At 67.2% G+C, this 54,175-nt stretch carries 51 protein-coding genes (1 of these 51 cut by a window edge); 34 read left to right on the top strand and 17 right to left on the bottom strand.

The window, feature by feature from the left end:
* Window positions 1-188: 188 nt before the first annotated feature.
* The 3 genes from AC5P5X_RS13685 to AC5P5X_RS13675 are packed head-to-tail and all read right to left on the bottom strand — an operon-like array spanning window position 189 to window position 3,198.
* A complete protein-coding gene (locus AC5P5X_RS13685; RefSeq protein ID WP_005408835.1) occupies window positions 189-1,301 on the bottom strand; it encodes an ABC transporter permease in 1,113 nt (370 codons plus the stop codon).
* Window positions 1,298-2,221, bottom strand: a complete 924-nt coding sequence (locus tag AC5P5X_RS13680) for an ABC transporter ATP-binding protein (RefSeq protein ID WP_062607549.1) — start codon at window positions 2,219-2,221, stop codon at window positions 1,298-1,300. The genes AC5P5X_RS13685 and AC5P5X_RS13680 overlap by 4 nt, the downstream gene beginning before the upstream one ends.
* Window positions 2,222-2,241: 20 nt before the next feature.
* A complete protein-coding gene (locus AC5P5X_RS13675) occupies window positions 2,242-3,198 on the bottom strand; it encodes an HlyD family secretion protein (protein WP_049396220.1) in 957 nt (318 codons plus the stop codon).
* 481 nt (window positions 3,199-3,679) lie between these two features.
* Between AC5P5X_RS13675 and AC5P5X_RS13670 the strand changes: the two genes are divergently transcribed.
* From AC5P5X_RS13670 to AC5P5X_RS13635, 8 genes are all read left to right on the top strand, one after another.
* Window positions 3,680-4,666, top strand: coding sequence for a PhoH family protein (locus AC5P5X_RS13670; protein ID WP_005408832.1), 987 nt, complete (start codon window positions 3,680-3,682; stop codon window positions 4,664-4,666).
* Window positions 4,663-5,148, top strand: a complete 486-nt coding sequence (gene ybeY, locus AC5P5X_RS13665) for an rRNA maturation RNase YbeY (protein ID WP_005408831.1) — start codon at window positions 4,663-4,665, stop codon at window positions 5,146-5,148. The genes AC5P5X_RS13670 and ybeY overlap by 4 nt, the downstream gene beginning before the upstream one ends.
* 48 nt (window positions 5,149-5,196) lie before the next feature.
* On the top strand, window positions 5,197-5,805 hold the full coding sequence (locus AC5P5X_RS13660) for a hypothetical protein (protein WP_005412797.1): 609 nt from the start codon (window positions 5,197-5,199) through the stop codon (window positions 5,803-5,805).
* A 74-nt stretch (window positions 5,806-5,879) separates the two neighbouring features.
* A complete protein-coding gene (locus AC5P5X_RS13655) occupies window positions 5,880-6,488 on the top strand; it encodes a hypothetical protein (protein ID WP_043034380.1) in 609 nt (202 codons plus the stop codon).
* Window positions 6,488-7,075, top strand: coding sequence for a hypothetical protein (locus AC5P5X_RS13650; RefSeq protein ID WP_171974396.1), 588 nt, complete (start codon window positions 6,488-6,490; stop codon window positions 7,073-7,075). Before AC5P5X_RS13655 ends, AC5P5X_RS13650 begins: the two co-directional genes overlap by 1 nt.
* Before the next feature lie 64 nt (window positions 7,076-7,139).
* Window positions 7,140-8,021 carry a CorC family transporter gene (locus tag AC5P5X_RS13645; protein WP_005408827.1) on the top strand — a complete coding sequence of 294 codons (882 nt, stop codon included), beginning with the start codon at window positions 7,140-7,142 and terminating at the stop codon, window positions 8,019-8,021.
* Window positions 8,018-9,268: a lipoprotein N-acyltransferase Lnb domain-containing protein gene (locus AC5P5X_RS13640; RefSeq protein WP_111189466.1), complete on the top strand. Its 1,251-nt coding sequence runs from the start codon at window positions 8,018-8,020 to the stop codon at window positions 9,266-9,268. Before AC5P5X_RS13645 ends, AC5P5X_RS13640 begins: the two co-directional genes overlap by 4 nt.
* A 6-nt stretch (window positions 9,269-9,274) precedes the next feature.
* A complete protein-coding gene (locus tag AC5P5X_RS13635; RefSeq protein WP_005408825.1) occupies window positions 9,275-10,297 on the top strand; it encodes a magnesium and cobalt transport protein CorA in 1,023 nt (340 codons plus the stop codon).
* A 191-nt stretch (window positions 10,298-10,488) separates the two neighbouring features.
* On the opposite strand, the gene AC5P5X_RS13630 is transcribed toward AC5P5X_RS13635, so the two are convergent.
* From AC5P5X_RS13630 to AC5P5X_RS13615, 4 genes are all read right to left on the bottom strand, one after another.
* Entirely contained in the window at window positions 10,489-11,853 is a 1,365-nt protein-coding gene (locus AC5P5X_RS13630) for an NAD-dependent succinate-semialdehyde dehydrogenase (protein WP_111189465.1), read from the bottom strand.
* A gap of 83 nt (window positions 11,854-11,936) precedes the next feature.
* Window positions 11,937-12,779: an ABC transporter permease subunit gene (locus AC5P5X_RS13625; RefSeq protein WP_005408823.1), complete on the bottom strand. Its 843-nt coding sequence runs from the start codon at window positions 12,777-12,779 to the stop codon at window positions 11,937-11,939.
* On the bottom strand, window positions 12,776-13,708 hold the full coding sequence (locus AC5P5X_RS13620) for an ABC transporter permease subunit (RefSeq protein WP_005408822.1): 933 nt from the start codon (window positions 13,706-13,708) through the stop codon (window positions 12,776-12,778). Before AC5P5X_RS13620 ends, AC5P5X_RS13625 begins: the two co-directional genes overlap by 4 nt.
* Window positions 13,705-14,841: an ABC transporter ATP-binding protein gene (locus AC5P5X_RS13615; RefSeq protein ID WP_032130239.1), complete on the bottom strand. Its 1,137-nt coding sequence runs from the start codon at window positions 14,839-14,841 to the stop codon at window positions 13,705-13,707. The genes AC5P5X_RS13620 and AC5P5X_RS13615 overlap by 4 nt, the downstream gene beginning before the upstream one ends.
* A 273-nt stretch (window positions 14,842-15,114) precedes the next feature.
* Here AC5P5X_RS13615 and AC5P5X_RS13610 point away from each other — a divergent pair, with 273 nt between their 5' ends.
* Window positions 15,115-16,515 carry a flavin-containing monooxygenase gene (locus AC5P5X_RS13610; RefSeq protein ID WP_111189464.1) on the top strand — a complete coding sequence of 467 codons (1,401 nt, stop codon included), beginning with the start codon at window positions 15,115-15,117 and terminating at the stop codon, window positions 16,513-16,515.
* Between the two features lie 38 nt (window positions 16,516-16,553).
* Here AC5P5X_RS13610 and AC5P5X_RS13605 read toward each other — a convergent pair whose 3' ends face one another.
* From AC5P5X_RS13605 to AC5P5X_RS13595, 3 genes are all read right to left on the bottom strand, one after another.
* Complete coding sequence (locus AC5P5X_RS13605) at window positions 16,554-17,663, bottom strand: polyamine ABC transporter substrate-binding protein (protein WP_005408819.1); 1,110 nt, start codon at window positions 17,661-17,663, stop codon at window positions 16,554-16,556.
* A gap of 91 nt (window positions 17,664-17,754) precedes the next feature.
* Window positions 17,755-19,152 (bottom strand): glutamine synthetase family protein, encoded by a 1,398-nt coding sequence (locus AC5P5X_RS13600; RefSeq protein WP_005408818.1) that lies wholly within the window; start codon window positions 19,150-19,152, stop codon window positions 17,755-17,757.
* The gene (locus tag AC5P5X_RS13595) at window positions 19,149-19,910 is read right to left on the bottom strand and encodes a gamma-glutamyl-gamma-aminobutyrate hydrolase family protein (protein ID WP_043034384.1); all 762 of its coding nucleotides are present in this window, start codon (window positions 19,908-19,910) and stop codon (window positions 19,149-19,151) included. Before AC5P5X_RS13595 ends, AC5P5X_RS13600 begins: the two co-directional genes overlap by 4 nt.
* A 161-nt stretch (window positions 19,911-20,071) precedes the next feature.
* Here AC5P5X_RS13595 and AC5P5X_RS13590 point away from each other — a divergent pair, with 161 nt between their 5' ends.
* The 5 genes from AC5P5X_RS13590 (at window position 20,072) to AC5P5X_RS13570 (ending at window position 26,743) form a co-directional block, all read left to right on the top strand.
* Entirely contained in the window at window positions 20,072-21,349 is a 1,278-nt protein-coding gene (locus tag AC5P5X_RS13590) for an NAD(P)/FAD-dependent oxidoreductase (protein WP_043034385.1), read from the top strand.
* A gap of 50 nt (window positions 21,350-21,399) precedes the next feature.
* Window positions 21,400-23,004 carry an MASE1 domain-containing protein gene (locus AC5P5X_RS13585; protein WP_111189463.1) on the top strand — a complete coding sequence of 535 codons (1,605 nt, stop codon included), beginning with the start codon at window positions 21,400-21,402 and terminating at the stop codon, window positions 23,002-23,004.
* Between the two features lie 198 nt (window positions 23,005-23,202).
* Entirely contained in the window at window positions 23,203-24,756 is a 1,554-nt protein-coding gene (locus AC5P5X_RS13580; protein ID WP_043034387.1) for an MASE1 domain-containing protein, read from the top strand.
* A gap of 96 nt (window positions 24,757-24,852) precedes the next feature.
* Entirely contained in the window at window positions 24,853-26,196 is a 1,344-nt protein-coding gene (locus AC5P5X_RS13575) for a diguanylate cyclase (RefSeq protein ID WP_005408813.1), read from the top strand.
* Window positions 26,197-26,281: 85 nt separating this feature from the next.
* Window positions 26,282-26,743 (top strand): bacteriohemerythrin, encoded by a 462-nt coding sequence (locus AC5P5X_RS13570; protein ID WP_004151683.1) that lies wholly within the window; start codon window positions 26,282-26,284, stop codon window positions 26,741-26,743.
* Here AC5P5X_RS13570 and AC5P5X_RS13565 read toward each other — a convergent pair.
* Complete coding sequence (locus AC5P5X_RS13565) at window positions 26,724-28,016, bottom strand: MFS transporter (protein ID WP_181453869.1); 1,293 nt, start codon at window positions 28,014-28,016, stop codon at window positions 26,724-26,726. The two genes, AC5P5X_RS13570 and AC5P5X_RS13565, sit on opposite strands and share 20 nt — an antisense overlap.
* Window positions 28,017-28,172: 156 nt before the next feature.
* Here AC5P5X_RS13565 and AC5P5X_RS13560 point away from each other — a divergent pair, with 156 nt between their 5' ends.
* Complete coding sequence (locus AC5P5X_RS13560) at window positions 28,173-28,814, top strand: hypothetical protein (RefSeq protein ID WP_111189461.1); 642 nt, start codon at window positions 28,173-28,175, stop codon at window positions 28,812-28,814.
* Window positions 28,815-28,929: 115 nt separating this feature from the next.
* Here AC5P5X_RS13560 and AC5P5X_RS13555 read toward each other — a convergent pair whose 3' ends face one another.
* On the bottom strand, window positions 28,930-30,426 hold the full coding sequence (locus tag AC5P5X_RS13555) for an aldehyde dehydrogenase (protein WP_024958722.1): 1,497 nt from the start codon (window positions 30,424-30,426) through the stop codon (window positions 28,930-28,932).
* Window positions 30,427-30,529: 103 nt separating this feature from the next.
* On the opposite strand from AC5P5X_RS13555, the gene aptA reads away from it, so the two are divergent.
* From aptA to AC5P5X_RS13525, 6 genes are all read left to right on the top strand, one after another.
* Window positions 30,530-31,882, top strand: a complete 1,353-nt coding sequence (gene aptA, locus AC5P5X_RS13550) for an omega-aminotransferase AptA (protein ID WP_049451321.1) — start codon at window positions 30,530-30,532, stop codon at window positions 31,880-31,882.
* A gap of 63 nt (window positions 31,883-31,945) precedes the next feature.
* Window positions 31,946-32,824, top strand: a complete 879-nt coding sequence (locus tag AC5P5X_RS13545) for a ParB N-terminal domain-containing protein (RefSeq protein WP_111118093.1) — start codon at window positions 31,946-31,948, stop codon at window positions 32,822-32,824.
* A gap of 118 nt (window positions 32,825-32,942) precedes the next feature.
* Window positions 32,943-34,229, top strand: coding sequence for a DUF445 domain-containing protein (locus AC5P5X_RS13540; RefSeq protein WP_024958724.1), 1,287 nt, complete (start codon window positions 32,943-32,945; stop codon window positions 34,227-34,229).
* Between the two features lie 246 nt (window positions 34,230-34,475).
* Entirely contained in the window at window positions 34,476-34,790 is a 315-nt protein-coding gene (locus AC5P5X_RS13535; RefSeq protein ID WP_033834719.1) for a DUF3649 domain-containing protein, read from the top strand.
* Window positions 34,787-36,424: a PepSY-associated TM helix domain-containing protein gene (locus AC5P5X_RS13530; protein ID WP_111118092.1), complete on the top strand. Its 1,638-nt coding sequence runs from the start codon at window positions 34,787-34,789 to the stop codon at window positions 36,422-36,424. Before AC5P5X_RS13535 ends, AC5P5X_RS13530 begins: the two co-directional genes overlap by 4 nt.
* Window positions 36,421-36,750: a DUF3325 domain-containing protein gene (locus AC5P5X_RS13525; RefSeq protein ID WP_111118091.1), complete on the top strand. Its 330-nt coding sequence runs from the start codon at window positions 36,421-36,423 to the stop codon at window positions 36,748-36,750. The genes AC5P5X_RS13530 and AC5P5X_RS13525 overlap by 4 nt, the downstream gene beginning before the upstream one ends.
* Window positions 36,751-36,870: 120 nt before the next feature.
* Here AC5P5X_RS13525 and rlmKL read toward each other — a convergent pair whose 3' ends face one another.
* Together rlmKL and AC5P5X_RS13515 are read right to left on the bottom strand one after the other, a co-directional pair.
* Window positions 36,871-39,009 (bottom strand): bifunctional 23S rRNA (guanine(2069)-N(7))-methyltransferase RlmK/23S rRNA (guanine(2445)-N(2))-methyltransferase RlmL, encoded by a 2,139-nt coding sequence (rlmKL, locus tag AC5P5X_RS13520; RefSeq protein ID WP_111118090.1) that lies wholly within the window; start codon window positions 39,007-39,009, stop codon window positions 36,871-36,873.
* A 145-nt stretch (window positions 39,010-39,154) separates the two neighbouring features.
* Window positions 39,155-39,682, bottom strand: a complete 528-nt coding sequence (locus AC5P5X_RS13515) for an alpha/beta hydrolase (protein ID WP_099527142.1) — start codon at window positions 39,680-39,682, stop codon at window positions 39,155-39,157.
* 72 nt (window positions 39,683-39,754) lie between these two features.
* Here AC5P5X_RS13515 and AC5P5X_RS13510 point away from each other — a divergent pair, with 72 nt between their 5' ends.
* Window positions 39,755-40,321, top strand: a complete 567-nt coding sequence (locus AC5P5X_RS13510) for an N-acetylmuramoyl-L-alanine amidase (protein ID WP_005412776.1) — start codon at window positions 39,755-39,757, stop codon at window positions 40,319-40,321.
* A gap of 270 nt (window positions 40,322-40,591) precedes the next feature.
* Here AC5P5X_RS13510 and AC5P5X_RS13505 read toward each other — a convergent pair whose 3' ends face one another.
* The 3 genes from AC5P5X_RS13505 to AC5P5X_RS13495 all read right to left on the bottom strand — a co-directional run bounded on the left by AC5P5X_RS13505 (window position 40,592) and on the right by AC5P5X_RS13495 (window position 43,213).
* Window positions 40,592-41,494, bottom strand: a complete 903-nt coding sequence (locus tag AC5P5X_RS13505) for a sulfurtransferase (RefSeq protein ID WP_111189409.1) — start codon at window positions 41,492-41,494, stop codon at window positions 40,592-40,594.
* Entirely contained in the window at window positions 41,491-42,294 is an 804-nt protein-coding gene (locus tag AC5P5X_RS13500; RefSeq protein ID WP_024957875.1) for a CoA pyrophosphatase, read from the bottom strand. The genes AC5P5X_RS13505 and AC5P5X_RS13500 overlap by 4 nt, the downstream gene beginning before the upstream one ends.
* Before the next feature lie 217 nt (window positions 42,295-42,511).
* Window positions 42,512-43,213, bottom strand: coding sequence for an FKBP-type peptidyl-prolyl cis-trans isomerase (locus tag AC5P5X_RS13495; RefSeq protein WP_005408797.1), 702 nt, complete (start codon window positions 43,211-43,213; stop codon window positions 42,512-42,514).
* Window positions 43,214-43,380: 167 nt separating this feature from the next.
* Between AC5P5X_RS13495 and AC5P5X_RS13490 the strand changes: the two genes are divergently transcribed.
* From AC5P5X_RS13490 to AC5P5X_RS13435, 12 genes are all read left to right on the top strand, one after another.
* Window positions 43,381-44,163 (top strand): enoyl-CoA hydratase/isomerase family protein, encoded by a 783-nt coding sequence (locus tag AC5P5X_RS13490; RefSeq protein ID WP_111117691.1) that lies wholly within the window; start codon window positions 43,381-43,383, stop codon window positions 44,161-44,163.
* 4 nt (window positions 44,164-44,167) lie between these two features.
* Window positions 44,168-44,521 carry a hypothetical protein gene (locus tag AC5P5X_RS13485; RefSeq protein WP_005408795.1) on the top strand — a complete coding sequence of 118 codons (354 nt, stop codon included), beginning with the start codon at window positions 44,168-44,170 and terminating at the stop codon, window positions 44,519-44,521.
* Window positions 44,521-45,210: an endonuclease III gene (nth, locus tag AC5P5X_RS13480; RefSeq protein WP_111117692.1), complete on the top strand. Its 690-nt coding sequence runs from the start codon at window positions 44,521-44,523 to the stop codon at window positions 45,208-45,210. The genes AC5P5X_RS13485 and nth overlap by 1 nt, the downstream gene beginning before the upstream one ends.
* A gap of 196 nt (window positions 45,211-45,406) precedes the next feature.
* Window positions 45,407-46,618, top strand: coding sequence for an OprO/OprP family phosphate-selective porin (locus tag AC5P5X_RS13475; protein ID WP_005408793.1), 1,212 nt, complete (start codon window positions 45,407-45,409; stop codon window positions 46,616-46,618).
* A gap of 222 nt (window positions 46,619-46,840) precedes the next feature.
* Window positions 46,841-47,857, top strand: coding sequence for a phosphate ABC transporter substrate-binding protein PstS (gene pstS, locus AC5P5X_RS13470; protein ID WP_005408792.1), 1,017 nt, complete (start codon window positions 46,841-46,843; stop codon window positions 47,855-47,857).
* A 691-nt stretch (window positions 47,858-48,548) separates the two neighbouring features.
* Window positions 48,549-49,637 carry a phosphate ABC transporter substrate-binding protein PstS gene (pstS, locus tag AC5P5X_RS13465; RefSeq protein ID WP_005408791.1) on the top strand — a complete coding sequence of 363 codons (1,089 nt, stop codon included), beginning with the start codon at window positions 48,549-48,551 and terminating at the stop codon, window positions 49,635-49,637.
* Between the two features lie 82 nt (window positions 49,638-49,719).
* Complete coding sequence (gene pstC, locus AC5P5X_RS13460; RefSeq protein ID WP_005412771.1) at window positions 49,720-50,688, top strand: phosphate ABC transporter permease subunit PstC; 969 nt, start codon at window positions 49,720-49,722, stop codon at window positions 50,686-50,688.
* Complete coding sequence (gene pstA / locus AC5P5X_RS13455; RefSeq protein WP_005408789.1) at window positions 50,688-51,551, top strand: phosphate ABC transporter permease PstA; 864 nt, start codon at window positions 50,688-50,690, stop codon at window positions 51,549-51,551. The genes pstC and pstA overlap by 1 nt, the downstream gene beginning before the upstream one ends.
* Before the next feature lie 19 nt (window positions 51,552-51,570).
* Complete coding sequence (gene pstB / locus AC5P5X_RS13450; protein ID WP_005408788.1) at window positions 51,571-52,401, top strand: phosphate ABC transporter ATP-binding protein PstB; 831 nt, start codon at window positions 51,571-51,573, stop codon at window positions 52,399-52,401.
* A gap of 65 nt (window positions 52,402-52,466) precedes the next feature.
* Complete coding sequence (phoU, locus tag AC5P5X_RS13445) at window positions 52,467-53,174, top strand: phosphate signaling complex protein PhoU (protein ID WP_005408787.1); 708 nt, start codon at window positions 52,467-52,469, stop codon at window positions 53,172-53,174.
* A gap of 258 nt (window positions 53,175-53,432) precedes the next feature.
* A complete protein-coding gene (locus AC5P5X_RS13440; RefSeq protein WP_005408786.1) occupies window positions 53,433-53,789 on the top strand; it encodes an HvfA family oxazolone/thioamide-modified RiPP metallophore in 357 nt (118 codons plus the stop codon).
* Window positions 53,776-54,175, top strand: the beginning of a protein-coding gene (locus AC5P5X_RS13435; RefSeq protein ID WP_111117838.1) for an HvfB family MNIO-type RiPP peptide maturase. The gene runs 476 nt beyond the window's last position; the window shows 400 of its 876 coding nt (coding positions 1-400); its start codon is at window positions 53,776-53,778; its stop codon lies beyond the right edge, outside the window. Before AC5P5X_RS13440 ends, AC5P5X_RS13435 begins: the two co-directional genes overlap by 14 nt.

Genomic DNA, 54,175 nt, shown 5'->3' with positions numbered 1-54,175 from the left:
TTGATGCCGGCCAACGGTCGGCACCCACCGAATTGATGCCGGCCAACGGTCGGCACCCACCGAATTGATGCCGGCCAACGGTCGGCACCCACCGAATTGATGCCGGCCAACGGTCGGCACCCACCGAATTGATGCCGGCCAGTGGCCGGCACCTGCCGGGGTGGATGCCGACCGTTGGTCGGCATGCCTCAATCCAAACGCTTGCGGAAACGCAGGATCGCCAGGGTCATCATCACCGCGATGAAGGCCAGCAGCGCCAGTGCGTCGTGCCATAGCTCCCACAGCGAGGCGCCGCGCAGCATGATGCCGCGCACCAGGCGCAGGAAGTGGGTCAGCGGCAGTACTTCGGCCAGCCATTGCACCGGCCGCGGCATGCCCGCGAACGGGAACATGAAGCCCGACAGCAGGATCGACGGCAGGAACAGGAACAACGTCATCTGCATCGCCTGGAACTGCGAGCGAGCGCGCGTGGAAATCAGCAAGCCCAGTGCGAGGTTGGCCAGCACCAGCAGCACCGCGGCCAGGTAGATATCGAGCAGGCTGCCTCGGATCGGCACCTGGAACAGCCAGGTGCCCAGCACCAGCACCAGCGTGGTCTGCAGCAGGCCGATGGCTGCATAGGGCAGCACCTTGCCCACCATCAGTTCGCTGCGTGACACCGGCGTGGCGATCAGCAGCTCCATGTTGCCGCGCTCGCGTTCACGCACCACCGCCACCGCCGTGAACATCACCAGGGTCATGGTCAGGATCACCCCGATCAGGCCTGGCACGATGTTCACCGCCGAACGCCGCTGCGGGTTGTAGAAGCTGGTCACGCTGATTGGACCCCCGGCGATGCTGCCTTCGCGCAGCGGCCGCGTGTTGCTGGTCGGTCGCGTCTCCAGCGGCACCTGCGCCAGCTGGATCGCCGCGCTCTGCACCACGGTGTCGCTGCCATCGACCAGCACCTGCACCGCCTCGCGTCCATCGAAGCGACGGCGCTCGAAGTCGGCCGGCACCACGATGCCGACACTGATCTCGCCACGCCGCAGCGCCTGCATCAACTGGTCGGGCGTATAGGCTTCGCTGCGCGGCGTGATCACGCCGGTGGCGACCATGTCCTGCACCAGCGCGCGTGACGCCGCACTGTTGGCCTGGTCGGCGACACCTGCGTCGAGGTGGCGCAGGTTGAGATTGATCGCGTAGCCGAACAGCAGCAGCTGCATCACCGGAATGCCGACGATCATCGCCAGCGTGATGCGGTCGCGGCGCAGCTGGCGCAATTCCTTGAGCATGATCGCCCACAGCCGGCGCAGGTTCATGCCGCTGGCTCCCGGCCACGGCCGCGGGTGGCGGCGACGAAGACGTCTTCCAGGTTCGGCGCCACCGCCTCGATGCGGGCCTGCGGGTCGGCGTTGGCCAGCGCGCGCCGCAACGCTGGCGTATCGGCGGCCGCCTCGCTGCACAGCACGCGCAGCTGCGTGCCGATCTGTGCCACGCTCAGCACGCCGGGCAGCTCAGACAATGCGCGGCTGGCCTGCCGCGGCTGCGCCGACGTGACCTGCAGCGTGCGGCCGTCCAGCCGTGCACACAGTTCGGCCGGCGTGCCATCGGCCACCAGCGCGCCTCGATCGAGGATCGCCAGCCGGTGGCAGCGCTCGGCTTCGTCCATGTAGTGGGTCGATACCAGCACGGTGGTACCGGCGTCGGCAAGTTCAAACAGGGCCTCCCAGAAATCGCGGCGTGACTCCGGGTCGACCGCGCTGGTCGGCTCGTCCAGGAACAACAGCTCGGGCGCGTGCACGACGGCGCCGGCCAGCGCCAGGCGCTGCTTCTGGCCACCACTGAGGGTGCCGGCCAGCTGCGGCTGCCGGTCCAGGAGACGGTACTGCTGCAGCAGTTCGTCGACCCGCTGCCGGGCCTGCGTACGCGGCAGGTCCTGGATGGCGGCGAGGAATTCCAGGTTCTCGCGCACCGAAAGGTCTTCATACAACGAGAAGCGCTGGGTCATGTAGCCGATGCGCCGGCGCAGTGCCTCGGCCTGCTCCGGCACGGCCAGGCCGAGCACCTCGATCTGGCCGGCACTCGGTTCCAGCAGGCCGCACAGCATGCGGATGGTGGTCGACTTGCCCGACCCGTTCGGGCCCAGGAAGCCATAGACCTGGCCACGCGGCACGGTCAGGTCGACATTGTCCACGGCCAGCAGATCGCCGAAGCGGCGGGTCAGGCCCTGGGCATGCACCGCGATGTCGTTGCCGGTGTTCAGAAGCTCACCTGCACCGGCATTCCCGCCGGCAGCTTCTGCATGTCGGAGGGAGCGTCCACTTCGATCTCGGCGAGGTAGCTCAGGCGCGCGACGTCGTCACCGGTCAGTGCGTAGTACGGAGTAAATGAAGGCTCGCTGCGGATCGAGCGCACATGCCCCTTCAACGCAGTGCCTTGCCCTTCCAGGTGCACCTGCGCGACCTGCCCGACCTTGACCTGCAACCGCAATGGCTGCGGCAGGTAGACGCGCGCATAGGGGCGCTCGCCGACCAGCATCACCGCCAGCGGCGCGCCGACCGGTGCCTGGTCGCCCTGCCGGTAAGGCAAGGCATCGACCACGCCGTCGCGCGGCGCACGCAATTGCAGCTTCTGCAGGTTCACGGCCTGCACTGCCTGTTGCGCCTGCGCGGCATCGGCGGCGGCCTGGCCCTGGGCGATATCCTGCACACGGCTGCCGTGCACCCGCTCCAGCCAGGCCTGCTCGGCAGCACGCACGCTGGCCTCGGCATTGCCGGCGGCGGCACGTGCACGATCCAGCTCAGCGGCGGCAATCAAGCGCTGCTGTGCCAACGGCTGGACCCGCCGGTAATAGGCACTTGCTTCGGCAGCCTGTGCGCGCAGCGCGGCCAGTTGCGCCTGGGCCTGCGCGATCTGCTCCTGGCGTGGGCCGATCTTCAGTTCTTCCAGCTGCGCCTGCGCACGCGCCGTATCAGCCTGCGCTGCGGCGAACTGCGCGTCGCCGCGGGCCGGGTCGAGCTGCATCAGCACGGCGCCGGCCTTGACCTGCTGTCCCTCGCGCACCTCCACCGTGGCGATCACTTCGGCCGCCGGCGCCGGCACCGTGATCCGGTCCCACTCCAGCGTGCCCAGTGCAGTCGGTGTTGACTGCACACACCCGGCCAGCAGGCCGATGCCCGCCAGTCCGATTCCTCGCATCCCGTTGCCGATGCCCATGCCATCCCCTCCTGCGACGGCGACACGGTGCCATGTGCCCCGTGCACCCTCAATGATTCCGATCAGCCCTGGCGGTTTTTTCGCCACGCGCCGGCACGCCTTTTGCTGCAAGGCTCCGCACCACCTATCCACAGGTTGATTCGGCATCATTCCACAACCGTTGTGGAAATCCGCCAGCGCCCAGCTTTGTTGCTCGCCCGGCAACGAAACCTGCACTGTCGTCACGATGAATGCCCCCGTGCAGGCCCCCGCGGCAGTGCTGCCGAAGCGACGAGCGACCATGACGTTTTTTTCACCAGGACCTCATGGGCCTTGTGGCACAAGCATTGCGAAGGTCTATCCACAGGTTTTCGCGCCCCCCGTCCACACCGGGTGTGGAAAACGCTGTATCGACCGTCTGCTGGCCGTGTGCCCCGCACGCGCGCTACCCTTGTCTCCCCTGAATACACTGCGGTGGAAGGCGTCCGCCCCACCCGAAGCAATGAAAAGCATCGAGCATCGAGACTTCACCCTGTCGCCGGAAGACAACGAACGGCTGGCCAACCTGTGTGGCCCGTTCGACGGGCACCTGCGGCAGATCGAACTGAAACTCGGCGTGGAAATCGCCAACCGTGGCTTCGTGTTCCGCATCAGCGGGCCGAAGGAAGCCATCGTCGAGGCGCAGAAGCTGGTTGAAGCGCTGTACGCCGAAGCCGGCGAAACCACCTTCGACAACCACGCCATCCACCTGCGCCTGGCGCAGGCCAATGTCGAGCAGATCGCCGAACGCTCCTACGAAGCGCAGGAGGTGGCGATCAAGGTCAAGCGCGGCACGGTACGCGGGCGCGGTGCCAACCAGGCCCGCTACCTGCACCAGATCGCAACCCACGACATCAACTTCGGCATCGGGCCGGCCGGCACCGGCAAGACCTTCCTGGCCGTGGCCAGCGCAGTCGAAGCGCTGAACGAATCGCGGGTGCAGCGGCTGATCCTGGTCCGTCCCGCGGTGGAAGCCGGCGAGAAGCTGGGCTTCCTGCCCGGCGACCTGAGCCAGAAGGTCGATCCCTATCTGCGACCGCTGTACGACGCCCTGTACGAGATGATGGGCGTGGAAAAGGTGGTCAAGCTGCTGGAAAGGAACGTCATCGAGATCGCGCCGCTGGCCTACATGCGCGGCCGCACGCTCAACGATGCGTTCGTGATCCTGGACGAAGCACAGAACACCACCATCGAGCAGATGAAGATGTTCCTGACCCGCCTCGGCTACGGCTCCACCGCGGTGGTCACCGGTGACCTGACCCAGACCGACCTGCCCAAGCACGTGAAGTCGGGCCTGCGCGACGCCATCGATGTGCTGCGCGACGTGGAGGGTGTCAGCTTCACCTTCTTCGAATCCCGCGACGTGGTCCGCCACCCGCTGGTGGCGCGTATCGTCAGCGCCTACGACCGCCGCGACCTGCATCAGATCCAACCTGGAGCAACTCCATGACCCGTGGTCCCGTGCGACTGGACGTCGCCGTCAGTTACGCCCTGCCGCGTGCCGGCCTGCCGGCGGCAGTGAGCTTCCGCAAGTGGGTGGCTGCCGCGCTGAAGGGCCGCATCCGCGAGGCCGACCTGGCCATCCGCGTGGTCGACGCCAAGGAAGGCCAGTCGTTGAACCGCCACTACCGTGGCAAGGACTACGCCACCAACGTGCTCAGCTTCCCGGCCGAAGTGCCCGAAGGCCTGCCCAAGGGCGTCAAGTTCCCGCTGCTCGGCGATCTGGTGATCTGTGCACCTGTCGTAGCGCGGGAGGCCGACGAACAGGGCAAGGCGCTCAACGCCCACTACGCGCACCTGACCGTGCACGGCGTGCTGCACCTGCTCGGCTGGGACCACGAGGACGACAAGGAAGCCGAAGCGATGGAACAGCTGGAACGGGAGATCCTGGCCGAGCTGGGCATCGACGACCCCTACGCGGGCGAGCGCTGACACCGGGCCCTGTTCCGAGCCCACGCACTCACGGAAGAGGAGCGCAGCATGACCCTGCCCGCACTTGTGCTTGCCGCGCTACTGCAGTCCGGGGCAGGCCTGATGCCCGATCCTGACCGTCCCTCACCGTTCCCCGCCAGCGACAGCGAGGCCGACATCGCCGCAAAGATCGCCGAACTACGGGCGTTCTTCGGCAGCAGCGAGCGCGACACCCGCAACATCGTCGCCACTGCCCAGCAACGGGCACTGATCGAGCGCCTGGAAGCGCGGCACGCGGCACGTCTGGCCGGCATCTGGGTGGACAATGCGAGGGGCTGGAACGTTGTCGTGCGACTGACAGGCGCCGCACCCGAGGCCGATGAGACACATCCAGGGGCGGATGGCCCGCAACGTGTGCGCTACATCACCGGCGCCGCGATGACCGAAGCGGAGATGACGCGCCGCCTGCACGCACAGCAGGACTGGCTGCGGGCCCAGCTGCCCGACCTGTTCGGCCATGGCCTGGATGTCAAGACCGGGGAGCTGGAGGTGGAGCTGCGGGATACCCCAGCCAACCGCGCGACGGCGGCGGCCGTGCGTGACCACCTGCAGGCGCGACTGGGCTACCCGGTCAGGCTGCGCTGGTACCCAGCGGCCACGCGCTGGAGTCCGCCCTGACTGCGCCACGGCTGGAGTGCCAGCCATGCGCTGAGCTACTGTTCAACACCGGCCAGGACGCGGAAGGAAAAAGGATGAACCCAGGGAACAGCTTCACGACGTTTGCGATGGCCGCCGGCCTGCTCGCGGGCCTGCTGGTGCTGGGCGCTCACACCGTGCGCCGCATCAGCGCCCGCGACCCCGGCGGCAGGCACTGGCTGCTGCGCAGCCTGGCCCTGCTGTCGCCCGTGTGCCTGCTGGCCGGGCTGGCGATCGGCATGTTCGGCCCGCACTTCACAGGTAGAGCGGAACCCGCCCACCTGCCGGGGCTGTGGGAAACGTCGATGGTGCTGATACTGGTCGGTGCCTTGACCCTGCCAGTGCTGTGGCGAACGCTGCTGCAGCAGCGGTTTGGCAGGCCGGTCAATGCACTGCCGTTCTTCCACGCCAGCCGCACCTCGCTGCTGGTGCTGTTCGTGCTGGCCGTGATCTACATGAAAGTGGCCAGGACAGCCGCGGCGGAACTGATGCCCTGGCTGACCAGCCCGGGCCTGTGGCCGGCGGTGGCGCGCATCGCGGGGCAATCGATGCAGGTCGCCATGCTTGCGGTCGTGCTGACTCTCTCACTGATGGTCGTACGGCGGGCGATGACCGGTTTCCTGCGCCTTCTCAGCGGGCTGTTCCGACGCTCGCCGGGGCTATGATGGCGGCCCCTCGCCTGCGGAAACCGACCGTGTCACTGCGCTGCTGTCTGCCCCTGCTCTGTGCCCTCGCCGCTCCCTCCGCCTTCGCCACCCGCCTGGACCTGCCGGCCCTCATCGAATGCCGCCAAGGCGTGGCCGAGCAGGCCGCGCTGGCGCCGCTGCTGGCCGATCCGCTGAAGGCCGTGGCCCAGGGCCTGCAGCCGCTGCCGCAGGGCAACCAGTTCATGAGCGAGTTCCGGCTGGCCAGCCCGATCACCGTCTTCGGCCAACAGACCGATCGGGTGGCGGTGGCCGGCGCCAGCGTCATGGCCGTCCTCGACCAGGCCGACCCACGCCCGCTGGCCAAACGGCTGGAATTGGAGACCGGCTACGACCAGGACGGCAAGTTCATGGCCGGCCGCGAGCTGGTCAGCCGCGACGTGACCGACCCGAAGACCGGCGAGGCCCAGATCGAGTCGATCATCCTCAGCGTCTCCACCGTGGCCTCCCACCCGGGCAAGACCCTGGCCGGCTGCACCTACAGCCTGGACCTGCCCGAAGAGAAGCCGGCCGCGGCCGCCCCAGCCCCGGTCACCGGCAGTCACTGACAGGCCGTCACATCCTGCTAGACTTGGGTCAACGCCCGGCCTGCCGGGTGCCTTTTTTCCAGAGATGTCAGAAGACGACAGTAGTAGCTCCCCTGCGGAGCACAGTGAAAAGAAGCGCGGCTGGCTTGAACGCCTGACCTCCGCCTTCTCCGGCGAACCCCATACCCGCGACGAGCTGGTCGCTGTCCTGCACACCGCGCAGGAAGAGGGTCTGATCGCCGCCGATACCCTGAAGATGATGGAAGGCGCCATTTCGGTGGCCGAGCTGACCGTGGGCGACGTGATGATCTCGCGCTCGCAGATGGTCTCGCTGCCAGTTGAAGCGCCCTTCCTGGAACTGATGAAGCAGGTGGTCGAATCCGGCCATTCACGCTTCCCGGTGCACGGCGAGAACAAGGACGACATCCTTGGCATCCTGCTGGCCAAGGACCTGCTGCGCGGCGTGGTCGCCGACAACGGTCCGGCCAACGTGCGCGAGCTGCTGCGCCCGGCGGTCCTGATCCCGGAAGCGAAGAAGCTCAACGTGCTGCTGAAGGAATTCCGCCTGTCGCGCAACCACATGGCCATCGTGGTGGACGAGTACGGCGGTGTCGCCGGCCTGGTCACCATCGAGGACGTGCTGGAACAGATCGTCGGCGAGATCGACGATGAGCATGACGAGGCCGAGGATCCCTCGGCGCAGATCGCGATCCAGTCCGACGGCCAGTACGTGGTCGACGCGCTGACCCCGATCGGCGACTTCAACGAGCGTTTCGGCGCGACGTTCTCCGACGAGGACTACGACACCATCGGCGGCCTGGTCACCGAGGCCGTGGGCCACCTGCCGGAAGTCGGTGACGAGCTGGCGCTGGACCGCTTCATGTTCCGCGTGGCCCGCGCCGATGCGCGCCGGGTACAGGCCTTCCACGTGACCGTGCTGCCGCCGGACGCGCAGGACGACGCTTGAAGCGCCGCGGCCTGATCCTCATGGTGTGGCTGGCACTCTACGTGCTGGCCATGGCCCTGCCGCTGGCCGCCTTCGCGCAGCCGGCGCCGGCCACACCTGCCGTGCCCGCGGCCAGCGCTGAAGCCCCTGCTCCGCGCATCGGCGTGGTGACCATGCAGCCGGGCACGGTGTTCTTCGAACGCTTCGGCCATGACGCCATCGTGGTGGTCGATCCGCTCAGCGGTGAAGCGACCTCGTACAACTTCGGCTACTTCGATCCGTCCGAGGACGATTTCGTCAGCCGCTTCGCGCGCGGCGACATGATGTACTACCTGGTGGCGCTGCCGCTGCAGCAGGACCTGTCGTACTACGACGAGACCGGCCGTGGCGCCAGCGTGCAATGGCTGGACCTGCGCCCGGACCAGGCGCGCTCGCTGGCCGCCGGCCTGGCCGAGCGGGCCAAGCCGGAAAACGCGCGTTACCACTACGATTACTACACCGCCAACTGCGCGACGATGGTGCGCGACACGCTGGACAAGGCGCTCGGCGGCGGCCTGCAGTCGCAGCTGTCGGGGCGCTCGCGTGGCAACACCTATCGCAGTGAATCGGTCCGTCTGGCCTCGCCGGCACCATGGATGTGGCTGGGCTTCGATGTGGGCCTCGGACCGTTCGCCGACCAGCCGCTGTCGCGCTGGCAGGAAGCGTTCGTCCCGATGCGCCTGGCCGATGCCCTGCGCCAGGCACGCAACAGCGATGGCCGGCCGCTGGTGCAGTCCGAACAGGAACTGTTGCCGCACCGCATCGATCCGGAGCCGAAGGAGTTCGCACGCCGCTGGTGGCCGTGGCTGCTGTGTGGCCTGGTGATCGCCGCTGGCGTGCTGGCGCTGCGCAACCGCCCGCGCCTGCTGGCCGGGCTGGCCGTGCCGTTCTGGCTGCTGTGCGCCCTGTTCGGTGGCGTGCTGGTGTTCCTGTGGGGCTTCAGCATCCACTACGCCGCATGGGCCAACCGCAACCTGCTGCTGCTTTCGCCACTGGCCGTGCTGCTGCTGCCGGGCGCGATCGCACTGCTGCGCCGGCGCGTGCCGGGACGCATGTTCAGGATCGTGCTGTGGCTGCTGGCGGTACAGGCGATGGCCGCGCTGGTGCTGCACTGGCTGAGCCTGCAGGCGCAGTACAACGTGCAGTGGATCGTGCTGCTGCTGCCGGTGCACGTGGCACTGGCGTGGGTGCTGGCGCGTCGTCCTCACTTGTCCGAAACACGGCCCTGACGCACGATGGCGGGCATGTCATTGCCCGCCTCCGCTTCCGCCCCCGCTTCGGCCAACCCTACCTGCGTCATCAACTGCGTCCACTACGATGACGAGGGCAAGCGCCACGACATCAGCCTGGATGCCATCAGCGATGTCATTGCCAGCGGCAACGGCTTCGTCTGGGTCGGCCTGTACGACCCCAACGAAGACGTGCTGCTGAAACTGCAGGAAGAATTCTGCCTGCACGACCTGGCCATCGAGGATGCGCGCAATGCGCACCAACGGCCCAAGGTCGAGACCTATGGCAACTCGTTGTTCGTGGTGGTGACCACCGCGCAGATGGTCGACGAACGCATCCAGTATGGCGAAACCCATGCCTTCCTCGGCCCGCGGTTCCTGGTGACGGTCCGCCACGGCGCCTCGCTGTCCTACGCGCCGGTGCGCGCACGCGTCGAGCGCGAGCCGCAGCTGCTGAAGATGGGTCCGTCGTACTGCCTGTACGCGGTGACCGACTTCGTGGTCGACAACTACCTGCCGATCGTGCACCGCTTCCGCGACACCCTGGACCTGCTGGAAAAGGACATCTTCGCCGACACCTACAAGCGCAGCACGGTGGTGCGGCTGTACGAGCTCAAGCGCGAACTGAACAAGATGCGGATGGCGGTGGCGCCGTTGCAGGACGTGCTGGCGCAGCTGCGCCGCTACCAGGGCGAACTGATCCCCGACGAAGTGAAGCTGTACGTGCGTGACGTGCATGACCATGCGGTGCGCATCAGCGATGTGATCGACACCCTGCGCGAGATGCTGGGCACCGCGCTGAGCGTGAACCTTTCGCTGGTGACACTGGCGCAGGGCGAGACGGTCAAGCGGCTGGGCGCCTGGGCTGCGCTGCTCGCCGCGCCGACGCTGATCACCAGCTGGTACGGCATGAACTTCAGTCACATGCCGGAGCTGAGCGAACCCTGGTCGTACCCGCTGATGATCGTTGGCGTGGGCGGTGTGTGCGTCGGGCTGTACCGGTTGTTCAAGCGCGCGAAGTGGTTGTAGCGCGTATCGACCAACGGTCGATACCCACCATGCACGTGGGCGTCGATACCCACCATGCACGGGGGGCGTCGATACCCTGCAATCCGGTAGGCCACGACCGTTGGTCGTGGCACATGCCCCGCTTCTGGTAGTGCCGGCCGCTGGCCGGCAACCCGGCAATGCCGGCCAACGGCCGGCACTACCGTTCGGGATCAAGCCACGTAGACGGTCTTGATGTTCATGAACTCATGGATGCCATGGTCGGCCAGCTCCCGACCGAAACCGGACTGCTTGCTGCCACCGAACGGCAGCCGCGCGTCGCTCTTGACGATGGCGTTGACGAACGCCGCACCGCATTCCATGCGCTGCGCGAAGCGCTCGCCGCGTACCGGATCGCCGGTCCACACGCTGCCGCCCAGGCCGAAGCGGGTGTCGTTGGCCACGCGCAGTGCCTCGGCCTCATCCTTGACCCGGATCACCGCGGCCACCGGCCCGAACAGCTCCTCGTCATACGCCGGCATGCCCGGGCCGACCTGGTCGAGCACCGTGGCCGGATAGCCGGCATGGGTGCCGGCAATCGGCTCACCACCGATCAGCACCCGCGCGCCCTTGGCCACGCTGGCCTGCACCTGCTTGTGCAGTTCGTCACGCAGGTCGGCGCGAGCCATCGGCGCCAGCGTGGTGCCCCGCTCATCGGGATCGCCGTACTGGCGCTCGCCCGCCGCCTGCACAAAGCGACGGGTGAATTCATCGGCCACCGCCTCGACCACGATGAAGCGCTTGGCCGCGATGCAGGTCTGCCCGCTGTTGTCGAAGCGCGACTTCACTGCCGCGGCCACGGTCTTGTCGAGGTCGGCATCGTCGAGCACCACGAAGGCATCGCTGCCACCCAGCTCCATCACCGACTTCTTCAGCTGGCTGCCGGCATTGGAGGCGATCGAGCGCCCTGCCCGCTCGCTGCCGGTCAGCGTCACCGCCTTCACCCGTGCGTCGCGCAGCACGCCGGCGGCCTGGTCGTTGTCGATGTGCAGCACGTCGAACACGCCATCAGGCAGGCCGCCGTCACGGCACACCGCCAGGATCAGGTCGGCGCACTGCGGCACGTTGCTGGCGTGCTTGAGCAGGGCGACGTTGCCAGCCATGAACGCCGGGGCGAGGAAACGGAACACCTGCCAGATCGGGAAATTCCACGGCATCACCGCGAACACGCAGCCGATCGGCTCGTAGCGCACGTAGCTGCGCTGGGCTTCGGTATCGATCAGCTGCGGCTTGAGATAGTCGGCCGCGTGATCGGCATAGTACTCGCAGGCGGCAGCGCACTTGTCGACCTCGGCCAGCGCCTCGGCCTTGAGCTTGCCCATCTCGTGGGTCATCGCCTGCTGCAGGTCGTCGCGCCGCGTGCGCAGCTGCGCGGCGATCTGGCGAAGGATGGCGCCGCGGTCCTGCAGCGAGCGATCTGCCCAGCCCGGAAATGCATCGGCAGCGGCCTGCAGGCGCTGCTCGATGTCGGCTGCGCCCATCAGTTCATGGCGGTAGGTCACCTGTCCGGTGGCCGGGTCGACGATCTCGACGGTCATGGGGGATCTCCATCTGGAAGACCCCCATTGTGCGCCGCCGGCTGTGAGCCGGGTGTTGCCGGCGTTGTCGGCAGACCGTGTGCTCAGCCGTTGTCCTGCCGCGCCAGCTGCAGGTCGCGCTGGCGCCGCTTCTCGGCGCGGGCGTTGATGTACCAGCCGATCACCGCGGCGATCGACACCGCCGACACCAGCAGCGTGGCCAACGCGTTGATCTTCGGGCTGATGCCCATGCGCACCGAGGCGAACACCTTCATCGGCAGCGTGGTCGAGCCCGGCGTGGCGACAAAGCTGGCCACCACCACGTCATCCAGCGACAGGGTGAACGCCAGCAGCCAGCCCGCCACCAGCGCCGGCGCGATGATCGGCAGGGTGATGCGGCCGAACACGGTCAGCCGGCTGGCGCCCAGATCCATCGCCGCTTCTTCCAGCGACAGGTCCATTTCCTGCAGCCGCGAGGACACCACCACGGTGACGAAGCACAGGGTGAAGGTGACGTGGGCGATCCAGATGGTGGCCAGGCCGCGTGCCGGGAAGCCGGGAATCGCGCCCATCGAGGCCAGCAGCGCCATCAGCGAGAAGCCCAGGATCACATCCGGCATCACCAGCGGTGCGGTCACCAGCGCGCCGAACAGCGGCTTGCCACGGAAGCGCTTGAAGCGCGTCATCACCATCGCCGCCAGCGTGCCCAGCACGGTGGCGGTACAGGCGGTCCAGAACGCCACCACCAGGCTGGTCCACATCGCATCCATCAGCGCGCGGTCGGCGAACAGGTCGCTGTAGGCACGGGTGGAGAACCCGGCCCAGACCATCGCCAGCCGCGAGCTGTTGAACGAATAGAACATCAACAGCAGGATCGGCAGGTACAGGAAGGCGAAGCCGAGCAGCAGCACGCCCAGCCCCAGGCCCTTTGCGCTACGCGGGCTCATGCCTGCTTCCCTTCCAGCAGGCGCTGCTGGGAACGGTTGAACAGCAGGATCGGCACCAGCAGCAACAGGATCATCGCCACCGCCATCGCCGAGGCGCCCGGCCAGTTGCGGTTGTTGAAGAACTCGTTCCACAGCTGGCGGCCCACCATCAGCGTTTCCGAGCCACCCAGCATTTCCGGGATCACGAATTCACCGATCGCCGGAATCATCACCAGCATGCAGCCGGCGATGATGCCCGCTTTGGACAACGGCAGGGTGATGCGCAGGAACGCCTGCCACGGCTTGGCACCGAGGTCGTAGGCCGCCTCCAGCAGGCGGTGGTCATGCTTGACCAGATTAGCGTACAGCGGCAGCACCATGAACGGCAGATAGCAGTAGACGATGCCGATGTAGGCGGCGGTCGGGGTGTCGATCAGCTGCAGTTTCGGCAGGCCCATCGACGTCATCAGCGTCTGCAGGCCGGTGAACTGCAGGAACTGGTCGAGCAGGCCATTGCGGTCCAGGATCGCCTTCCACGCATACACGCGGATCAGGAACGAGGTCCACGACGGCAGCACCACCAGCATCATCGCCACGTTGCGCGCGGCGGGCGACAGGCGCGCGATGGCATAGGCCATCGGATAGCCGATCAGCAGCGTCAGGAAGGTCGAGATCGCCGCGATCCTGATCGAGCTCAGGAACGCCTGCGCATAGATCGAATCGCGGAACAGCGCCAGGTAGTTTTCCAGGTTCAGCTTCAGCGAGAAACCGCCGTCGGCGTACTGCAGCAGCCAGGTGTACGGCGGCGAGCCGACCCGGCTGAGCGAGAAGCTGATCATCAGCACGATCAGGAACGGCACTGCGAAGAACAGCAGCAGCCACAGGTACGGAATGCCGATCACCGTGGCACGCAGCCCCGGCAGCCAGCGCTTCAGGCCGGCGGTGCTCATGAGGTGAGCACCACGCCGTCGTTGTCGCGCCAGTGCACCCACACCTCGTCGCCCCAGGTGAGGCCATCACTGGCCCAGCGCTGCGAATTGGCGAAGTTGGCCAGTACCTTGGCGCCGCTGGGCAGGCGCACGTGGTAGACCGAATGGCTGCCGAAGTAGGCGATGTCCTCGATCACGCCCTGGGCCTTGTTGGTGTGCCCTTCCGGTTCGTCCTTGCCGATCATCACCTTCTCCGGGCGCAGCGCGAACGCGACCGGCTGCCCTTCATAGCCGGTGATGCCATGGGCGATGTAGATCGGCGCCGGGAACAGCGGCGAGCGTACGGTCACGTACTCCGGCAGGTCCTCGTCGATCACCCCGTCGAACAGGTTGACCGAACCGATGAACTCGGCGACGAAGCGGTTGGCCGGCTGCTCGTAGACCTCGTCCGGCTTGCCGACCTGCTGGATCCAGCCGGCATCCATCACCGCGATGCGGGTGGCCATGGTCATCGCTTCTTCCTGGTCGTGGGTGACCATCACGCAGGTCACGCCCGACGATTCGATGATGCTGACCAGTTCCAGCTGCATCTGCGAGCGCAGCTTCTTGTCCAGCGCGCCCATCGGCTCGTCCAGCAGCAGCAGCTTCGGCCCCTTGGCCAGCGACCGCGCCAGCGCCACGCGCTGCTGCTGGCCGCCGGACAGCTGGTGTGGCTTGCGCTTGCCCAGGTGGCCCATCTGCACCAGGTCGAGCATCTCGCCGACGCGCTTGCTGATCGCGTCCTTGCCCAGGCCATCCTGCTTCAGGCCGAAGGCAATGTTCTGCTCGACCGTCATGTGCGGGAACAGCGCATAGGACTGGAACATCATGTTGACCGGCCGCTGGTACGGCGGCAGCGCGTCCAGGCGCTGGCCATCGAGGGTGATGCTGCCCTTGGTGGGCGTCTCGAAGCCGCCCAGGCAGCGCAGCAGGGTCGATTTGCCACTGCCGGAGCCACCGAGCAGGGCAAAGATCTCGCCCTTGCGCACGTCCAGGTTGACGTCGTCGACGGCGACGAAACCGTCGAATTCCTTGCGCAGGTCACGAATGGAGAGATAGCCGGGCGCACCGGTCGTGTCGACGACGGTGGCTACCGGCTGGGCTTCAACGGGCATGGGGGCTCCGGGAGCGGGCGGTGGACAGCGGCCGCCATTCTAACGGCCGGGGGGCCCAGGGGATATGACGGCGGCAGGCGGAAGCGGCCGCTGGCCGGCTCCGGGGGCCTTAGGAGTGTCGGTTTTCCCCCGCCATGGTGGCCTGCCCGCGCAAAGGCCCGGGCTCCCCGGGACGACCCTGCGGCCGTCCCGGCCAGACACCACAGGCGACGCCTCGATCTGCAACGTTTTTCAGAACCGGATCTGTTGAAGGCCCGGGGCATTCCCCGCGCAATGGCCCTGATCAAGGCCTTGCATGGACCCACACTGGTGATTTCCCCGGACAGCCCCTCTCCTTTCCCGCCCCGCCTGCCGGGCTCCCTGCCTGCAAGGCTGCCGCTGGTCATCATCGGCGCCGGCCAGGCCGGGTTGTCCCTCAGCGCGCTCCTGCAGGAAGCCGGCGTCGAGCATCGCGTGCTGGAGGCCGAAACCGTAGGCGCCAGCTGGCAGCGGCGCTGGGAGTCGTTCCAGACCAACACCGCCAACGCGACGATGGCCCTGCACGGCCATGCCTATGCGGGTGACGACCCGGAAGGCTTCATGGGCGCCCCGGAGGTGATCCGGCACCTCCGCGACTATGCCCACGAGCGTTCCCTGCCGATCAACGAGGGATGCGGGGTGCATCGGGTTGGGCCTGGGCCCGGTGGCTACGCCATCCACAGCAGCCAGGGGCTGATCCATGCCCGCGCAGTGGTGGTCGCCACCGGTGAATACCGCCGCGCACGGATGCCCCGGGTCCCGTTCGCGCCCGCGCCAGGCCTGACCGTGCTGCACTCGGGCGACTACCGCAGTGCCCGCCAGCTGCCCGATGGCGCCGTGCTGGTCATCGGGGGTGGGCAGTCCGGCGCGCAGATCGCCCAGGACCTGCGCGACAGCGGTCGCAGCGTGCACTGGTCACTGGCCCAGCGGCATTCGCATACCCGCCGGCTGCGCGGCAAGGACTCGATGACCTGGTGGGACATGGCCGGGCGCATCCATCAACATGTGAGTGAAGCGGCGGGCGTACTTGCCGGGGAACCGGATGCACTGCGCAAGGCCCGCACCGCGGAGTTCCCGCTTATTTCCGGCAAGGGAAACGGTGGCCTGGGCAGCTCGATCAGCCTGCTGGCGATGCACCGCGCGGGCATCAGGCTGCTGGGCCGGTTGCAGGGCTTCGATGGAAACGTCGCCCGCTTCGCCGATGTGCGCCCGCAGCTGCGTACCGCGATCGAGGCCACGCAGGCCGAGTACGCCTATCTTGATTCGCTGGCCAGCGCGTACTACGCCACGCGTCCCGAGCCACGCACCGACGATGCCCGCCACATTCCGGAGGAGGTCTATCTGCACTGGGAACCGGACGCATCCCCGCGCGAACTGGATCTGCAGGCGGAAGGCATCCGCTCGGTGGTGCTGGCCACCGGCTTCGTCGCCGAATGGCCCTGGCTCGACGTACCGGGCGCGCTGGATTCACATGGCTACCCGCTCGGCGACTTCGGTGTTTCCCCGCAACCGGGGCTGTTCTTCATCGGCATGCACAACCTGCAGCGGATGAGTTCATCGTTCCTGTGCAACGGCGGTCGCGATGCGCGCGACCTGCTGCCTGCCATCCTGCGGCACCTGGGCCGAAGCGGGAGTACCGGCATCGACCCTGGGTAAGGCAGCCGCCGGGCATGACCCGACGGCACCAGGCCGGCTCAACGGCCGGTCTTCACCTCGGTCCACAGCCGGGTGTAGAGCTTGTCGGTCTCCGGCGTGTTGATCGAGTACGTGAACATCTTCGCGGCCACGTCGGCCGGCGGGTAGATGGTCGGGTCGGTACGGATCGCCTCATCCACCAGCGGGGTCGCGGTCGGCACCGGGTTGGCGTAGTGGATGAAGTTGGTGTTGGCCGCGGCAACCTTCGGCTGCAGCAGGTAATTGATGAAGGCGTAAGCGGCCTCCGGATGCTTGGCGTCCTTCGGGATCGCCAGCATGTCGAACCACTGCGGGGCGCCTTCCTTCGGGATCGAATAGGCCACGTGCACGCCATTGCTGGCTTCCTCGGCGCGGTCGCGGGCCTGGATGATGTCACCCGACCAGCCGACCACCAGGCAGGTGCCGCCATTGGCCAGCGAACCCACGTACTGCGAGGAGTGGAAATTCTGCACGTACGGTCGGATCGACTTCAGCAGGTCGGCCGCCTTCTGCAGCTCGGCCGGGTCACCGCTGTGCGGGTCCAGGCCCAGGTAATGCAGCGCGATCGGGATCATGTCGGCCGGCGTGTCCAGGATGGTCACGCCGCAGTCCTTCATCTTGCTGATGTTCTCCGGCTTGAACACCAGGTCCCAGCTGTTGGCGATGTCGGTGCTGCCACCGAAACGCTGCTTCAGCATCTCCACGTTGTAGCCGATGCCGGTGGTGCCGATCATGTACGGCACGCCGTACTGGTTGCCCGGGTCCTGGGTGGCGATGCGCTTCATCACCGCCGGATCGAGATTGGCCAGGTTCGGGATCTTGCTCTTGTCCAGCGGCAGGAACACACCGGCCTGGATCTGGCGACCGAAGAAGTTCAGGGTCGGTACCACCACGTCGTAGCCGCTGTTGCCGGCCAGCAGCTTGGTCTCGACCATCTCATCGCTGTCGAACACATCGTAGGTCACCTTGATGCCGCTCTCCTTCTCGAAGGTCGGGATGGTGTCCTCGGCGATGTAATCGCTGTAGTTGTAGACGTTCAGGACCTGGCTGTCCTGCGCGCCGCCATTGCCACCGCCACAGGCGGCGAGCATGGCGGAGGCCAGGCCGAGCGTGAGGATACGCAGCTTCATCGGGTGCTCCAGAATGCGGGAAGGGGGGCCGGCGGGGCCGGCGACGGGTGCCAGCCTACCCCCCGGCGGCGGATTTTTCTATTCCGGATGCTCAGACGTTCAGCAGCAGGAACTCGCGCTCCCACGAGCTGATGACACGGAAAAAGGTCTCGTATTCCTTGCGCTTCACCGAGATGTAGGCCCGGCAGAAGCGCTCGCCCAGCAGGGCCTGCAGTTCGCTGCACTGCTCCAGCCCATCCAGCGCTTCGCCCAGCGAGCGCGGCAGGTTGTAGCCCAGCTCCTTGGCGCTGCCGGTCACTGGCGCATCCGGTGCCAACCGCTCGCGGATGCCCAGCAGGCCGCAGGCCAGGGTCGCCGCCATCGCCAGGTAGGGGTTGGCGTCGGAACCGGCGAAGCGGCTCTCCACGCGCATGTTTTCCGGCGTGTCCAGCGGCACGCGCAGGCCACAGGTGCGGTTGTCGAAGCCCCAGTGCACGTTGCTCGGCGAGACTTCGCCGAACACCAGCCGGCGGTAGGAATTCACGTTCGGCGCGAAGAACGCCATCGCCTGCGGCGCGTACTTCTGCAGGCCGCCCAGATAGTGGCCGAACACCGGGCTGAACTCGCCTTCGGCATCGGTGTCGCCAGCGAACACATTGCTGCCGTCGCTCACCCGCACCAGGCTCTGGTGGATGTGCATGGCACTGCCCGGCTCGTTCTCCATCGGCTTGGCCAGGAAGGTGGCATACACGCCGTGGCGCATCGCCGCCTCGCGCATGGTGCGCTTGAACAGGAACACCTGATCGGCCAGGTCCATCGCATCGGCATGGGTGAAGTTGACCTCCAGCTGCGCCGCACCGGATTCGTGGATCAGCGTGTCCACATCCAGCTTCATCGCATCGGCGTAGTCGTACATCAGGTCGAGGATCGGGTCGAATTCGTTGACCGCATCGATCGAGTACGACTGCCGCGCGGTTTCCGGGCGCCCGGAGCGGCCGGCCGGTGGCAGCAGCGGGAAGTCCGGGTCGGTGTTCTTCTGCACCAGGAAGAATTCAAGCTCCGGCGCCACCACCGGGCGCAGGCCCAGCTCGGCGTAGGCCGCCAGCACGCGGCGCAGTACGTTGCGTGGCGCCAGCTCGTGCGGCTCACCGTTCTTGGTGTAACAGTCGTGGATGACCTGCGCGGTGGCGTCGGCCGCCCACGGCACCATGCGCACCGTGTCCGGATCAGGACGCAGCATCATGTCCGAGTCCGACGGCGAGGTCAGCTCGTAGTAGTCATCAGGGAACTCGCCGGTGACGGTGGTGGCGAAAATGCCTTCGGGCAGCCGCGTACCGTAATCATGCGAGAACTTGTCGGCGGGAATGATCTTGCCGCGCGCGTTGCCGGTGATGTCCGGGACCAGGCATTCGACCTCGGTGATGCGCCGCTCCTTCAGCCAGCGCAGCAGGCTGCTTTCCTGCGGTGCGGGGGGCGTAGCCGTCTTGCGCGGGCGCGTTCGGGAACTCATCGGGAATCCAGTCGGTTCTGTTGGTGCTGCCGGCAAGCTTGGCCGAACGCACGGAAAATAGCGTGATAGAACGGCGAGTCCATGACACGCCACTCCGGGTGCCACTGTACGCCGAGCACGAAACGATGGCGTGGGCTGCGCGCTGCCTCGACCAGTCCATCATCGGCCCTGGCCTCGACCTGCAGCCCGTGTGCCAGTCGGTCGATGCCCTGCCCGTGAACCGAATTGACCTGTGCGCGGTCACCGCCTTGCCACTGCGCCAGCCAGCCATCCGCCGCCAGGGCGACCGCATGGGCCGGCCCGTACTGCACATCAACCGGCGCCTTCGGGTTTTCACGATGATCCGAAAGACCGGGCGCCGCGTGCACCTGCGGATGCAACGTGCCACCCAGCGCAACGTTCAGCTCCTGCAGGCCGCGGCAGATCGCCAGCACCGGCAGGTCCAGCGCCAGCGCCTCGTGCAGCAGCGCGAACGCGTTGGCGTCACGGGCCGGGTCATGCGGATTGCCCGGCCAGCTGCGACCGCCGTCGTAATGCTGCGGTTCGATGTTGCTGACCGCACCGGTCAACAGCAGGCCATCGAGCCCCTGCAGCCAGTCGCCGGCCGGCAGCGGCGGCTGCACGCTCGGCAACAGTACCGGGGTCACCTCGGCGGCCTCGGCCAGCGCGCGCACGTACTTCTCGCCGGCCACCGCGAAACGGTGATGGCCGAGCACGGTGCTGTCGGTGGGCAGGCCCACCCAGGGCAGGCGGCGCATGGGAAAACTCCTTGGCGTGCCGACACGTTACCCGCCGTCCGGCGAAGGCGGCAAGTCGTCGCCGTCACACCATGGCTGTCACGCATCGGCGAAACTACTCGGGTGAATGCTGATCGTCCTCCCCCGCTCTCCTCTCCCGCGCTGCGCCCGCGAGGCCTGCGGTGAGTGCCGCGTTCCCGCCCAGCTGGTATGCCGCCAGCCTGCCCGAACCACCCGCGCTGCCCCCGCTGCAGGGCGAGGTTCAGGCCGATGTGGCAGTGCTTGGTGCGGGCTACACCGGCCTGACCGCGGCCCTGGAACTGGCCTCACGTGGCCAGCGCGTGGTGGTACTGGAGGCGCAGCGGATCGGTTGGGGCGCGTCCGGCCGCAATGGTGGCCAGGCGCTGGTCGGCTACGGCTGCGAGGTGGACGAACTGGAGCGTCAGCTGGGTCGTGATGATGCACGCCACCTGTTCGACTGGTCGCGCGACGCGGTGCAGGCGATGCGCACGCGCATCGATCGCCACCGCATCGACTGCCATTGGGTTGAAGGCCACGCCAGCGTGGCCATCCGTGAACGCCACGAGCGTGACCTGCACGCCAACTGCGAGCACCTGCAACGCCACTACGACTACCCCATGCAGTGGTGGAGCCGTGACGCTCTGCGCGCGCAGCTGGACAGCCCGCGCTACCGCGCCGCGATGTTCGACCCGCTCAGCGCACACCTGCACCCGCTGGCGTATGCACGCGGTCTGGCCGATGCAGCGCGCGCGGCAGGTGTGGTGATCCACGAGAACTCCGCAGTGACCCGCGTGCAACGCGGACCGCAGCCCACCCTGCATACCGCGCAGGGAAGCGTGCGCGCCATGCATCTGGTGGTGGCCGGCAATGCCTGGCTGCAGGGCCTGCTGCCCGAGCTGGAACGGCGGATCATGCCGGTGGGCACCTATATCGGTGCCAGTGAGCCACTGGGCGCCGAACGTGCCCGCGCCCTGATCGGCAACAACATGGCCGTGGCCGACACCGCCTGGGCACTGGACTACTTCCGCCTCAGCCACGACCATCGCCTGCTGTTCGGCGGCCGCGCCAGCTACTCGGCACTGCCCCCGCCCGGCCTGCGCGGGGTGATGCAGCGACGCATGCACGACGTCTTCCCGCAGCTGGCCGACGTTGTGCTGGACCAGGTCTGGGGTGGCTACGTGGACATTACCCGCAACCGCGCCCCGCACTGGGGCCGGCTGGACGGCAACCTGTACTTCGCGCAGGGATTCTCCGGCCATGGGGTGGCCGCCGCCGGACTGGCCGGCGAGGTGATCGCCGCCGCCATTGCCGGCCAGAGCGAGCGTCTGGACGTGTTCCAGCGCCTGCGGCATGCGCCCTTCCCCGGCGGCCGGCTGCTGCGCACGCCCCTGCTGGTGGCGGCGATGTCGTGGTACAAGCTGCGGGATGCGTTGTGGTAGCGGGGCCCTTCCCAGCCACATAATCGGCGCAGGAGCTGGGGAGCACGTGGATGCAGTGGTGGAAGGACGGCCTGCTGGTGAGGATACGGGTCAGCCCCGAAGGGCTGGCGCTGGCGCTGCTCTATGCCCTCGCCTGCTGGGGTGCGCGCAAGCTGTCACTGGACCAGTTCTTCCTGCCTGCCGGCGTGCGGGTGGCCGCGCTGTTGCTGTGCCCGCCCCGTCTTTGGCCCTACCTGCTGATGGGTGAATACGCCTACTTCGCGCATCTGCGCATCCCCCTGATCAGCAAATACAACCTGACCTGGGTAATCCTGGCCTCGGTGTTCCTGATGCCTGCCGTGATGCTGATCGTGCGCCTGCACCGGAAGCTGCTGGCACGCACCACGATCGTCGGCGTGATCTCCATTGCGGTATGCGCCGCGACGGTCATCAGTCTGCTCAACCTGGGAATCTCGTACCTGCTCTGGGAGCCGTTGCAGAACGCGTCATTCATCACCAACGTATTGCGCTATGCGCTGGGCGACTTCACCGGCATCCTGATCCTGGCACCCCTGGCATTGCTGTGGATCCGCCGCGCCGAGGAAAAATGGACAACCGGGTCTGTCGCGGCCACGGTCGCAGCACTCGGCGCCATGCTGGTCATTGGCCTGCAGGCGACGCCGGTACCGGCCTCGATCACGGCCCCCGGCTCGCTGCAGCTGCTGTTGATCCTGCCTATTCCCGCGATCGCCCTGACCTGCCTGCTGGGATGGCGCGGTGCGGCCATCGGTGTCGCCGCCGTCAACATGATTCTTGGCCTCAGCACCCCCGCCGACCATCCGACGGCATTCGACCCGGCTGCCTTCGCTACCCAGCAGGCCATGGCCATCGCCAGCATCGCCCTGCTGTTGCTGGGTGCGCGCATCACCCACTTCCAGAACCAGCACCGGCTGCGCGAGGAAGATGGCAGAGCGGCCCTGCAGCTTGCGCGGAATTCACACCTGGCCAGCGAGATGGACCTGCGCGAACGCGCGGCACACCTGCGCCAGCTGGGGGATGGCATGGACCTGTCGCTGAACGAAATGGTGAACTGGCTGCATGCGCAGGGTCATCACGCCGTGGCCGACAGCCTGCGGCATACCTCGGAGGTGCATTCGCGCCTGTTCCGGGCCCAGGCCAGCATGATCTATCCCGCCGCCCTGGAACAGCTGGGCCTGTACGTGGCGTTGCAGGCTGGCGGGGTGCGCGAGGCATGGAATGCTACGCATCGCATCGGCCAGCCGAGGTTGAAGGGTGACCCCTGCGCACTCGGGGTCGGCCTGCAGCTTGCTGCCTATCGACTCGTTGTCGATGCGGTCTCGCTTCTATTGAAGTGCGAGTGTGGACAGATCTCGGTCAGTATCCGCTGCGGAAGCTCCTTCCGGAAGCGTGGTGCCTTCATCTGCGTGGCTCTTCTGGACCGCCACGCATCACTGGGAAGCCGTGCAAAGGCGCTGGCAAACGAGCAGCTGCTGGGCCGAGTGCTCGCACACGCTGGCCACATGGACCTGAGTGGCAACAGGCTCAGGATGGTGTTGACCGAAGCACGGGACGCTCCCCGCCAGGCAGGCGCTGCTGAAGCCTTGAGGGAAAGCACACGCTCCATGGACGCTGGCGCCCCCCGGGCCGCGATCTGACTATCCCGGTGAAAGGAGCTGCAGATAATTGCGCGAAAGTGATCTTTGGTCGGCGCCGAACCCACCCCGTCAGGATCTGGCGCCGGCGTGCAATTGCGCCCCCCTGCTTCCATCGATACTGTCATCCAATGGCGCGTCATGGCCCGTTCAAGCAACCCGCACGGCCGCTGCCATGTCACGAGCAAGGGAGGCTCGGGTTTGGACCGATTCAAGAAGGCAGTTGAACTGAGCTTCCGTATCCGGCCAGCCGGCATCGCACTCGCGGCCGTCTATGCGCTGAGCTGCCTCGGCTCGCGTCAGTTTTCGCTGGATCAGTTCTTCCTGCCGGCGGGCATCCGCGCAGCGGCACTGCTGATCGTCCCGACCCGCCTGTGGCCCTACCTGCTGCTGGGCGAGTACGCGTACTTTGCAACGCTGCGCATCCCCATGATCGACACCTACGGCCTGGATTGGGTCATCCTGGCTTCGACGCTGCTGATGCCGATGGCGATGCTGGTGGTCTACCTGCATCGGATGAGAATGCCGTCCGAAGCAGCAACCGGTCTGTGGCTGCTGTCGCTGTCATTCTGCACAGCGTTGTTCGTCCCGGGTCTCAACCTGGGCATTTCATATGTCCTATGGTCGAACCCACCACCCAGCAACCTGCTGGACGCGGTCGACCGGACGATCTTTGGCCACTTCGCCGCCATCATCACCCTGGTACCGTTGGCATTCCTCTGGTCGCGGCGGCAGGCCGACCCCGGTTGGACAGACCGTTTCGTCGCCCCTACCGCCTCGGCGATCCTGGTGATGCTGGTGCTGGGCCTGTGCATGCAATTGACACGCGCCGACGCCCACACGACGCGGACACACATGGTGCTGCTGGCCGCCCTGCCCGCCATCGCCCTGACCTTCATGCACGGGTGGCGCGGCGCAGCCATCGCGATTCCGTTGTTGAACCTCCCCCTGCACGGCGCAACGCCCAGCACTGGCCTGCCTTCCTCGTTCGACCTGGGCACGTTCGCCACCCAACAGAACATGGCGGTGATGAGTGTCGCACTGCTGGCACTCGGTTCCAGCATCAGCTATCACCATCAGCGCGCCCGGTCCCGCGGCCTGGCCGAGGCAACCACGCTGCGCCTGGCACGCGGCTCACTTCAGACCAGCGAGCGTGAGCTGCGTGAACGGGCCGTCCACCTGAAGCACCTGGGCGAGGGCATGGACAATTCGCTCAGCGAGATGGTCAGCTGGCTGAAGTCCCAAGGCCACCATGCGGTCGCAAACAGCCTGCAGCACGCGTCGTCGGTACATTCACGGCTGTTTCGCGAACAGGCCAGCCTGGTCTATCCCACCGGACTGGAGCAGGTCGGGCTCTACATCGCGCTGCAAGCCGGCGGAGCATGCGAAATCTGGAACAACACGCATCGCGTCATTCCACCCAGGCTGGCGGGCAATCCCTGCCTGCTGACCGTGGATCTGCAACTGGCCATCTATCGCTCGCTGATCGAGGCGGTTTCACTTCTGCTGGAACTGGAAACCGGGCAGGTCTGCGTGCGCGCCCGAAGCGGTCGGGCAGGCAAGCATCGCGGCATTGTTGCCGTGGTGAGCCTGCTCGACCGTGGTTGCCCGCTTTCCACGCGTACCACCCAACAGGCCGTCGAGCGCCTGGCCGGACGGATGCTTGCCTACGGCGGAACGGTCCACTGCCGCGGCAATCGGCTGCGGCTGGTCCTGCATGAACCGATCACCCACGCGTCGCCAGCGGCGGCCTGACGCGGAATCTGGCCCGGCGCGCAACGTTCGCCGCTAAAGTTACACCCGAAACCGCCGTTATCCGTGCCGAGCCCCTCCCTCGTGAGCCACCGCATCATGCCCGTCCTGCCGCAGGCCGCCGTCGATGGCGACCTGGCCGATCCGCTGCCGCAGCGGATCCTGCTGGTCGAAAACTCCCGCGCCTTCACCGGCATGCTGCGCGAGGCCATCGAGCAGCGCCTGGAACTGCCGGTGGTGATCGCCTCCACCCTGGCCGAGGCCGACCGCCTGCTGAGCGAAGGTGGCGGCTGGTTCCTGGTACTGACCGGGCTGGTCCTGGCCGATGGCGACCGCGACGCGGTGGTCGAGTTCTTCCTCAAGCGCGACCTGCCCACCGTGGTGGTCAGCGGCGTCTACGACGAGGACCTGCGCAAGCGCGTGCTGCAGCAGCAGATCATCGACTACGTGCTGAAGAACACTCCCGGCAGCATCGATTACCTGGTGTGGCTGGTCCAGCGGCTGGAGCGCAACCGGCGCATCGCCGCGCTGGTAGTGGACGACTCACCGTCCGCGCGCGGTTACGCCGCAGCCTTGCTGCGCATGTACGGCCATGAGGTGCACGAAGCGGCCGATGGCAACGAAGGCCTGGCCGCGATCGAGGCGCATCCGGCGATCCGCCTCGCCGTGGTCGACCAGGAAATGCCGGGCATGCAGGGCGTGGAGTTCACCCGCCGCCTGCGCACCCTGCGCTCGCGCGACAAGGTGGCGGTGATCGGCATCTCCGGCAATACCGATGCATCGTTGATTCCGCGCTTCCTGAAGAACGGCGCCAACGATTTCCTGCGCAAGCCGTTCTCGCGCGAGGAATTCTTCTGCCGGGTCTCGCAGAATGTGGACCAGCTGGAGCTGATCGGCACCCTGCAGGACCTGGCCACCCGCGATTTCCTCACCGGCCTGCCCAACCGCCGCTGCTTCCTGGAGCAGAGCCAGCGCCAGCTGCCGCAGCTGCAGCTGCACGGCCAGTGCGTGGCGGTGGCGATGATCGACATCGACCACTTCAAGCACATCAATGACACCCATGGCCACGAAGCCGGCGACGATGCGCTGCGCGCGGTGGCCGGCGCGGTGGCCACGCATGCACGCAGCCACGACCTGATCGCGCGCTTCGGCGGCGAGGAATTCTGCCTGCTGGTGCCGGACATGGAGCAGGACGAGGCGCTGCTGTACTTCGAGGAGCTGCGCCAGCGCATCGCCGCGCTGGAGGTGGACATCGGCACCGCCACGCTGCGCATGACGGTCAGCATAGGGCTGTGCTGCCTGCGCCCGCAGCGCGATGCACTGCACCGGCTGATCTCCGAAGCCGACCGCCAGCTGTACCTGGCCAAGGCCGGTGGCCGCAACCGGGTCAGCTGCACCACGGTCGCCAGCCCGCTGCGCCCACGCGAGCCGGCGCTGCCCTGACCGGTACGCTTTGATCCAGATCAACGCCGCCCGCGCAGGGCGGCTCTACAGTCGGCCCCGACATACGCATGAAGGGGAGCCGGGGATGGCACTACTGGTCTGGCAGGACGATCTGAACATCGGCATCGATGTGATCGACCAACAACACCGCCGCATCATCGAAATGCTCAACCACCTGCACGTGGCCCAGGCCAGCATGCAGCGTGCCGCAGTGGGTGAAGTGATCGACGAGGTGGTGGACTACACCATGTCGCACTTCGCGTTCGAGGAAGAGCTGATGGAGGAAGCGGGCTACCCGTTCTGTGCCGCGCACAAACGCGTGCATGAGGTCTTCATCAAGCGTGTCTCGGAGTACCGCATGCGCTTCCAGGCCGGCGAGGACATCAGTGACGAGCTGCGCACCATGCTCTCGCGCTGGCTGTTCAACCACATCCGTGGCGACGACCAGGCCTATGCCGAACAGGTCAAGGCGCACCTGAACCAGTTCGCCCGCGAACACCAGGGCGGCGGCTGGCTGGGTCGCACGCTCAAGCGCTTCTTTGGTTGAGCCGCAGCGCGCGCCGATGCAGTGCCACCAGCGCGCACAGGGTGGCCACCGCGGTCAGGCACAGGTAGTAACCCACCGCAACCAGGCCGAAGCGCTCGGCCAGCCAAGTGGCCAGGTACGGCGCCGGTGCCGCACCGAGGATGCCGGCCAGATTGAAGGACAGCGAGGCACCTGTGTAGCGCACCTCCACCGGGTAGATCTCGGCCAGGAAGGTACCGCAGGGGCCGTAGGTCAGCCCCATCAGGAACAGGCCCAGGCACAGGAAGGCGGTGACCAGCCACGGGCTGTGCGGCTGGAACAACGGTGCGAACAGTACGCCGAAGCCGACGATCAGTACGCTGGCAACAATCATCGTGCGCCGCGTGCCCCAACGGTCGCCATAGCGCGCCGACAGCGGGATGCCCAGCGCGAAGAACAGCATGCCGGCCATCTGCATCAGCAGGAACTGCTCGCGGCTGTAGCCCAGCACCGCGGTGCCATGGCCGAGACTGAACACCGTCATCAGGTAGAACAGCACGAAGGTGGCGAACGCACCCAGCGTGCCGAGCAGCATCGGTACCGGGTGGTCACGCAGTACCGTCCACATCGGCAACCGCACCGGCGCCCTGCGCTCCAGCGCCTTCTTGAAGTCCGGCGTCTCGTGGATGTTCAGGCGCACCCACAGGCCAAGGCCGACCAGCAGCGCGCTGGCCACGAACGGAATGCGCCAGCCCCACTGCAGGAAGTCGTTCTGGCTCAGGCAGCGGCCGAGCACGAGGAAAATGCCGGCCGACAGCAGGAAGCCGAGCGGCGCACCCAGCTGCGGGAACATGCCGTACCAGGCGCGCTTGCCCGGCGGCGCATTCTCGGTGGCCAGCAGCACCGCCCCACCCCACTCGCCGCCCAGCCCAAGGCCCTGGCCGAAACGGCATAGCGCCAGCAGCGCCGGCGCCCACAGCCCGATCTGCGCATGGGTCGGCAGCAGGCCGATCAGCACCGTGGACAGGCCCATGGTCAGCAGCGCGGCGACCAGGGTGGCCTTGCGGCCGATGCGGTCGCCGAAATGGCCGAACACCGCCGAGCCGACCGGACGCGCGATGAACGCCACCGCGAAGGTCGCCAGTGACTGCAGCAGGGCCGCCTGCTCACTACTGTCCGGAAAGAACAGGTGCGGGAACACCAGCACGGCGGCCGTGGCGTAGATATAGAAATCGAAGAATTCGATGGTGGTGCCGATCAGGCTGGCCAGCAGGACACGACGGGGGGAGTTCACGGGCGGCGCGGCAGCAGTGATCGTCGACATCGGCAACACGGGTAACGGCGGATCGCCCGATTCTGCCACGGGCCGATGGCCGCACGGGACGATGGTTTCAGCCGACACCGATGCCAACGGAATTTTTCCGGCCGCCGGCTAGGCTGCGCCACCGGTCCCTGCATGGATGCCTTGCCCATGGCTGCAGTTGCGTTGTCATGCTCTGATTCGCCGAAGCTGCCGCGGATGGCGGCATGGCTGGTGGTACTGCTGGTGCATGGCGGGCTCGTTCTGTGGCTGCTGGACAGCGGCCGGATCGAACTGCGTAGCGGTGAGGGCCCGCGGATCTCGCTGCATTGGCTGCCACCGGAACCGCCGGCGCCGGTACCTCAACAGCCCGCCTTGCCCTCCGCAAAGATGACGCGTCCGGCCGCATCGATGATGCCCCGCCCTGCCCCGGTTGCACAGGCAGAGAGCGCCCTGCCTGCCGCGGGGAACGTGGCTGCAGTGGCGCCACTGATCCTGAGCCTGCCTGCGGGCAGCATCGACGCTGGTGACGGCATCAGCGCAGCTGGCGTGGCGCCGCGCCTGATCGGTCGGCGCGAGGTCCATCCTGCGTTCGGGCCTCGCCGCAATTACTTCCGGATCCGTCGGCAGATGAGCCCCGAGCAGATCGTGCATGGCGTTGCGCAACTGCTGGGGCTTTGGCCGCCGGGATACATCGTCGACCCGTGCGAACTGGGTAAACAGGACATGGACTATTTCCAGAACGCGGTCGAAGAAGCCGACCGCGACATGCTGCGCGCGGCAGTGCTGCAGGTGAGTGCCCGCTGCCGGTAGCTCGACGGCTGTCTGCCTTCTGTAGAGTCGAGCAAGGCTCGACTGCTCTTCGCGAGAAGCAGTCGAGCAGGGCTCGACGCTACAAAGAACGAACAGCGGTCAAGCAGCCACGTCGTTACAGCTGGATCCAGGTGGCCTTGATCTCGCTGTACTTGTCGAACGCATGCAGTGACTTGTCGCGCCCATTGCCGGACTGCTTGTAGCCACCGAACGGTGCGGTCATGTCGCCACCATCCCAGCCGTTCACCCACACGCTGCCGGCGCGCAGCTGGCGTGCGACACGATGGGCGCGGCCGAGGTCACGTGTCCACAGGCCCGCCGCCAACCCATAGCGGCTGTCATTGGCCACGCGCACTGCCTCCGCTTCATCCTCGAAACCAAGTACCGCCAGCACCGGGCCGAACACCTCCTCGCGTGCCAACGCGTGGTCCGGACGCACCTGGTCGAACACCGTGGGCTGCACATAGCAGCCGCCGGCCTCCACCTCGGCCCGATGGCCGCCGAGCAGCAGGCGGGCGCCCTCGCCTTCGGCCCGTGCGATATCGGCCAGCACCTTGTCCACGTGCGCGGCATCGACCAGCGCGCCCATCGGTGCATCGGCCTCCAGTGGATGCTGCGGCTGCATATGCTGGCCGTAGGCAATCACCTGGTGCACGAAGTCCTCACGGATCGAGCGCTGCACCAGCAGCCGCGAGCCGGCGGTGCAGACTTCGCCCTGGTTGAAGAAGATGCCCTGCGCCACGGCCTTGGCCGCTGCGTCCAGGTCCGGTGCGTCGGCGAACACCAGGTGCGGGCTTTTGCCACCGCATTCCAGCCAGACCCGCTTGAGGTTGGACCGTCCCGCATGCTCCAGCAGCTTCGCGCCGGTGGCGGTGGAACCGGTGAAGGCCAGCACGTCCACATCCATGTGCAGCGCCAACGGTTCACCGACGCGCGTACCGTGGCCTGGCAATACGTTCAGCACGCCGTCCGGCAGGCCCGCCTCAGCGGCCAGCGCGGCCAATCGCAACGCACTCAAGGGCGACCGCTCGGAAGGCTTGAGCACCACCGAATTGCCCATGGCCAGCGCAGGCGCGATCTTCCAGCAGGCCATCAGCAACGGAAAGTTCCATGGCACGATCGCTGCGACCACGCCGGCTGGCTCGCGCGTGACCAGGCCCAGCTCGTGTGGGCCAGTCGGTGCGACTTCGCCGTACAGCTTGTCCACCGCTTCGGCGGTCCAGCGCAGGCAGCGCACCACGCCGGGCAGGTCGATACGGCGTGCGTCGCGCACCGGCTTGCCCATGTCCAGGGTTTCCAGCAGGGCCAACTCATCAGCGTGCTTTTCCACCAATGCCGCCAAGGCCAGCAACACCCGCTTGCGATGGGCCGGGCTGGCCTCTGACCAGTGGCCCGCATCGAAGGCACGCCGCGCCGACCGAACTGCGCGCTCTACGTCCTCTGCATCGCAGTCGGCGACCACCCCCAGCACGCGCCCATCAATCGGGCTGATGCAGTCGAAGCGCGCGCCGCTGGCAGCGTCGGTGTAACGACCATCAATGAAGGCCTGTGCGGGTATCGAAAGCTGCTGGGCCAGCACCTGCCAGTGGCTGCGGTCGGGAAAGTCGGCCATGTCGGGCTCCTCGGAACAGTTTCCCCGGTTATACCGGCGCGGCCGCGACTCCGCCGTGACGTGGCTGCGCTACATTTCCCCCATCGGACCCGATGGAGCTGGCATGAAGCGTTCCGCGAGCGACCTGCACGATCTGGCTACCCAACGCCCGGAGTCATTGGAGGCGTACTGGATGCCGTTCACCGCCAACCGCCAGTTCAAGGCCGCGCCGCGCATGCTGGTACGCGCCGAAGGCATGCACTACGAGGACGTCGACGGTCGCCAGATCCTCGATGGCACCGCCGGCCTCTGGTGCTGCAACGCGGGCCATGCCCGCCCACGCATCGTCGAGGCCATCGTCGAGCAGGCACGCACGCTCGACTACTCGCCGGCCTTCCAGATGGGCTCACCGCCGGCCTTCGCGCTGGCGCAGCGACTGGCCGCATTGGCGCCGACGCCACTGAACCATGTGTTCTTCACCAGCTCCGGCTCGGAGGCGGTGGATACCGCGATGAAGATCGTGCTGGCCTACCACCGCCAGCGTGGCGAGGGCCAGCGCACGCGTTTCATCAGCCGCGAGAAGGCCTACCACGGCGTGGGCTTCGGCGGCATGGCGCTGGGCGGCTTGCCCAACAACCGCAGGGCGTTCGGCCTGCAGCTGGGCGGCGTGGACTACCTGCGCCACACCCTGGACCTGCAGCGCAATGCGTTCAGCAAAGGCCTGCCGCGCCAGGGCGCCGAGCTGGCCGATGACCTGGAACGACTGATCGCACTGCATGATGCCTCAACCATCGCGGCGGTCTTCGTCGAACCCATTGCCGGTTCCGCCGGGGTGATTCTGCCGGCGCCGGGCTACCTGCAGCGCCTGCGCGAGCTGTGCGACCACCACGGCATCCTGCTGGTGTTCGATGAGGTCATCACCGGTTTCGGCAGGGTCGGCATGCCATTCGCCGCACAGCGCTTCGGGGTCACCCCCGACCTGCTGACCTTCGCCAAGGCGGTCAGCAACGGCGCAGTGCCGCTGGGCGGCGTGCTGGCCAGCGACGCGGTGCATGCAACCCTGATGCAGGCACCGCCACAGGCCATCGAGCTGTTCCATGGCTATACCTGTTCGGGGCATCCGCTGGCCTGCGCGGCCGCACTGGCCACGCTGGAGGTCTACGCCGAGGAGCGCCTTTTCGAGCGCGCCATCGAGCTGGGCGAGTACTGGCAGGAACGGCTGCATGCGCTGCAGGGCCTCCCCAACGTGATCGACATCCGCAACTTCGGCCTGGTCGGCGCGGTCGAGCTGGCGCCTCGCCGCGATGCGCCGGGCAGCCGGGGCTACGAGGTCTATCGGCGCTGCTTCCACGACGGCGGGCTGCTGGTGCGCTGTACCGGTGACATCATCGCGCTGTCGCCCCCGCTGATCGTGGACAAGGCGCAGATCGACCAGATCACCGGCACGCTGGGCGAGATGATCCGGGCCACTGCCTGAGCCCTGGCCGGCGGCGGCGAGCGGGTACAATGGGCGGTTCCGCTCCTGCTCGCTGCCGTGCCCATGGATATCGTCGTCAAAGAAGAACTCAAGGCCTATATCGACCCGCTGACTGCGGACGAACATGACGCGCTGGAGCGCAGCATCCTGGCCGAGGGCTGTCGTGACGCGCTGGTCCTGTGGGGCAACGTACTGGTCGACGGCCACAACCGCTTCGGCATCTGCCAGAAGCATGGCCTGCCCTTCAACACCGTACAGAACACCCGCTTCCAGAGCATGGAAGACGTGCACCTGTGGATGATCGAGCAGCACCTGGGCCGTCGCAGCGTGTCCGACTTCCAGCGCGGCGTGCTGGCGCTGCGCAAGCGCGACATCCTGGCCGCCCGCAAGCAGATCGAGCAGGCGCAGCTGCAGCGCGAGAGCGATGGCACTGCCGACGTCACCGATGAGGCCGGTGAAGACAGCCCGCCGTGGGAACCGGCGCCGAAGATCAGCCGCGCCGAGCTGGCCCGCGAAGCCAAGCTGAGCACCAGCCAGGTTGGCATGATCGAGCGCATCCACGCCCAGGCCGCGGCCGAGGTGGTGGAAGCGGTCAAGGCCGGCGTGATCTCGATCAGCGCCGCCGCCGCCGTGGCTGACCTGCCGGAAGAAGAGCAGCGCGCCGCCGCCGCCGGTGGCAAGGACGAGCTGAAGCAGGCCGCCAAGCGCGTGCGCGAGTCCAAGCGCAAGCCGCGTGCGCCGAAGCCGGAAGCAGCCGAGATGGATTTCGAGGAGGTAAATGAGGACGAGATCGCCAGCCGCGATGCCGAGGTGCTGTCGGCGCTGGAGCAGCTGGGCGAGGACGCACCGGCGCTGCGCCGTCGGGTGGTCGCGCTGACCCGCGAGAACGACACCCTGCGCGCGCAACTGGCCGCGCTGCGCAAGCAACTGGAAGCGCTCTGAACCAAGGGGTAGTGCCGGCCGCTGGCCGGCAACGCCATGAACGTATCGGGTGCGTTGAGGATGCCGGCCAGCGGCCGGCACTACCAGATGCTCATGCCGTGCCGGTTAGACTTCCGGCATGACGTCTGCCAACGATCCGCGCCGCGCTCAGCTGCGGCGCCTGAAAGCCCTCGCGCTGGGCCTGCTGCTGTTGATGCTGGCCGGTTTCGCGGTCAGCCACTGGCAGGGCGAGCGCGGCATCTGGGCCTGGGTTTCGGCGTTCTGCGAGGCCGCAGCCGTGGGCGCACTGGCCGATTGGTTCGCCGTGGTCGCGCTGTTCCGGCGGCCGATGGGCCTGCCGATCCCGCACACCGCGATCATCCCGCGCAGCAAGGAACGCATCGGCGACAGCCTTGCGCTGTTCGTGCGCGACCAGTTCCTGGAGCCGGGCGTGCTGCTGGCCAAGCTGCAGGTGTTCGATCCGGCCAGCCGCCTCGGCAGCTGGCTGGCCGACCCGGCACGCTCGCGCATGCTGGCCGACATGGCCCGCGGCTGGGCGCTGCAGGCACTGGATTTCTTCGACGAAACCGCCGTGCGCCGGCAGCTGCACGGCTTCGTTGTGCAGCAGCTGCGGCAGTGGAATGCCGCTGCCACTGCCGGTGAACTGCTGGCCCTGCTGACCGCCGATGGTCGCCACCAGCGCGTGCTGGACGAAGGCCTGCAGCGGCTGGGCCGCTGGCTCGAGCAGCCCGAGGTGAAAGAACGCGCCTCGCAGCTGATCGTGCGTTACATCCAACGCGAATGGCCGACGCTGTCGAGCACGGTGAACTGGGTCAAGCCGATTGACGAGATCGGCGACAGCCTGGCCGAGCGCCTGGCCCGCGCGGTACTGGAAGAGCTGCAGCAGGTACTGGCCGAGCCGCAGCATCCGCTGCGCCAGGACTACGAGAGCTGGCTGCAGAATTACGTGCAGCGCCTGCGCGAGGACCCGGCCCTGGCCGAGCGCATCGAACAGCTCAAGCAGGAAATGATCGACCATCCGGCCCTGCAGGACTACGTGCAGGGGTTGTGGGCGCGCATCCACGCCAGCCTGCGCGCGGACCTGCAGCGCGAGGACTCGGCGCTGGTCGGCCACCTGCAGCGCAGCCTGGGTTCGCTCGGTGCCAGCCTGCAGGCCGACCCGGCGCTGCGCGAGGCCCTCAACCAGCACCTGCTGGAAGGCGCGCAACGCCTGACCGGCCGCCTGCGCGAAGGCGTGACCACGCATATCGCGCAGACCGTGAAGGGCTGGGACGAGCGCCATCTGGTGGAACAGCTGGAACTGAGCGTGGGCCGCGACCTGCAGTTCATCCGGTTCAACGGCACCCTGGTGGGTGGCCTGATCGGCCTGCTGCTGCATGCGGCGACAGTGGTGTTCAGGTTCTAGGCCTCAACGCGCCCCTCGGGTCATCACGCTTGATTCATAAAATGCGAATGCCTATCATTTACTGATCGGTTGTACGCTTAGCCAATCGGGTGCGGGAGACGCACCCATCGCCCGTGTACATCCCCGACCTCTGGACTGCCCGTCTGCGCGGGCCGTGCTTTGTCGATGGGACACGCTGGGCGACATGCGCAGGGCGCAAGGGGGCCGCGGACGCGTTCCATCCCCTCTCCTACCTGCAGGAATGCCGTGGACCGCTCGCCCGCAACCGCCAGCCCCCGCACCTTCTTTTCCAACCCGCGCTGGGGCGTGCTGTCACGCTCGTTGGCCGCGATCTTCGGCGGTTACGCGCTGGCTTCGGTGACCAGCGTGTTCTGCGCCGTGGCCCTGCCCGGCGCACGTGGCCAGACCGTGCTGACCGGCATGCTGCTGGCCATCCTGGTCGCCGCCTGTGCGGCACTGTGGGCATTCGCCACCCGCAGCGCGCTGCGCGCCTGGGTCGGCATCCTCGCGCCCGCGCTGCTGATGGCCGCCATTGCGCGCCTGATGGGGGCCTGGGCATGAAGAACGGATTCCGCCAGTCGATGGCCTGGCTGCACACCTGGACCGGGCTGCTGGTTGGCTGGTTGCTGCTGCTGATCTTCATGGCTGGCACGGCCAGCTACTACCGGGAGGAAATCAGCCGCTGGATGCGGCCGGAACTGCCGTCCAGCAACGTCAGCATCGACGTCGCCGCACAGCGCGCGGTGGACTACCTGCAGGCCAACGCCGCGCAGGCCGAAAACTGGTTCGTCACACTGCCGCAGCCGCGCAACCCGGCCATGCAGATGTTCTGGCGGTTGCCGCCGGAACTGGCCGATCCCAGCCGTGGCCGCCGCAGTGGCTTCGGCGACGCCACGCTGGACCCCAACACCGGCCAGGCATTGAAAGCGCGCGAGACCCGCGGCGGCGACTTCTTCTATCGCCTGCACTTCGACCTGCACTACATCCCGGTGCTGTGGGCACGCTATCTGGTCGGCTTCTGCGCGATGTTCATGCTGGTGGCGATCATCACCGGCGTCATCACCCACAAGAAAATCTTCAAGGACTTCTTCACCTTCCGCAAGGACAAGGGCCTGCGTTCCTGGCTTGATTTCCACAACGTCAGCGCGGTGATGGCCCTGCCCTACCACGCGATGATCACCTACACCGGCATTGTGACGTTGATGATCATGTACCTGCCGTGGGGGGTGAAGGTGGCCTACCCGCAGGACGAGGACGCGTTCTTCTTCGAGGCCTTCGGCGGCCTCCCGGAAGTGACCGCGCCCGCCGAGGGCCACGCCACGCCGTTGCCGATCGCACAACTGCTGGACAGCGCGCGCGCGCATTGGCACGGCGTGGAGGTGGCCGGCTTCACCGTGTCCAATCCGGGCGCGGCCAATGCGGTGATCGACATCCGCCAGCGCGACGGCAAGCGCCTGTCCATCGACACCCCGGCCGTGCGTTACGACATGGTCAGCGGTGCTCTGCTTGAGGAAACGCCGCCTTCCGGCGGTGCCACCGCCACCCGCGGCGTGCTGTACGGCCTGCACCTGGCGCGTTTTGCCGACTGGGGCCTGCGTGCACTGTTCTTCCTGTCCGGCCTGGTCGGCTGCCTGATGGTGGCCAGCGGCGTGGTGCTGTGGGCGGTGAAGGAACGCCCGAAGCATGCCAAGAGCGGCCGCACCGGCTTCGGCCTGCGCCTGGTCGATGCGCTGAACATCGGCACCGTGGCCGGCCTGCCGATCGCCTTCGCCGCCTACTTCTGGGGCAACCGCCTGCTGCCGCTGGACATCGCCGAGCGCTCGAGTGCGGAGGCCAACGTGTTCTTCTACGCCTGGGCCGGCGCGCTGCTGGCCGCCTTCATCTGGCCGAAGCGGATGATGTGGGCGTGGCAGCTCTACCTGGGCGCGGCCGCGTTCGCACTGGTACCGGTGGTCAATGCGCTGACCACGCATGCGCACCTGGGCAACACCCTGCGCAACGGCGACTGGGTATTGGCTGGCTTCGATCTGTCGATGATCGCGTTCGGCGCGATGCTGGCGCTGTGCGGTTGGCGCATGCAGCGCTGGACGCCACCGCTGAGTGCGGCCGAGAAGAAGAAGCGTGCGGCCGCTGCGGCTGCGCCGAAGGCATCGGTGAACACTGCAGAAGCGGCCGAAGCGGAGGCCAGCGCATGATGCTGCTGGCGCTGACCCTGTCGTTCTCTGCGTTTACTGCGCTGTCGCTGGCGATGGAAAAGCACCAGCACGATCTGCACGGCAAGGCTGCAGCCCCCCCGGCACGGCGCACGCAGTGGCGGGTACTGGGCTGGGCACTGCTGGCGGTAGCGTTCGCACTGTGCGTGGCCGACCACGGCTGGGCGATTGGCCCGGTGCTGTGGCTGGGCACGATGACTGTGGGCGGCGTGGCGCTGTCGTTCGGGTTGTATCCGTACCAGCCGAAGTGGATCGTGCCACTGGCGATCGCGCTGCCGGTGTTGGGGCTGGTGGTGGCGTTGCTGTAGCCGGGCCACCGGGGTCGGATCCCTTTCGCGAAGCGCAAGGGCTCTGACCCCTGGTACGTAGATCCAGATGGGGTCAGAGCCCCTGCGCTTCGCGCAGGGGATCCGACCCCGGGCGTCGTGTTACCCCAACCGCTTCAGCTCCCACGCGCGATGGATGCGCGCGTTGCGTTCGAAGTCCGGGCCGATGGTGCGCGCGGTGATCTCGCGGCACTGGGCAAATTCGGCAATGGCGTTTTCTTCCAGCTTGAAGCGGCGGAAGTTGTTCGAGAAGTACAGCACGCCCCCCGGGGCCAGCCGCGCCACCGCCGCACGCAGCAGCTTCAGCTGTTCGCGCTGCACGTCGAAGTCATCGGCGCGTGCGGAGTTGGAGAAGGTCGGCGGGTCACAGAAGATCACGTCGTACTGGCCACGGTCACCTTCCAGCCAGGCCATCGCATCGGCCTGCACCAGAAGGTGCTGGTTGCCGCCCTGCCCGTTCAACGCCAGGTTGTCGTAGCACCACTGCAGGTAAGTGGCCGACAGGTCGACGCTGGTGGTGCTGGCGGCACCAGCCACGGCGGCCTGCACGCTGGCCACGCCGGTGTAGCAGAACAGGTTGAGGAAACGCTTGCCACGCACCTGCTCGGCCATCATCCGGCGCAGCGGGCGATGGTCGAGGAACAGGCCGGTATCGAGGTAGTCGAACAGGTTCACCTGCAGCAGTGCGTTGTTCTCGCGCACCACGATGAATTCATCTCGCTGCTCGAAGCGGCCGTACTTGCTGCCGCCCTTGCCGCGCTCGCGCGACTTCATCGAGACCTGTTCCGGCGGCACGCCGAACACTTCGCGCGCGGCAGCCAGCAGCTCGTTGCGGCGGCGGCGCACGTCGTTCTCGGGAATGGCGGCCGGTGCGGCGTATTCCTGCACGTGCAGGAAGGTACGGCGCTTGCCGCCGTCTTCCTCGTACACGTCGATGGCGGCCGCGTACTCCGGCAGGTCGGCGTCATAGGCGCGGAAGCAGGTGATGTCTTCGCGGGCACGCCAGCTCTTGAACTTCTTCAGGTTCTTGCGCAGGCGGTTGGCCACCATCTGCGCGCCTTCGCTCAGCTCGCGCGGCTGTGCCGGATCACGGCCCGGCACGGCGATCGGGTCGCAGACGATCAGCGCACATTCCAGCGCACCGTTGAACATCTGGTACTTCTTGCCCGCGCGCAGGCCGGTGGCGAAGGCCAGCTCGTCGTTGCCGCACAGCAGGCTGGCGCGCCACTGCGGCACCGCCTTCTGCAGGGCATTGCCCAATGCGCGGTACAGCGCCGGATCCGCAGCCAGGCGCTCGTCGTAGGGCGGGTTGCAGACCACCGCACCGATCTCCTGCTCCGGCGCGGCCAGGTCGGCAACGTCGGCACGGGTGAAACGGATCGCGTGGGCGACGCCCGCGACCTCGGCATTCTCGCGTGCCGCCTGGATCGCGGTCGGATCGATGTCGCTGCCGTGGATGACCGGCTTCAGCGCGGCCAGGCCAGCGGCCTCGCGATCGCGTGCTTCGCTCTGGAGGGTCTTCCAGGCCGCCTTGTCGAAGCCCAGCCAACGGCTCGGCGGCAGGCTGCCGTGGCGCATCAGGCCCGGGGCGACGTCGGCGGCCATCAGCGCGCCTTCGATCAGCAGCGTGCCGCTGCCGCACATCGGGTCCAGCAGGCCGCCACCGGCGGCGTGCAGGCGCGGCCACTGCGCGCGCAGCAGCAGCGCGGCGGCCAGGTTCTCCTTCAGCGGTGCCTCGTGGGCGGCGCCACGCCAGCCACGGCGATGCAGCGGGCCACCGCCGAGGTCGATCGACAACGAAGCGCGGCCCTTGCGCAGCGACAGGTTGACGCGCACATCGGGCAGATCGGTGTTGACCGAAGGGCGCTCCAGGCCTTCATCGCGCATGCGGTCGACGATGGCGTCCTTGATCCGCTGCGCGGCGAAGCGGGCATGGGTGATCTTGTCGCCGGACACGTGTGCGTCCACCGCCAGGGTCATCTCCGGCTTGATGTGCTCGTGCCACGGCAGCGCACGCACGCCGTCATACAGGGCCTGCTCGTCCGGGCACTCGAACTCGTCGATCGGCCACAGCACGCGGCTGGCCAGGCGCGACCACATCACGATCCGCAGCGCCTGCTCCAGTTCGCCCTCGGCGTTGACGCCGGCAATGGTGGCAGTGGCCTTGCCAAGGCCCAGGGCCGACAGTTCATCGGCAAGCAGGTATTCCAGGCCCTTGGCGCAGGAGACGAAGAATTTCACGGGATCGGTTCGCAGGTGGTCGGGCGCGGCACAGGGGCCGGGCCGGTCGGAAAGGAGGGCCGTAGGCACGGCCGGCAGGCCCGCGCCAGGGGCGGCGGGGCTGCCATTGTAGTCAATGCGGGCGGGCGCGCCGTGCGCCCGGGCTTCACAGTTGCCGCAACAGGCGCTCGAAGGCCTGCGCGGAGGCCTCCACGTGGCGTTCCAGGCGGTGGCCGTCGTCGACCAGCAGCAGCTGCGCCGAACGCGCCTGCGCCCAGGCGATCACCCCGGCGGCCGGGACCACATCGTCATGCCAGGCCTGCACCACAGTGGTCGGCACGGCGGCGGCATCCAGCACCGGCATCGGGCCCATGGTGGTGGGCGGCACCATCAGGAACAGGCCGGCCACCGGCACCTGCAGCGAGGCGATGGCGGAGATGTAGGCGCCCAGGCTGGAGCCGGCCAGCACCACCGGGCCCTGCCGGGCGGCGATGGCGGTGCGTTCAACCAGGCGGCGCAGGCGGGTCGGCACGTCGCCCACCCGGCTGACCTCGCTCATCGCGTCCAGGTCGGTGTAGTCCGGGCGCTCATGGGTCCAGCCCAGGCGCTGCGCCACGTCGGCCAGCGCGGTGACCTTGGTCGCCTCCGGGCCGCTCTCGAAGCCGTGGGACAGGATGCAGTGGCCGCGGCTCATGCGCGCGCTCCGTGGGCGCGGGCCAACCAGGAAAGAGAAGGCAGGTTCATGCCGCAATGCTAGCATCGCCGGATGCCCAACCCGCTCCTGCCCGGCCTGCAGCTGCAGCCCCTGCCCTACGAAGACCGCCTGCCACTGCGCGACCCGGCCACGCTGGAGATGGTGGTGATCCACTGCACCGAGCTGCCCGACCTGGCGATGGCCCGCGAGTACGGCGAGCGTGTGCTGTACGACAGTGGTGCCGGCAACAGCGGGCATTTCTACATCGACCGCGATGGCAGCGTGGTGCAGTACGTGGCACCGGAACGGGTGGCCCACCACGTGCGCGGCATGAACGCGCATACGCTGGGTATCGAACTGGTCAATACCGGGCGCTACCCGCACTGGTTCGACAGCCGTCACCAGGCGATGGACGAGGCCTACACCGAGGCGCAGCTGGAAGCGCTGGAGCAGCTGCTGTTGGCGCTGGTGGCACGCTATCCGTCGCTGCAGCGGATTGCCGGGCATGACCAGCTGGATCGGGAGCAGGTGCCGGCCAGCGATGATCCGACGCTGATGGTGGCGCGCAAGCGTGATCCGGGGCCGTTGTTCCCGTGGGCGCGGGTGCTGGCGAAGGTGCCGCTGCAGCCGGTTGGGTAAGCGGCAGGGCTGCGCCCTGCACCCGCAGAAGCAACGTCAACGTCAACGTCAAGAGCTGGCATTCCGGGGGATGGCGGGGTGGGTCCGGTTGCGGGGGACGCCGTAAACCCGTCCATGGGGGCTTGGCCGCGGCGTCCATGCCGCGGACACCCCCGCAACCGGACCCACCCCGCCTTCGACAGATTTCTGCCGCTGTTGGTGGGTGCCGACCTTGGTCGGCACGGGGTCAGAGCCGTTTTCCGTTGGAAAACGGATCCGACCCCGCGCTTCTCAGGTGCCGGTCGCCACCGGGCGGCTGCTGTCGCTCACCCAACCGCTCCAGGAGTCGGCGTAGATGCGTGCGCCGCTCAGGCCTGCGCTTTCCATCGCCAGCAGCAGGTGGCAGGCGGTCACCCCGGAGCCGCACATCAGCACCACCTGCTGCGGATCACGGTTGCCGATCACACCCTGCAGTTCGACGCGCAGTTCCTGTGCATCGCGCAGCCGGCCGTCGGCGACGTTCAACGCAAACGGACGGTTGACCGCGCCGGGTACGTGGCCGGCGACCGGGTCCAGCGGCTCGACTTCGCCGCGGAAGCGTTCGCCCGCGCGTGCGTCGACCAGCCAGCCCGGCGCGTGCTTCAGGCGTGCGCTGATCTCCTCGGCATTGGCGATCCGGGTGGTGTCGAAACGGCCCGGGTAAGCCGGCAGCGTGGTCACCTCGTCCGGCCCCGTCGCCAAAGGTTGCCCTGCGGCCTGCCACGCGGCGATACCACCATCGAGCACGGCCACCTTGCTGTGCCCGATCAGGCGCAGCAGCCACCACAGGCGCGAGGCGGCCATGCTGCCGTCGCTGCCGTCGTAGACCACCACCTGCGTGTCAGGACCGATACCCCACTGGCCGAGCTTCGCGGCGAAGGCATCGCTGTCCGGCAGCGGATGGCGACCATGGCCGACGCGCGACAGATCGGACAGGTCACGATTCAGATTGGCATACACCGCTCCCGGGATATGACCTGCCAGGTACTGGCCGCTACCCGCCTGCGGATCGGCCAGCGAGGAACGCGCATCAACCACGCGCACCGCGGTGCTGGCGGTGGCGCGTGCGTCGACCACGCGGATGCCCTCGCCCAACGCGGCAGCCAGGGTGGCGACATCGACCAGGGTGGTCCACGGCGGATCGATCGGGTTCATTGCACTTGCTCCAGGCGGCGACGCAGGTTGTAGAGAATGGCCGCGGTGGCGCCCCAGATGCGCTGGCCGGGCCAGCTGTACTCAAGGACGTGACGGATGCGGCCGCGATGGTTGATTTCGACCTGGCGCAGGTTGTCCGCCGCCATCAGGTAGTCCAGCGGCACCTCGAACACCTCGGCCACTTCGCTGGGCTGCGGCACCGGCACGAAGTCCGGATCGACCACCGCCACTACCGGGGTGACCCGATAGCCGGTGATCGTCACGAAGGGATCGAGATAGCCCAGCGCCTGCACCTGGCCCGGAGCCAAGGCGATTTCTTCCTGGCTCTCGCGCAATGCTGCCGCCAGGGCGTCGCGGTCGTCGGGCTCGGTGCGGCCGCCGGGGAATCCGACCTGGCCACCGTGCGTGCGCAGGGTTTCGGTGCGACGGGTGAGGATCACCTGCGCGCCACTGGCGCGCGGCACGATTCCCGCGAGCACGGCCGCTTCCACCGGAGGCCCGGGCGGCAGCAGATCGATCAGTTCGCTGCGGTTCCAGCCATCGCCGGCCGGCGGATCGGCCAACGGATGCAGCGCGCGCATCAAACGTTCGTGGTCGGCCAGCGAGCCGCGCAGTGATTGCTGGAGCTGGGCCCGCAGAGGCTGCACGCGATGCAGGATGCGACTGCGTTCGTCGTTGCTCATCGACGACCACCGTGCGATTTCATCGATATGACGCCCGCAGCCGGTGCACTGCCGGTGCGGATCCAGCGTGCACACGCCGATGCAGGGACTTGCGACAACACGCGCCGTTTCTTCCATTGTTTGCACCCGGCAACAGTAGCGCGAACGGGCTGAATTTGCGCGGGTGGGCCGGTCGGACGGTAGAGTCGACTGTCAGTCGACTTGCGCGCGCAGCGCGGGCGTTTCCCCGATGTGACCCAAGAGCAGTCGACTGACAGTCGACTCTACCGTCAGGCACTGCGCAAACAAAAACGCGCCGGTGGAATCACCGGCGCGTTTGGTTTACTGCTTCGATTTACTTGACGCTGACCAGCTTGATCTCGAACTGCACAGCCACGTTCGGCGGGAACGGAGTGCGCGGGTCCGCACCGTAGGCCTGGTCCGGCGGCAGGGTGACTTCCCACTTCGAGCCGGCCGGCATCTGCAGCAGGGTCTCGCGCATGGCCTTCATTTCGACTTCGCTGACCTTGATCGACGGGATCTGCTGGGCCGGGCGGGCTTCGGTCGGGCGCTGGCCGTACGGGAACGGACCGGCCACTTCCAGCTGCACGGTGCTGGCCTGGGTCGGCTTGGCACCCTTGCCAGCTTCGATCACGCGGTACTGGACGCCGCTCGGCAGCGACTGCACGCCGGCCTTGGCCTTGTTCGCCGCGATGAACTGATCGCTCTTGGTCTTGTTTTCGGCAGCAGCCTTCTCGTACTCGGCCTTGGCAGCCTGGGCACGGCCCTGCTCGCGCTTCTGGAACGCTTCAACGGCCGGCTTCAGCTGCTCGGCGGTGATCGCCGGCTGCTTCTTGGCGTAGGCATCCTGCAGGCCCTTCACCACCGAGTTGATGTCCAGCTGCTCACCACGACCGGTCAGCTCCGCCAGGTTGTTGCCGTAGTCGTAACCGAAGTAGTAGCTCAGCTTGCCCTTTTCGGACGAGACGTCCTGGGCGAAGGCATTGCCCGTCAGGGCCAGGGCCGCGACGGCGACCGCGATAGAACGCAACTTCATCAAACAGTTCTCCAGGGGTGGTAACTCAGGGACGTTCTGCGCCGCCCTGAGGCGACGGGTTAGGATAACGGGCGCAACGTGTAACCGCTACTCACGATGCAGGCTATGACCCGTCTGCGTTCGCGGAGTTCAATATCACTTTTTTTTAACGTTCCAGGAGTTTCCCCGTGGCCGATGCCCTGATCGCTGTCACCGACGACGGCGCCATCCGCACCGTGACCGTCCAGCGCCCGGACAAGCTCAACGCCCTGAACGCCGCGACCCTGCAGGCCCTGGCCGAGGCCTTCAGCGCCGCCGCCGCAGACCCGGAGATCCGCGTGGTGGTGCTGACCGGTGCCGGCCCGAAGGCGTTCGTGGCTGGCGCTGACATCGCCGAGATGAACACACTCAGCGCGGTTCAGGGACGTGATTTCTCGCTGCTGGGCCAGGCCCTGATGCGCCAGATCGAGCGCATGCCCAAACCGGTCATCGCCCGCGTCAACGGTTTTGCCCTGGGCGGCGGCCTGGAACTGGCCATGGCCTGCCACCTGCGCATTGCCGCCGATACCGCCAAAGTCGGCCAACCGGAAATCAATCTCGGGCTGATTCCCGGCTTCGGCGGCAGCCAGCGCCTGCTGCGCCTGTGCGGCCGCGCCGCCACCCTGGAGCTATGCCTGCTGGGTGCACCGATCAATGCCGCACGTGCGCTGGAACTGGGGATCGTCAACGAGGTGGTACCGGCCGACGCGCTGGACAACCGCGTGCAGGACATCGCCCGGCAGCTGGCACGCTCGGCGCCGCTGGCCCTGCGCGGCCTGCTCGATGCGGTGCACGTGGGCGGCGAATGCAGCCTGGAAGCCGGGCTGGAATACGAAAGCGCACAGTTCGGCCTGCTGTTCGCCACCGAGGACATGCGCGAGGGAACCAGCGCCTTCCTGCAGCGCCGTCCGCCGGCCTTCCAGAGCCGCTGACGCCATGGCATCCCGACCCAACCCCGCGCAGCTGTTCGCCCGGGTCCAGGCAGACGATCTCGATGGCGCCCTGCAGGCCGGTCTGATGGACTATGTCGCCCGCGCCGACGACGCGCAGTTGCTGCCCGGCCACCCGGAACTCCCGCAGCGGTTGCAGCAGGCCCAGCAGCAGCTTCAGGCCGCCTGGGCGGCACGCGAACGCTACCGCGCCCGTGCGGTGCGACTGGCCCGCCGGGAAGCCGAACGCGACGCGCGGCGCACGCCGGCCCCGGCGCCGGACGTGAAGCCCGCCCTGCCCGCTGCGGCGGCCGCCATCCTCGCCCGGGCCAAGGCCCGCGCCAGCGGCAAGGAGCAGTAATGGCCACCACGAAGAAGACCCCACGCGCCCCGGCGCTGCGTGGCGGCACGATGCCGCGCGCCGACGTGGTGGAAATGTTCACCCGCCTGCGTGAACTCAATCCGCACCCCAAGACCGAACTGGAGTACAGCTCGCCGTTCGAGCTGCTGGTGGCGGTCGCGCTGTCGGCGCAGGCCACCGACGTCGGCGTCAACAAGGCCACGCGCCGTTTATTCCCAGTCGCCAACACGCCGGCGAAGATCCTCGCGCTTGGCGAAGAAGGACTGAAGCAGTACATCGCCACCATCGGCCTGTTCAACGCCAAGGCCAAGAACGTGATCGCCACCTGCGCGATCCTGCTGGAAAAGCATGGTGGTGAAGTGCCGCGCGATCGCGATGCGCTGGAAGCGCTGCCGGGCGTGGGCCGCAAGACCGCCAACGTGGTGCTCAACACCGCGTTCGGCGAGCCGGTGATGGCGGTGGACACCCATATCTTCCGCGTCTCCAACCGTACCGGCCTGGCCCCGGGAAAGAATGTGCGCGACGTGGAAGACAAGCTGGTGAAGGTGATTCCCGCCGAGTTCCTGCTCGACGCGCATCACTGGCTGATCCTGCACGGTCGTTATGTGTGCAAGGCGCGCAAGCCGGATTGCCCGGGGTGCGTGATCGCCGATCTGTGCCGGTTCAAGGAAAAGACCACGGCCGAGTGACGGCCGCATCCATGCAGGGCGTGGATCGACTGCAACCAAGGCGCAATCCGGGCGTCATACGCAAGCGGTTTCAATGGCAGGCCCTGCCGTGACGGGGCCTGCGGTGGATGTCTGCCGCGCGTGAACTGTCACATTTACGCAATCTTTACCTTCTAGCCTGCGCGCATCTTCCCACCTGCCTGCAAGGCTCCTCTCCATGAAACTGCATCACCAACTCCTGACGGTGGCCGTGGCTGCTGCGCTGTATGTGCCGGCTGCACACGCCGAAGTCGCCATCGACGTGATCGGCGGTTCGGAAATCACCTTCGAAGGCCTGGTCCAGGCCGACGGCAACTGGTTCCACAACGATGTGGTCGACCTCAACGGTGGCGACGCCGGCAACGGCAAGAACAGCGAATTCGAACTGCGTCGCGCCGAGCTGGTGCTGAAGGGCAAGGGCCCGGGCAACGTGGAGTGGGTGGTCGGCTATGACGCCAAGGCCGACAAGTTCCTCGACACCAACGTGAAGTACAAGCTGCTGGGCAACGCCAACCACTTCCTGCAGCTGGGCCAGTTCAAGCAGCCCAACAGCCTGGAAGAACTGTCCAGCACCAAGAACAACGATTTCATTTCCAAGGCAGCGGTCACCAACACCTATGCCATCGCCCGCCGCCTGGGCGGCGCGTACAGCTACGGCCAGGACAACTGGTCGGTGACTGCCAGCGCCTTCGGCCGCGAGCTGACCCGCAACCTGGCCCACGGCAGCGGCTACGGCGCGCGTGGCACCTGGGCCCCGATCAATGAAAAGGGCCAGGTCCTGCACTTCGGCCTGAGCTACGTCAACTACGACACCGACGCCGACACCCTGCGCGTGCGTGCACGTCCGAATGCCGACCTCGCCACGGCCCGCCTGGTCGACAGTGGCAACCTGACCGACACCGACCGCGTCAGCACCATCGGTGCCGAAGCGATGTACTTCCAGGGCCCGTTCAAGGCCCAGGCCGAGTACTACACCAGCAAGGCCAAGCGCTACGACCACGACAACTACACCAGCGACGGCTATTACATCAGCGGCGTGTGGAACGTCACCGGCGAGACCTGGAGCTACAAGGGCGGCACCCCGGGCACCGGCCTGCCGAACAACCCGGCCGGCGGCCAGTGGCAGCTGGGCGTGCGCTACGACCACATGGACCTCAATGACGGCAACCTCGCCGCCAACCCGGTTGCCGGTCGCCCGCCGATCGTCGATGGCGTGCTGGGTGGCAAGATGGACATCTGGACCGTGGGCGCCAACTGGTACCTGCGTTCCAACTTCAAGCTGATGCTCAACTACGTGATGGTCGACAGCAAGAAGTACAGCTCCACGGCGCGCGGTTTCGTCAACGATGATCCCAACATCCTGGAAGCCCGCGCGCAGTTCTTCTGGTAAGTCCAGCCCCCTGCGTTGACCCGCGAAGGCACGGCCCCGGCCGTGCCTTCGTCGTTGCATCGATAGCCGCGCTGCCCTGCCGGCGCAGCGGACGTGACATCGCTCATGACGCGTGTCACGCCCGCGTCATATGACAGACGCGGGGGTGTCACGCAACCGTTATGGAATGTGCACCGAAACGTCGGGCAACCGCCCTTCGACCACCACCCCAGGAGTCTCCCCGTGATCCACGCCTTCAAGTCGCGCGCCGCTGTCGCCATCCTGGCCGCATCGTCCGTGTTCGCCGCCAACGCCGCCGATATCACCGGCGCGGGCGCATCGTTCATCTACCCGGTCATGTCCAAGTGGTCGGCCGACTACAGCACCGCGACCGGCAACAAGGTCAACTACCAGTCCATCGGTTCCGGCGGCGGCATTGCCCAGATCAAGGCCAAGACCGTTGATTTCGGCTCCTCCGACGCGCCGCTGAAGCCGGAAGACCTGGCTGCTGCGGGCCTGGCGCAGTTCCCGTCGGTGATCGGCGGCGTGGTGCCGGTGGTCAACGTGGCCGGCATCGCGCCGGGCGCGCTGAAGCTGGACGGCGCGGTGCTGGCCAACATCTTCCTGGGCAAGATCAAGACCTGGAACGACCCGGCCATCGCCGCGCTGAACCCGGGCGTGACCCTGCCCAACGCCAAGGTCACCGTCGTGCATCGTTCGGACGGCTCGGGCACCACCTTCAACTTCGTCAATTACCTGTCCAAGGTCAGCCCGGAGTGGAAGAGCTCGGTCGGTGAAGGCACCTCGGTGCAGTGGCCCGCCGGCATCGGCGGCAAGGGCAACGAAGGTGTTGCCGCCTATGTGAAGCAGATCAAGGGCGGCATCGGCTATGTCGAACTGTCCTACGCGCTGCAGAACAAGCTCTCCTACACCGCGATGAAGAATGCCGCCGGCAAGTTCGTGCAGCCGAGCGACACCTCGTTCGCAGCCGCTGCCGCCAGCGCCGACTGGGCCAACGCCCGCGACTTCTACCTGGTGATGACCAACGCGCCGGGCGCCGAGTCCTGGCCGATCACCGCCACCAACTTCATCCTGGTGCAGAAGACGCCGAAGAATGCTGCCAATGGCAAGGCGACCCAGGAGTTCTTCCGCTGGGTCTACAAGAATGGCGACGCCCAGGCCCGCCAGCTGGACTACGTGCCGCTGCCGGACAGCCTGGTCCGCCAGATCGAGACCTACTGGTCGCAGAACCTGAAGTAAGCAAGCGCGTTCCCCCGCAGGAACGGGGGCGGCGGGTCCTCTCTCCCCCGCCGCTCCCACCCGGGCGCGAGATCCTCGAGATCTCGCGCTCTTCTTGTTTTTGGGGGATTGGTCGTGAAGAGCGTTGCGCCTGCGCTGATCCATGGGGGAGTCGGTGGGCCAGGGCGTGCAGGACACGCCGTAAACCCCGCTCCGCGGTCCGGCCCAGCCGCTGGCGGCTGTGCGTTCGGGCGCTTGCGAGGCAGTGCCTCGCGGGCAAACCGCCCTCACCCTTGGGGGCTCGTCCACGGCATCCATGCCGTGGACGGTCCTGCACGCCCTGGCCCACCGCCTCTCGACAGTTCATCGGGGGCGCGGTGGGGTCATGGAAGGCAGGAGCAAAGGCAGGAGCGTCTGTAGAGACGAGCCCACGCTCGGCTGGGTGCTGGAGCGTGCGGACCAACGGTCCGCACCTACCGAGAACAGGGAGCAGTCGAGCATGGCTCAACTCTACAAGGGCCAACCGACCGTCATATCGGTGCGCAGATCGCGGGTTTCCGGGCACCTGCCGGCTCGGCGCCAATCCTGTGAAACCCTTGTCAGAACGTGATCCAGGACACCCCTGTCATGGTCGTAATACGGCTGTAACAAAAACATCATTTCATAGCCGCATCCGCCGACCACGTCGGCTCTTCCCCGCTATGGAGTGACCATGAAACTGCACTCGGCCGGCCTCGCCGCCCTTTCCCTGGCCATCGCCCTGGGCCTGTCGGCCTGCGGTGGCGACAAGCAGGCCGCGCAGCAGCCGGCTGCCGACGGCGCCGCCGCCCCGGCCGCTGCCGGTGCCAAGGTGACCGCCGAAGTGTCCGGCGCGGGCGCGTCCTTCATCTTCCCGCTGGTCTCCAAGTGGTCGGCTGACTACAACACCAGCACCGGCGCCAAGATCAACTACCAGTCGATCGGCTCCGGCGGCGGTATTGCCCAGATCAAGGCCGGCACCGTCGACTTCGGTTCCTCCGACAAGCCGCTGAGCAGCGAAGAGCTGGCCCAGGCCGGCCTGGCGCAGTTCCCGTCCGCCATCGGCGGCGTGGTGCCGGTGGTCAACATCGAAGGCCTGGAAGCCGGCAAGCTGCGCCTGAGCGGCGCCCTGCTGGCCGACATCTTCCTGGGCAAGGTCAAGACCTGGAACGACCCGGCCATCGTCGCCGCCAACCCGGGCGTGAAGCTGCCGGACGGCAAGATCACCCTGGTCCACCGTTCGGACGGTTCGGGCACCACCTTCAACTTCTCCAACTACCTGTCCAAGGTCAGCCCGGAGTGGAAGAGCAAGGTCGGCGAAGGCACCTCGGTGCAGTGGCCGGACGGCGTCGGTGGCAAGGGCAATGAAGGCGTCGCTTCCTACGTGAAGCAGATCAAGGGCTCGATCGGCTACGTCGAACTGGCTTACGCGCTGCAGAACGGCATGCCGTACACCGCCATGCAGAACGCGGCCGGCAACTGGGTCGAGCCGAGCGCGGAAACCTTCGCCGCCGCGGCCGCCAGCGCCGACTGGGCCAGCGCCAAGGACTTCAACCTGGTCATCACCAACGCTCCGGGCGAGCAGGCGTGGCCGATCACCGCCACCAACTTCATGCTGATGCAGAAGAAGCCGAAGGACGCCAAGCGCAACCAAGACACCCTGGCCTTCTTCAAGTGGGCCTTCGAAAACGGCCAGGCGCAGGCCAACGAGCTGCACTACGTGCCGCTGCCGGCCGAACTGGTCAAGCAGATCGAGGCCTACTGGGCGACCGACCTGAAGTGATGGACACGACGGTGCCCGCCCCACGCGGGCACCGTTTCTTCCACGCCGTGCCGCCCCGCCCCTTCCTGGCCCTGCCGTCCCCATGAATGCCATCGCCCAGCCTGTAGCCGCCCCGTCCACGCGTGATGCGCGTGATGCCCGCAACGACAAACTGTTCCGATGGGTGCTGGTCGGCACCGTCATCTTCGTCCTGATCGCCCTGGCCTGCGCCGCGCTGTCGATGCTGTGGGGCGGCCGCCATGCCCTGCAGATGCAGGGCCTGAGCTTCTTCTTCTCCGCCGACTGGAATCCGGTCGAAAACAAGTTCGGTGCGCTCGCCCCGATCTACGGCACCCTGGTCACCGCCGTCATCGCGATGGTCATCGCCGTGCCGGTCAGCTTCGGTATCGCCTTCTTCCTCACCGAAGTCGCGCCGCGCTGGCTGCGTGGCCCGGTCGGTACCGCCATCGAACTGCTGGCCGGCATTCCCTCGATCATCTACGGCATGTGGGGCCTGTTCGTGCTGGTGCCGGTGATGACCGAGTACGTCACCCCGTTCCTCAACGAGACCCTGGGCGAATGGCCGATCATCGGCCCGATGTTCCAGGGCCCGCCGCTGGGCATCGGCATGCTCACCGCCGGTTTCGTGCTGGCCATCATGGTCATTCCGTTCATCTCCTCGGTGATGCGCGAAGTGTTCCTGACCGTGCCGACCCGCCTGAAGGAGTCGGCGTACGCGCTGGGCTCCACCAAGTGGGAAGTGAGCTGGGACATCGTCCTGCCCTACACCCGCTCGGCAGTGATCGGCGGCATCTTCCTCGGCCTCGGCCGCGCCCTGGGCGAGACGATGGCGGTGGCCTTCGTGATCGGCAACAGCGTGCGCCTGTCGCCGTCGCTGCTGGAGCCGGGCACCACCATCGCCGCGCTGATCGCCAACGATTTCGGCGAAGCCACTGAAACCTACCGTTCGGCCCTGCTGCTGCTCGGCTTCGTCCTCTTCATCGTCACCTTCGTGGTGCTGGCCATCGCCCGCCTGATGCTGATGCGCCTGTCCCGCAAGGAGGGCAACTGATGTCCACCACCGCTGATTCGTTGTACCTGCGCCGCCGCATCGGCAACGTCGTTGCGATCACCGCCTCCTGCGCCACCGCGCTGTTCGGCCTGTTCTTCCTGGGCTGGATCCTGTTCACCCTGGCCTCGAAAGGCCTGGCCGGCATCAACTGGGACCTGTTCACCAAGATGACGCCGCCGCCGATGCAGGACGGTGGCCTCGCCAACGCCTTCTTCGGCAGTGCCGTGATGTGTGCGCTGGCGATCGGCATCGGCACGCCGCTGGGCGTGCTGGCCGGTACCTGGCTGGCCGAGTACGGCAACGCCCGCAAGGCCGGCACCGTGGTCCGCTTCGTCAATGACATCCTGCTGTCGGCACCGTCGATCGTGCTGGGCCTGTTCGTCTACACCCTGTACGTGATGCAGACCGGCGGCAACTTCTCGGCGTTCGCCGGTGCCCTGTCGCTGGCCTTCATCGTGCTGCCGGTGGTGGTGCGCACCACCGACGAGATGCTGCGGCTGGTGCCCTCGCAGATGCGCGAAGCGGCCCTGTCGCTGGGCATCCCGCAGTGGAAGGTGATCGTGCAGGTGCTGTACCGCAGCGCGTCGGCCGGCATCATCACCGGCATCCTGCTGGCGCTGGCCCGCATCTCCGGCGAGACCGCTCCGCTGCTGTTCACCGCTTTCGGCAACCAGTACTGGAACAACAACATCTTCCAGCCGATGGCCTCGGTGCCGGTGGTGATGAACCAGTTCGCCGGCAGCCCGTATGAATCCTGGCAGGTGCTGGCCTGGGCCGGTGCCCTGGTGCTGACTGTCTTCGTGTTGCTGGTCAGCCTTGCCGCCCGCGGCATCCTGCTGCGCAACCGTATCTCCCATGACTGACCTTTCCGTGGACAACGCCATGAACGACCTTTCCAACGCCGTGCCGATGCAGCGCATCGCCGTGCCGTCCTCGCACGAGAGCCTGCACACGCCGTCGCCGGTGAAGCTGGCTGCGCGTGGACTGGACTTCTACTACGACAAGTTCCACGCCCTGAAGGGCATCAACCTGGAGATTCCGGAAAAGCGCGTGACCGCGCTGATCGGTCCCTCCGGTTGCGGCAAGTCGACCCTGCTGCGCATCTTCAACCGCATCTACGCGCTGTACCCGAAGCTGGAAGCGCGCGGTGAAGTGCTGCTGGACGGCGAGAACATCCTGTCGCCGAAGTACCCGATGAACCGCCTGCGCAGCAAGGTCGGCATGGTGTTCCAGAAGCCGGTGCCGTTCCCGATGACCATCTTCGAGAACGTGGCCTACGGCATCCGCCACCACGAGAAACTGAGCAAGGCCGACATGGCCGACCGCGTCGAGCAGGCACTGCGCCAGGGCGCACTGTGGGACGAAGTGAAGGACAAGCTGGGGCAGAGCGCGCTGGGCCTGTCCGGTGGCCAGCAGCAGCGCCTGTGCATCGCCCGTGCCGTGGCGCTGCGCCCGTCGGTGCTGCTGCTGGACGAGCCGACCTCGGCGCTGGATCCGATCTCGACCAGCCGCATCGAGCAGCTGGTGGAAGAGCTCAAGCACGAGTACACCATCGTCATCGTCACCCACAACATGCAGCAGGCCGCGCGCGTTTCCGACTACACCGCCTTCATGTACCTGGGCGACCTGATCGAGCACGACCGCACCGAAGTGATCTTCTCGCAGCCGTCGCAGCGGCAGACCGAGGACTACATCACCGGTCGCTTCGGCTGATCGACGCTGATCCTTCGCCACATGCCCCAGCCAGGCACGGCCTGGCTCTACCCGGATTGCAGACCATGAACCTTCCCAACGATCACATCGTCAAGAGCTACGACGAAGAGCAGCAGCGCCTGGTGGCCGAAATCGTGCGCATGGGCGAGATGGCCGTCGCCCAGCTCGAAGCGTCGATGGACGTGATCGAGAAGCGCGACGAGAACGCCGCCCATCGCATCATCGCCAACGACGAAGCCATTGATGCGCTGGAGCAGCAGATCAGCCATGACGTGATGCGCCTGGCCCTGCGCGGCCCGATGGCGCGCGACCTGCGCGAGATCCTCGCCGGCCTGCGCATCCCGGCCGACATCGAGCGTATCGGCGACTACGCGGCCAACGTCGCCAAGCGTTCGATCGCGCTGGGCAAGGTGCCGCCGCTGCCGCAGATCCAGGGCCTGCGTGCGCTGGGCCGCCTGGCCGCGCAGCAGGTCCGTCGTGCCATTGCCGCCTACCGCGACAACGACGCCGACGCCGCACTGGAACTGCGCGAGGACGACGCTCGCCTGGACGCGCAGTACACCGCGCTGTTCCGCGAGCTGCTGACCTACATGATGGAAGACCCGCGGAACATCACCCCGTGCACGCACCTGCTGTTCATGGCCAAGAACCTGGAGCGCGTGGGCGACCACGCCACCAACATCGCCGAGAACGTATGGTTCCTGGTGCATGGGGAGCAGCCGCTGCCGCCGCGCGAGAAGCGCGACGAGACCTCCAGCACCGGCCAGCCCTGACGCTGCACTGCAACACCGGAGTTGACTCCAAGGTGGCCGCTGTCCTGGTGACAGCGGCCTTCTTTTTTGGGGCGTTCCACCCGCGTTGTGGGCGCCGGGCTTGCCCGGTGCGAACCTTCCGGATGCTTCTGTAACAAACCTCACGAAAATTTGAGTTCTTGGCGAGGATTCGTTGAGTAGGATCGCTGCACCATCGTTTCCACCGGCATCCCTGCCGGCCATCCGGGCACCCGCCCACACCACCCAGGAGCACGACCGATGAGCAGTTCCAACAAGACCCTGTCCCTGCTGACTGCTACCGCCCTGGCCGCCGGCCTGGGCATGACCGCCAGTGCCTCGGCCCTGAGCATGAGCGACCTCGCCCAGGGCTACCTGGTTGCCGGGCAGGCAGCCAAGGCCAGTACCGACGCCAAGGCCGCCGACACCAAGATGGCCGCTGACGCGACCAAGCATGCCGAAGGCAAGTGTGGCGCCGACGGCAAGACCGCCGAAGGCAAGTGCGGCGCCGACAAGGGCAAGGCTGCCGGCGCTGCGGCAGGCGCCAAGGCCACGTCCGGCGACAAGAAGGCGGCCGAAGGCAAGTGTGGCGAAGGCAAGTGCGGTGGCAAGCACTGACGTCCGCGCCAGCGTCGTCAGCCCGCGGTCGCCGCTTCGTGCGGCGGCCGCCGGGTTGGGGCTGCGCAGGGCGCTGCTGCAGGAGCTGCGTGATGCACCGGCGGGCGACTTCGATTTCCTCGAATGCGCACCGGAGAACTGGATCCATGTCGGTGGTCCTGCCGGGGATGCACTGACCGAGCTGGCACAGCGCCATCCGCTGAGCTGCCACGGCCTGTCCCTGTCGCTGGGCGGCAGTGCGCCGCTGGATACCCGGCTGCTGGAACAGGTCGGCCAGTTCCTGGAAAAGCACCGCGTGCCGCTGTACAGCGAGCACCTGAGCTACTGCAGCGACGACGGCCACCTGTACGACCTGCTGCCGATTCCATTTACCGACGAAGCGGTGC

The sequence above is a fragment of the Stenotrophomonas sp. YJH_SMC_91 genome (assembly GCF_059368495.1).
This window is presented reverse-complemented; position numbering and strand designations above follow the sequence as displayed.

Bases quoted from the DNA above. Each gene is read 5' to 3' on its own strand.
- AC5P5X_RS13685 (WP_005408835.1), bottom strand. From the start codon at position 1,301: ATGAACCTGCGCCGGCTGTGGGCGATCATGCTCAAGGAATTGCGCCAG.
- AC5P5X_RS13675 (WP_049396220.1), bottom strand. From the start codon at position 3,198: ATGGGCATCGGCAACGGGATGCGAGGAATCGGACTGGCGGGCATCGGC.
- AC5P5X_RS13670 (WP_005408832.1), top strand. From the start codon at position 3,680: ATGAAAAGCATCGAGCATCGAGACTTCACCCTGTCGCCGGAAGACAAC.
- ybeY (WP_005408831.1), top strand. From the start codon at position 4,663: ATGACCCGTGGTCCCGTGCGACTGGACGTCGCCGTCAGTTACGCCCTG.
- AC5P5X_RS13660 (WP_005412797.1), top strand. From the start codon at position 5,197: ATGACCCTGCCCGCACTTGTGCTTGCCGCGCTACTGCAGTCCGGGGCA.
- AC5P5X_RS13655 (WP_043034380.1), top strand. From the start codon at position 5,880: ATGAACCCAGGGAACAGCTTCACGACGTTTGCGATGGCCGCCGGCCTG.
- AC5P5X_RS13650 (WP_171974396.1), top strand. From the start codon at position 6,488: ATGGCGGCCCCTCGCCTGCGGAAACCGACCGTGTCACTGCGCTGCTGT.
- AC5P5X_RS13645 (WP_005408827.1), top strand. From the start codon at position 7,140: ATGTCAGAAGACGACAGTAGTAGCTCCCCTGCGGAGCACAGTGAAAAG.
- AC5P5X_RS13635 (WP_005408825.1), top strand. From the start codon at position 9,275: ATGGCGGGCATGTCATTGCCCGCCTCCGCTTCCGCCCCCGCTTCGGCC.
- AC5P5X_RS13630 (WP_111189465.1), bottom strand. From the start codon at position 11,853: ATGACCGTCGAGATCGTCGACCCGGCCACCGGACAGGTGACCTACCGC.
- AC5P5X_RS13625 (WP_005408823.1), bottom strand. From the start codon at position 12,779: ATGAGCCCGCGTAGCGCAAAGGGCCTGGGGCTGGGCGTGCTGCTGCTC.
- AC5P5X_RS13620 (WP_005408822.1), bottom strand. From the start codon at position 13,708: ATGAGCACCGCCGGCCTGAAGCGCTGGCTGCCGGGGCTGCGTGCCACG.
- AC5P5X_RS13615 (WP_032130239.1), bottom strand. From the start codon at position 14,841: ATGCCCGTTGAAGCCCAGCCGGTAGCCACCGTCGTCGACACGACCGGT.
- AC5P5X_RS13610 (WP_111189464.1), top strand. From the start codon at position 15,115: ATGGCCCTGATCAAGGCCTTGCATGGACCCACACTGGTGATTTCCCCG.
- AC5P5X_RS13605 (WP_005408819.1), bottom strand. From the start codon at position 17,663: ATGAAGCTGCGTATCCTCACGCTCGGCCTGGCCTCCGCCATGCTCGCC.
- AC5P5X_RS13600 (WP_005408818.1), bottom strand. From the start codon at position 19,152: ATGAGTTCCCGAACGCGCCCGCGCAAGACGGCTACGCCCCCCGCACCG.
- AC5P5X_RS13595 (WP_043034384.1), bottom strand. From the start codon at position 19,910: ATGCGCCGCCTGCCCTGGGTGGGCCTGCCCACCGACAGCACCGTGCTC.
- AC5P5X_RS13585 (WP_111189463.1), top strand. From the start codon at position 21,400: ATGCAGTGGTGGAAGGACGGCCTGCTGGTGAGGATACGGGTCAGCCCC.
- AC5P5X_RS13575 (WP_005408813.1), top strand. From the start codon at position 24,853: ATGCCCGTCCTGCCGCAGGCCGCCGTCGATGGCGACCTGGCCGATCCG.
- AC5P5X_RS13570 (WP_004151683.1), top strand. From the start codon at position 26,282: ATGGCACTACTGGTCTGGCAGGACGATCTGAACATCGGCATCGATGTG.
- AC5P5X_RS13560 (WP_111189461.1), top strand. From the start codon at position 28,173: ATGGCTGCAGTTGCGTTGTCATGCTCTGATTCGCCGAAGCTGCCGCGG.
- AC5P5X_RS13555 (WP_024958722.1), bottom strand. From the start codon at position 30,426: ATGGCCGACTTTCCCGACCGCAGCCACTGGCAGGTGCTGGCCCAGCAG.
- aptA (WP_049451321.1), top strand. From the start codon at position 30,530: ATGAAGCGTTCCGCGAGCGACCTGCACGATCTGGCTACCCAACGCCCG.
- AC5P5X_RS13545 (WP_111118093.1), top strand. From the start codon at position 31,946: ATGGATATCGTCGTCAAAGAAGAACTCAAGGCCTATATCGACCCGCTG.
- AC5P5X_RS13540 (WP_024958724.1), top strand. From the start codon at position 32,943: ATGACGTCTGCCAACGATCCGCGCCGCGCTCAGCTGCGGCGCCTGAAA.
- AC5P5X_RS13530 (WP_111118092.1), top strand. From the start codon at position 34,787: ATGAAGAACGGATTCCGCCAGTCGATGGCCTGGCTGCACACCTGGACC.
- AC5P5X_RS13525 (WP_111118091.1), top strand. From the start codon at position 36,421: ATGATGCTGCTGGCGCTGACCCTGTCGTTCTCTGCGTTTACTGCGCTG.
- AC5P5X_RS13515 (WP_099527142.1), bottom strand. From the start codon at position 39,682: ATGAGCCGCGGCCACTGCATCCTGTCCCACGGCTTCGAGAGCGGCCCG.
- AC5P5X_RS13510 (WP_005412776.1), top strand. From the start codon at position 39,755: ATGCCCAACCCGCTCCTGCCCGGCCTGCAGCTGCAGCCCCTGCCCTAC.
- AC5P5X_RS13505 (WP_111189409.1), bottom strand. From the start codon at position 41,494: ATGAACCCGATCGATCCGCCGTGGACCACCCTGGTCGATGTCGCCACC.
- AC5P5X_RS13500 (WP_024957875.1), bottom strand. From the start codon at position 42,294: ATGGAAGAAACGGCGCGTGTTGTCGCAAGTCCCTGCATCGGCGTGTGC.
- AC5P5X_RS13495 (WP_005408797.1), bottom strand. From the start codon at position 43,213: ATGAAGTTGCGTTCTATCGCGGTCGCCGTCGCGGCCCTGGCCCTGACG.
- AC5P5X_RS13485 (WP_005408795.1), top strand. From the start codon at position 44,168: ATGGCATCCCGACCCAACCCCGCGCAGCTGTTCGCCCGGGTCCAGGCA.
- nth (WP_111117692.1), top strand. From the start codon at position 44,521: ATGGCCACCACGAAGAAGACCCCACGCGCCCCGGCGCTGCGTGGCGGC.
- AC5P5X_RS13475 (WP_005408793.1), top strand. From the start codon at position 45,407: ATGAAACTGCATCACCAACTCCTGACGGTGGCCGTGGCTGCTGCGCTG.
- pstS (WP_005408791.1), top strand. From the start codon at position 48,549: ATGAAACTGCACTCGGCCGGCCTCGCCGCCCTTTCCCTGGCCATCGCC.
- pstC (WP_005412771.1), top strand. From the start codon at position 49,720: ATGAATGCCATCGCCCAGCCTGTAGCCGCCCCGTCCACGCGTGATGCG.
- pstA (WP_005408789.1), top strand. From the start codon at position 50,688: ATGTCCACCACCGCTGATTCGTTGTACCTGCGCCGCCGCATCGGCAAC.
- pstB (WP_005408788.1), top strand. From the start codon at position 51,571: ATGAACGACCTTTCCAACGCCGTGCCGATGCAGCGCATCGCCGTGCCG.
- phoU (WP_005408787.1), top strand. From the start codon at position 52,467: ATGAACCTTCCCAACGATCACATCGTCAAGAGCTACGACGAAGAGCAG.
- AC5P5X_RS13440 (WP_005408786.1), top strand. From the start codon at position 53,433: ATGAGCAGTTCCAACAAGACCCTGTCCCTGCTGACTGCTACCGCCCTG.